The sequence below is a fragment of the Kitasatospora sp. NPDC001119 genome (assembly GCF_053598475.1).
On record NZ_JBSFKI010000049.1, the window covers coordinates 1 to 56660 of the forward strand.

General features: G+C 73.1%; 53 protein-coding genes, 1 tRNA gene and 1 pseudogene (1 of these 55 running past the window's edge). 44 read left to right on the forward strand and 11 right to left on the reverse strand.

Annotation, left to right across the window (positions count from 1 at the left end):
* The 3 genes from ACWDD9_RS38155 to ACWDD9_RS38165 form a co-directional block, all read left to right on the forward strand.
* Window positions 1-135: acyl-CoA dehydrogenase family protein (locus tag ACWDD9_RS38155; protein WP_364745010.1), on the forward strand; the 135-nt coding region annotated here is incomplete at its 5' end.
* Window positions 136-221: 86 nt separating this feature from the next.
* On the forward strand, window positions 222-956 hold the full coding sequence (locus ACWDD9_RS38160; RefSeq protein WP_234348735.1) for a TetR family transcriptional regulator: 735 nt from the start codon (window positions 222-224) through the stop codon (window positions 954-956).
* A gap of 199 nt (window positions 957-1155) precedes the next feature.
* Window positions 1156-2517: a chloride channel protein gene (locus ACWDD9_RS38165; RefSeq protein ID WP_449814155.1), complete on the forward strand. Its 1362-nt coding sequence runs from the start codon at window positions 1156-1158 to the stop codon at window positions 2515-2517.
* Here the strand turns inward: ACWDD9_RS38165 and ACWDD9_RS38170 are convergent.
* On the reverse strand, window positions 2510-3133 hold the full coding sequence (locus tag ACWDD9_RS38170) for a MarR family winged helix-turn-helix transcriptional regulator (RefSeq protein ID WP_380777878.1): 624 nt from the start codon (window positions 3131-3133) through the stop codon (window positions 2510-2512). The two genes, ACWDD9_RS38165 and ACWDD9_RS38170, sit on opposite strands and share 8 nt — an antisense overlap.
* Window positions 3134-3589: 456 nt before the next feature.
* On the opposite strand from ACWDD9_RS38170, the gene ACWDD9_RS38175 reads away from it, so the two are divergent.
* Window positions 3590-4009, forward strand: coding sequence for a hypothetical protein (locus ACWDD9_RS38175; protein ID WP_449814156.1), 420 nt, complete (start codon window positions 3590-3592; stop codon window positions 4007-4009).
* Between the two features lie 188 nt (window positions 4010-4197).
* On the opposite strand, the gene ACWDD9_RS38180 is transcribed toward ACWDD9_RS38175, so the two are convergent.
* Window positions 4198-4282: transfer RNA gene (locus tag ACWDD9_RS38180), tRNA-Leu, on the reverse strand.
* Between the two features lie 304 nt (window positions 4283-4586).
* On the opposite strand from ACWDD9_RS38180, the gene ACWDD9_RS38185 reads away from it, so the two are divergent.
* From ACWDD9_RS38185 to ACWDD9_RS38195, 3 genes are all read left to right on the forward strand, one after another.
* Complete coding sequence (locus ACWDD9_RS38185) at window positions 4587-5918, forward strand: M20/M25/M40 family metallo-hydrolase (RefSeq protein ID WP_049659731.1); 1332 nt, start codon at window positions 4587-4589, stop codon at window positions 5916-5918.
* Between the two features lie 279 nt (window positions 5919-6197).
* A complete protein-coding gene (locus ACWDD9_RS38190) occupies window positions 6198-6440 on the forward strand; it encodes a chaplin (RefSeq protein WP_074002312.1) in 243 nt (80 codons plus the stop codon).
* 327 nt (window positions 6441-6767) lie between these two features.
* Complete coding sequence (locus ACWDD9_RS38195) at window positions 6768-7649, forward strand: chaplin (RefSeq protein ID WP_449814157.1); 882 nt, start codon at window positions 6768-6770, stop codon at window positions 7647-7649.
* A 157-nt stretch (window positions 7650-7806) separates the two neighbouring features.
* Here ACWDD9_RS38195 and ACWDD9_RS38200 read toward each other — a convergent pair whose 3' ends face one another.
* Window positions 7807-8016 (reverse strand): DUF5703 family protein, encoded by a 210-nt coding sequence (locus ACWDD9_RS38200; RefSeq protein ID WP_037901221.1) that lies wholly within the window; start codon window positions 8014-8016, stop codon window positions 7807-7809.
* A gap of 363 nt (window positions 8017-8379) precedes the next feature.
* On the opposite strand from ACWDD9_RS38200, the gene ACWDD9_RS38205 reads away from it, so the two are divergent.
* Window positions 8380-8985, forward strand: coding sequence for a hypothetical protein (locus tag ACWDD9_RS38205; RefSeq protein ID WP_049660402.1), 606 nt, complete (start codon window positions 8380-8382; stop codon window positions 8983-8985).
* Between the two features lie 120 nt (window positions 8986-9105).
* Here the strand turns inward: ACWDD9_RS38205 and ACWDD9_RS38210 are convergent, their stop codons facing one another.
* Together ACWDD9_RS38210 and ACWDD9_RS38215 are read right to left on the reverse strand one after the other, a co-directional pair.
* Window positions 9106-11298 (reverse strand): helix-hairpin-helix domain-containing protein, encoded by a 2193-nt coding sequence (locus ACWDD9_RS38210; RefSeq protein ID WP_449814158.1) that lies wholly within the window; start codon window positions 11296-11298, stop codon window positions 9106-9108.
* 59 nt (window positions 11299-11357) lie between these two features.
* Window positions 11358-12338, reverse strand: coding sequence for an aldo/keto reductase (locus ACWDD9_RS38215; protein ID WP_074002315.1), 981 nt, complete (start codon window positions 12336-12338; stop codon window positions 11358-11360).
* 240 nt (window positions 12339-12578) lie between these two features.
* Here ACWDD9_RS38215 and ACWDD9_RS38220 point away from each other — a divergent pair, with 240 nt between their 5' ends.
* Complete coding sequence (locus tag ACWDD9_RS38220; protein WP_117487218.1) at window positions 12579-13625, forward strand: LLM class F420-dependent oxidoreductase; 1047 nt, start codon at window positions 12579-12581, stop codon at window positions 13623-13625.
* Between the two features lie 36 nt (window positions 13626-13661).
* Here the strand turns inward: ACWDD9_RS38220 and ACWDD9_RS38225 are convergent, their stop codons facing one another.
* Window positions 13662-14642 (reverse strand): magnesium and cobalt transport protein CorA, encoded by a 981-nt coding sequence (locus ACWDD9_RS38225; protein ID WP_449814159.1) that lies wholly within the window; start codon window positions 14640-14642, stop codon window positions 13662-13664.
* A 161-nt stretch (window positions 14643-14803) separates the two neighbouring features.
* Here ACWDD9_RS38225 and ACWDD9_RS38230 point away from each other — a divergent pair, with 161 nt between their 5' ends.
* The 6 genes from ACWDD9_RS38230 (at window position 14804) to mshC (ending at window position 20582) form a co-directional block, all read left to right on the forward strand.
* Window positions 14804-15496: a histidine phosphatase family protein gene (locus tag ACWDD9_RS38230; RefSeq protein WP_449814160.1), complete on the forward strand. Its 693-nt coding sequence runs from the start codon at window positions 14804-14806 to the stop codon at window positions 15494-15496.
* Between the two features lie 197 nt (window positions 15497-15693).
* Window positions 15694-16263: a DUF3090 family protein gene (locus ACWDD9_RS38235; protein WP_049650988.1), complete on the forward strand. Its 570-nt coding sequence runs from the start codon at window positions 15694-15696 to the stop codon at window positions 16261-16263.
* 44 nt (window positions 16264-16307) lie between these two features.
* Window positions 16308-17105, forward strand: coding sequence for an SCO1664 family protein (locus ACWDD9_RS38240; RefSeq protein ID WP_449814167.1), 798 nt, complete (start codon window positions 16308-16310; stop codon window positions 17103-17105).
* A 178-nt stretch (window positions 17106-17283) separates the two neighbouring features.
* Window positions 17284-18162 (forward strand): helix-turn-helix transcriptional regulator, encoded by an 879-nt coding sequence (locus ACWDD9_RS38245; protein ID WP_049650987.1) that lies wholly within the window; start codon window positions 17284-17286, stop codon window positions 18160-18162.
* Window positions 18163-18286: 124 nt separating this feature from the next.
* On the forward strand, window positions 18287-19123 hold the full coding sequence (locus ACWDD9_RS38250; protein WP_049650986.1) for a dioxygenase family protein: 837 nt from the start codon (window positions 18287-18289) through the stop codon (window positions 19121-19123).
* A 229-nt stretch (window positions 19124-19352) separates the two neighbouring features.
* A complete protein-coding gene (gene mshC / locus ACWDD9_RS38255; RefSeq protein WP_074002316.1) occupies window positions 19353-20582 on the forward strand; it encodes a cysteine--1-D-myo-inosityl 2-amino-2-deoxy-alpha-D-glucopyranoside ligase in 1230 nt (409 codons plus the stop codon).
* A gap of 99 nt (window positions 20583-20681) precedes the next feature.
* Here the strand turns inward: mshC and ACWDD9_RS38260 are convergent, their stop codons facing one another.
* Both ACWDD9_RS38260 and ACWDD9_RS38265 read right to left on the reverse strand, forming a co-directional pair.
* Window positions 20682-21635 carry a PAC2 family protein gene (locus ACWDD9_RS38260; protein WP_049650984.1) on the reverse strand — a complete coding sequence of 318 codons (954 nt, stop codon included), beginning with the start codon at window positions 21633-21635 and terminating at the stop codon, window positions 20682-20684.
* Between the two features lie 322 nt (window positions 21636-21957).
* The gene (locus ACWDD9_RS38265; RefSeq protein WP_198959341.1) at window positions 21958-23052 is read right to left on the reverse strand and encodes a glycoside hydrolase family 18 protein; all 1095 of its coding nucleotides are present in this window, start codon (window positions 23050-23052) and stop codon (window positions 21958-21960) included.
* Between the two features lie 142 nt (window positions 23053-23194).
* Here ACWDD9_RS38265 and metH point away from each other — a divergent pair, with 142 nt between their 5' ends.
* From metH to ACWDD9_RS38280, 3 genes are all read left to right on the forward strand, one after another.
* Complete coding sequence (metH, locus tag ACWDD9_RS38270; protein WP_449814161.1) at window positions 23195-26707, forward strand: methionine synthase; 3513 nt, start codon at window positions 23195-23197, stop codon at window positions 26705-26707.
* A gap of 139 nt (window positions 26708-26846) precedes the next feature.
* Window positions 26847-27551, forward strand: coding sequence for an HAD family hydrolase (locus ACWDD9_RS38275; RefSeq protein ID WP_049650982.1), 705 nt, complete (start codon window positions 26847-26849; stop codon window positions 27549-27551).
* Between the two features lie 221 nt (window positions 27552-27772).
* Window positions 27773-29377, forward strand: a complete 1605-nt coding sequence (locus ACWDD9_RS38280) for an ABC transporter substrate-binding protein (RefSeq protein ID WP_449814162.1) — start codon at window positions 27773-27775, stop codon at window positions 29375-29377.
* A gap of 97 nt (window positions 29378-29474) precedes the next feature.
* Here ACWDD9_RS38280 and ACWDD9_RS38285 read toward each other — a convergent pair whose 3' ends face one another.
* Both ACWDD9_RS38285 and ACWDD9_RS38290 read right to left on the reverse strand, forming a co-directional pair.
* The gene (locus ACWDD9_RS38285) at window positions 29475-30146 is read right to left on the reverse strand and encodes a response regulator (protein ID WP_049650980.1); all 672 of its coding nucleotides are present in this window, start codon (window positions 30144-30146) and stop codon (window positions 29475-29477) included.
* Window positions 30147-31046 carry a RecB family exonuclease gene (locus ACWDD9_RS38290; RefSeq protein WP_449814163.1) on the reverse strand — a complete coding sequence of 300 codons (900 nt, stop codon included), beginning with the start codon at window positions 31044-31046 and terminating at the stop codon, window positions 30147-30149.
* Between the two features lie 166 nt (window positions 31047-31212).
* On the opposite strand from ACWDD9_RS38290, the gene ACWDD9_RS38295 reads away from it, so the two are divergent.
* The 3 genes from ACWDD9_RS38295 (at window position 31213) to ACWDD9_RS38305 (ending at window position 34171) form a co-directional block, all read left to right on the forward strand.
* Window positions 31213-32424, forward strand: a complete 1212-nt coding sequence (locus ACWDD9_RS38295; protein WP_074002318.1) for a site-2 protease family protein — start codon at window positions 31213-31215, stop codon at window positions 32422-32424.
* A gap of 46 nt (window positions 32425-32470) precedes the next feature.
* Window positions 32471-33430 (forward strand): tRNA (adenine-N1)-methyltransferase, encoded by a 960-nt coding sequence (locus ACWDD9_RS38300; RefSeq protein ID WP_049650977.1) that lies wholly within the window; start codon window positions 32471-32473, stop codon window positions 33428-33430.
* A gap of 129 nt (window positions 33431-33559) precedes the next feature.
* On the forward strand, window positions 33560-34171 hold the full coding sequence (locus tag ACWDD9_RS38305; RefSeq protein ID WP_449814164.1) for a hypothetical protein: 612 nt from the start codon (window positions 33560-33562) through the stop codon (window positions 34169-34171).
* Window positions 34172-34183: 12 nt separating this feature from the next.
* Here the strand turns inward: ACWDD9_RS38305 and ACWDD9_RS38310 are convergent, their stop codons facing one another.
* Window positions 34184-34486 carry a ferredoxin gene (locus tag ACWDD9_RS38310; protein WP_049651996.1) on the reverse strand — a complete coding sequence of 101 codons (303 nt, stop codon included), beginning with the start codon at window positions 34484-34486 and terminating at the stop codon, window positions 34184-34186.
* 286 nt (window positions 34487-34772) lie between these two features.
* Between ACWDD9_RS38310 and arc the strand changes: the two genes are divergently transcribed.
* The 23 genes and pseudogenes from arc to ACWDD9_RS38425 form a co-directional block, all read left to right on the forward strand.
* Entirely contained in the window at window positions 34773-36539 is a 1767-nt protein-coding gene (gene arc, locus ACWDD9_RS38315; protein ID WP_049651997.1) for a proteasome ATPase, read from the forward strand.
* 228 nt (window positions 36540-36767) lie between these two features.
* Window positions 36768-38279, forward strand: a complete 1512-nt coding sequence (dop, locus tag ACWDD9_RS38320; RefSeq protein ID WP_049651998.1) for a depupylase/deamidase Dop — start codon at window positions 36768-36770, stop codon at window positions 38277-38279.
* A gap of 174 nt (window positions 38280-38453) precedes the next feature.
* Window positions 38454-38672 carry a ubiquitin-like protein Pup gene (locus tag ACWDD9_RS38325; RefSeq protein ID WP_049652012.1) on the forward strand — a complete coding sequence of 73 codons (219 nt, stop codon included), beginning with the start codon at window positions 38454-38456 and terminating at the stop codon, window positions 38670-38672.
* Window positions 38673-38804: 132 nt separating this feature from the next.
* Window positions 38805-38882, forward strand: a pseudogene (locus ACWDD9_RS38330) (endonuclease VII domain-containing protein); the annotation flags it as partial.
* The gene (prcB, locus tag ACWDD9_RS38335) at window positions 38879-39676 is read left to right on the forward strand and encodes a proteasome subunit beta (RefSeq protein ID WP_369808298.1); all 798 of its coding nucleotides are present in this window, start codon (window positions 38879-38881) and stop codon (window positions 39674-39676) included. The pseudogene ACWDD9_RS38330 and the gene prcB, both read left to right, overlap by 4 nt.
* A 194-nt stretch (window positions 39677-39870) precedes the next feature.
* Window positions 39871-40626, forward strand: coding sequence for a proteasome subunit alpha (gene prcA / locus ACWDD9_RS38340; protein ID WP_049652000.1), 756 nt, complete (start codon window positions 39871-39873; stop codon window positions 40624-40626).
* A 121-nt stretch (window positions 40627-40747) separates the two neighbouring features.
* Window positions 40748-42109, forward strand: a complete 1362-nt coding sequence (gene pafA, locus ACWDD9_RS38345) for a Pup--protein ligase (protein WP_049652001.1) — start codon at window positions 40748-40750, stop codon at window positions 42107-42109.
* 123 nt (window positions 42110-42232) lie between these two features.
* Window positions 42233-43222: an FKBP-type peptidyl-prolyl cis-trans isomerase gene (locus tag ACWDD9_RS38350; RefSeq protein ID WP_074002320.1), complete on the forward strand. Its 990-nt coding sequence runs from the start codon at window positions 42233-42235 to the stop codon at window positions 43220-43222.
* A 203-nt stretch (window positions 43223-43425) separates the two neighbouring features.
* A complete protein-coding gene (locus ACWDD9_RS38355; protein ID WP_049652002.1) occupies window positions 43426-44739 on the forward strand; it encodes an FKBP-type peptidyl-prolyl cis-trans isomerase in 1314 nt (437 codons plus the stop codon).
* 163 nt (window positions 44740-44902) lie between these two features.
* Window positions 44903-45286 carry an FKBP-type peptidyl-prolyl cis-trans isomerase gene (locus tag ACWDD9_RS38360; RefSeq protein WP_380660957.1) on the forward strand — a complete coding sequence of 128 codons (384 nt, stop codon included), beginning with the start codon at window positions 44903-44905 and terminating at the stop codon, window positions 45284-45286.
* A 177-nt stretch (window positions 45287-45463) separates the two neighbouring features.
* Window positions 45464-46438, forward strand: a complete 975-nt coding sequence (locus tag ACWDD9_RS38365) for a helix-turn-helix transcriptional regulator (RefSeq protein WP_049652004.1) — start codon at window positions 45464-45466, stop codon at window positions 46436-46438.
* Between the two features lie 26 nt (window positions 46439-46464).
* Window positions 46465-47391, forward strand: a complete 927-nt coding sequence (locus ACWDD9_RS38370; RefSeq protein WP_181970795.1) for a helix-turn-helix transcriptional regulator — start codon at window positions 46465-46467, stop codon at window positions 47389-47391.
* A 3-nt stretch (window positions 47392-47394) separates the two neighbouring features.
* On the forward strand, window positions 47395-47625 hold the full coding sequence (locus ACWDD9_RS38375) for a hypothetical protein (protein ID WP_049652006.1): 231 nt from the start codon (window positions 47395-47397) through the stop codon (window positions 47623-47625).
* A gap of 21 nt (window positions 47626-47646) precedes the next feature.
* On the forward strand, window positions 47647-47859 hold the full coding sequence (locus tag ACWDD9_RS38380; protein ID WP_049652007.1) for a hypothetical protein: 213 nt from the start codon (window positions 47647-47649) through the stop codon (window positions 47857-47859).
* 191 nt (window positions 47860-48050) lie between these two features.
* Complete coding sequence (tatA, locus tag ACWDD9_RS38385) at window positions 48051-48356, forward strand: Sec-independent protein translocase subunit TatA (protein ID WP_449814165.1); 306 nt, start codon at window positions 48051-48053, stop codon at window positions 48354-48356.
* 163 nt (window positions 48357-48519) lie between these two features.
* The gene (gene tatC, locus ACWDD9_RS38390) at window positions 48520-49413 is read left to right on the forward strand and encodes a twin-arginine translocase subunit TatC (RefSeq protein WP_049652009.1); all 894 of its coding nucleotides are present in this window, start codon (window positions 48520-48522) and stop codon (window positions 49411-49413) included.
* Window positions 49414-49566: 153 nt separating this feature from the next.
* Window positions 49567-50727 carry an NAD(P)/FAD-dependent oxidoreductase gene (locus tag ACWDD9_RS38395; RefSeq protein ID WP_049652010.1) on the forward strand — a complete coding sequence of 387 codons (1161 nt, stop codon included), beginning with the start codon at window positions 49567-49569 and terminating at the stop codon, window positions 50725-50727.
* A gap of 79 nt (window positions 50728-50806) precedes the next feature.
* Window positions 50807-51124 carry a (2Fe-2S)-binding protein gene (locus ACWDD9_RS38400; RefSeq protein WP_049652011.1) on the forward strand — a complete coding sequence of 106 codons (318 nt, stop codon included), beginning with the start codon at window positions 50807-50809 and terminating at the stop codon, window positions 51122-51124.
* Window positions 51105-52520, forward strand: coding sequence for an FAD/NAD(P)-dependent oxidoreductase (locus ACWDD9_RS38405; RefSeq protein ID WP_449814166.1), 1416 nt, complete (start codon window positions 51105-51107; stop codon window positions 52518-52520). The genes ACWDD9_RS38400 and ACWDD9_RS38405 overlap by 20 nt, the downstream gene beginning before the upstream one ends.
* Before the next feature lie 179 nt (window positions 52521-52699).
* Window positions 52700-53563: a dihydrodipicolinate synthase family protein gene (locus ACWDD9_RS38410; RefSeq protein WP_369808372.1), complete on the forward strand. Its 864-nt coding sequence runs from the start codon at window positions 52700-52702 to the stop codon at window positions 53561-53563.
* A 93-nt stretch (window positions 53564-53656) separates the two neighbouring features.
* Complete coding sequence (locus ACWDD9_RS38415; protein WP_049660310.1) at window positions 53657-54661, forward strand: proline racemase family protein; 1005 nt, start codon at window positions 53657-53659, stop codon at window positions 54659-54661.
* A gap of 50 nt (window positions 54662-54711) precedes the next feature.
* On the forward strand, window positions 54712-56070 hold the full coding sequence (locus ACWDD9_RS38420) for an aldehyde dehydrogenase family protein (RefSeq protein WP_079272090.1): 1359 nt from the start codon (window positions 54712-54714) through the stop codon (window positions 56068-56070).
* Window positions 56070-56660, forward strand: the 5' portion of a protein-coding gene (locus ACWDD9_RS38425) for a proline racemase family protein (protein WP_049660238.1). 438 nt of this gene lie beyond the right edge of the window; 591 of the gene's 1029 nt are visible here — the first part of the coding sequence; its start codon is at window positions 56070-56072; its stop codon lies off the right edge, out of view. Before ACWDD9_RS38420 ends, ACWDD9_RS38425 begins: the two co-directional genes overlap by 1 nt.

The window sequence follows — 56660 nt, forward strand, 5'->3', positions numbered from 1 at the left end:
GTGCAGTTGCTGGGCGGGTACGGGTACACGCGGGACTACCCGGTGGAGCGGATGATGCGGGACGCGAAGATCACGCAGATCTACGAGGGGACCAATCAGGTCCAGCGGATCGTGATGGCCCGCAACCTCCCGTAACGCGCACCGACACGCACCGACGGCCGGTCCCGGGAGCGGCCCGGCCGTCGGCGCCGACCCCGCGCACGGATGTTAGGTTCCGGTGGATGAGCGAGAAGGAAGAGCAGGACCAGCCCATGAATGACGGGCCCTCGAAGCCGGCGATGCGCGAGGCGCTGGTGGCCGCGGCCTTCGAGCTCTTCCTGGAGCGCGGCTTCGAACAGACCACCGTCGACGACATCGTCTCGCTGGCCGGCGTCGGCCGGCGCTCCTTCTTCCGCTACTTCCCGGCCAAGGAGGACGTGGTCTTCCCCGACCACGAGCGCAGCCTCGCCGAGATGACGGAGTTCCTGGAGTCCGGCACCGGCGAGGAGGACCCGGTCAAGCACGCCTGCGACGCCGCCCGCCTGGTCCTGCGGATGTACGCCGAGCAGCCCTCCTTCTCCGTCCAGCGCTACCGGCTGACCCGCAAGGTGCCCGGCCTGCGGGCGTACGAGCTGTCCGTGGTCTGGCGCTACGAGCACACCCTCGCCGCCTACCTGCGCGGCCGCTTCGCCGATCGCCCGGATGGCCCCCTGCGCGCGGACGTGATCGCCGCCGCCGTCGTCTCCGCGCACAACCACGCCCTGCGCACCTGGCTGCGCTCGGGCGGGAAGAGCGACTGGGTGGCCGAGGTGGACGCGGCGATGGCCTTCGTCACCGGCACCTGGGGCGACCGCCCGGCCGAGGCCGCCGCCGAGGGCGAGTCCGACGACGTCGTGGTGCTGGTCGCCAGCCGCCGGGCGCCGCTGTGGCGGATGGTCCAGAGCATCGAGAGCGCGCTGGGCACCGACGCCCGCTGAGGCCCGTCGTACGGGCCCGGCAAGGAACCCCCGCCCCGGTACGCCCGCCCCCGACCGTCACCCGGACGGCGCAGCCGCACCCGCCGCGGCCCCGGCTGACGGCCCGTGCGCCGTGCGCGGCTCCCGGCGCCGGGCGAGACTCGGTCGCAGGACGGGGCCTCCCGGGCGGCGGGCGGCCCGGGAGCGCGAGGGAGCGGCGATGCCGACGACGTCCCGGCAGCCGGGCAGCGGCCCGACCCTGCACGAGGTGCTGCTGCACAAGGGCTACCCGCGCCTGCTGCTGATCTCGGCACTGGTCGGCATCCCGGTCTCGCTGGCGGCCTTCGGCTTCGTCGGCCTGGAGCACGAACTCCAGCACTGGGTCTGGGAGAGCCTGCCGGCCGCGGCCGGCTACGGGCGCGCCCCCTGGTGGTGGCCGCTGCCCGCGCTGCTGCTGGCCGGCCTGCTGCTCGCCCCGGTCGTGACCCGGCTGCCCGGGCGCGGCGGCCACGTCCCGGTGGACGGGCTGGGTGGTCCGCCCACGCCGCCGGTCGCCGTCCCCGGCGTGGTGCTGGCCGCGCTCGCCGGTCTGCCGCTGGGCGTGGTGCTCGGCCCGGAGGCACCGCTGATGGCGCTCGGCGGCGGCCTCGCCCTGCTCGCCGTCCGGTCCGCCCGACGTGCCGAACAGCCGCAGCTGGTGGCGGTGTTGGGGACGGCGGGGGCGGCGGCCGCGATCTCCACCATCTTCGGCAGCCCGCTGGTCGCCGCCGTGATGCTGATCGAGGCGGCCGGGCTGGGCGGCCCGCAGCTGATCGCGCTGATCCTGCCCAGCCTGCTGGCCGGCGGGGTCGGCGCGCTGGTCTTCACCGGCTTCGGTCACTGGACCGGCCTGGCGATCGGCGCGCTCTCGCTGCCGCACCTGCCGAAGAGCGGGGTCCCGGACGCGGGTGACTTCCTCTGGGGCGTCCCGCTGGCCGTCGCGATCGCCGTGGTCTGCGTGGCCGGGCAGACCGTCGGCCGCCGGGTGAAGACCCTCACCACAAGCGGCACCGCCCGGCAGACGGCTCTGCGCACCGTGCTGTGCGCGGTCGCCGTCGGCGGCTGCCTCGCCGCGTACGCCCTGCTCACCGGCCGCTCCCCGGAGGAGGCCGCGCTCTCCGGGCAGGCCACCCTGGGCACGCTCGCCGCCGACCCGGCCGCCTGGCCGGTCGGCGCGCTGCTCGCCCTGGTGCTCTGCAAGGGGCTGGGCTGGTCGATCGCCCTCGGCAGCCTGCGCGGCGGCCCGATCTTCCCGGCGATCCTGCTCGGCGCGGCCCTCGGTACGGCCTGCGCGCCGCTGCCGGGCTTCGGCGCCGCGCCCGCCCTGGCCGTCGGCCTCGCGGCGTCCGGTGCCGCCGTCACCGGCCTGCCCGTCACCAGTACCGTCCTCGCGGCGGCCCTGCTCGGCGGCGAGGCGGCGAACTCGATGCCGCTGCTGATCGTGGCCACGGTGGCGGCCTTCATCACCGCGGAGGCGCTGCGCGGCCGGCCGAAGCGGGAGGCCGCCCCGGCCGGCCGCACGGAGGGCTCCGGGGTCAGCTGACCTCCGCACCCGGGCCGTCCGGGACCGCGGTCAGGTACTGCTCGATCTGCTGCTGGTTCTCCACCAACCGCAGGCACAGATGCCGCAGTTGGGCCAGCTCCTCGGCGCTGAAGCCGCGGAAGACGGCGGCCATCGCGCGCTCGGTGGGCGCCCGGAACTCCTCCAGCCAGGCCAGCCCCTCGTCCGTCGCGGTGACCAGCACCGCCCGGCGGTCGTTCGGGTCGGGGGAGCGGCGGGCCAGACCCTCCCGCTCCAGGGTGTCCACCAGGCCGGTCGCATTGCGCGGGCTCACCCCGCCGGCCCGGGCCAACTCGCCCACCGTCAGGCCCGGTTCACCCCCTCCGTCCGCTCCACCCGCCCTGCTCGCCGCACCGAGCCGCACCAGCACGTCCAACGCCCCAGCGCTCAGCCCCCGTCCTCGTGATCCGTGCGCCCGCAGCTTCTCCACCGCGTGGAACGCCGAGCGTGCGGCGGCCGCCGCCTCCAGCGCCAGGGTGTCCCCGCCCTTGGTGAACACGCCCATGGCCGTCCGCACCCTGCTGTCGTACAGCCGGCCCTCGGCATCCCGCCCCAACGGGCCGGCCGCCGCTTCCTCCGATGTATGTACCTGCTTCATAATGAAGTCATTCTGCATTGTGCGGCGCGCCTGTCAAGGGGGTGGTCCGTCAACCCGCCCGCCGAGGGCGGGACTTCGATGGGAGCCGGACGTGCGATCCGCGAGAGTGCGTCGGGCGCCCGAGCCGCCAGCCAACCGTTCCCGTACGCCGGAGCCGCGTATCGGCCCGTTCGAATGACGCTGCCGAGGGACGGGGCGGGACGGGCGGTGCGGCGGCGGTCCGTGGCGGGGGGCCGATCGGGACGAGGGGTGATGGGGGAGTGCTCCAGCCGACTGATCCTGCGAGATAGGCATACGAACTGTATTTCCGCTGGTGGGATCGGCGATTCTGACGGGGCGTGAGGCCGGACGGGTCGCGGCGCCGGTTGCGGCGGGGTGCGGGCCGTGGCTGTCTGAATCGCGGCGGGGCCGACCGGCGCCGCCACTCGATCCAGAAACTCCGTGGAGGAGATTTTCATGCGTGCTCTCAAGCGAGTCGTGGCTGTCGGCGCCCTCACCGTTCCGCTGGTCCTCGGCTGCGCCGGTCTCGCCTCGGCCGGTACTGGAGGCATCGACGCGAACTTCGGCCAGGGCTTCTTCACCGCCAACGAGAACGGCGCCGGCCTCGCGGCCGTCGAATCCCACGTCGGCCCCGACGGTGTCTCGCACGAGAACTTCTGGGTCTGGGCGGACGACAGCGGCGTCTCCGGTTCCTTCACGGGCTCCGGCGCCACCTTCGTCGACCCGGCCGCGGCCCCCGCCGACGCCCCGGCCGCCGCGGTCGCCGCGCCCGCCGCCGCCCCGGCTGCGGCTCCTGCCGCGGCTCCGGCCGAGGCTGCCGCCCCCGCTGCCGCTCCGGCCGAGGCCGCCGCTCCGGCCGCTGCCCACGAGGGCTGACCGAGCCCTGCCACCTCGGGCGTGACCCGCACCGTCCCGTCGGGCCAGGCCCACCCGGATGCCCGGCCGGTTCCCACCGGCCGGGCATCCGCCCGTGGCGGTCGCACCACAGCGGTGACCCGCGCCACAGGGGCGATCCGCACCGGAAAAGCAGAAAGGCCCCAGATCAACTGGGGCCTTTCTTTCGGTGTCCGAGGGGGGACTTGAACCCCCACGCCCGATAAAGGGCACTAGCACCTCAAGCTAGCGCGTCTGCCATTCCGCCACCCGGACTAGGTGTCGTCCTCGCGGCTTCCGATCTCTCGTCCGTCGCGCTGACAGATGTAACTGTAGCAAAGATCGGCTTGGGGTCCCAAAACGGTTTCCGGCGGGCTCCCGGCGGGCGGGTCCGACGGGTGGCGGGGGCAAGGGGCGGCGTGTGGCGGGGGCGTGACCAGCGGGTTTCGGGAACGTGCGGGGGCTGGATCGGGATCGGGGGCTGGGGGAGGATGGGCGGACGTGCTCGTACGGCCCGGGTGCAGGTCCTGGGGGTGGCGCGCTGGTGCGTCGGTGCGGGCCCAAGACGCGAGGAGTGACCGTGAGCGAGCGGAGCGAGTCGGCGGCGCCGAAGGTGACGGCTGAGTCGGAGGTCGCCGAGATCTGTCGCGATCTGATCCGGATCGACACCAGCAACTACGGGGACGGATCCGGCCCGGGGGAGCGGAAGGCGGCCGAGTACGTGGCCGAGCAGCTCGCCGAGTTCGGGCTGGAGCCGAAGATCTTCGAGTCGGCCAAGGGGCGGGCCTCGACCGTGGTCCGGATCGAGGGCGAGGACCGTTCCCGTCCGGGTCTGCTGATCCACGGCCACACCGACGTGGTGCCGGCCAACGCGGCGGACTGGACCCACGACCCGTTCGGCGGTGAGATCGCGGACGGCTGCGTCTGGGGGCGCGGCGCGGTGGACATGAAGGACATGGACGCGATGACCCTGGCGGTCATCCGCGACCGGCTGCGCACCGGGCGCAAGCCCCCGCGCGACATCGTGCTGGCCTTCCTCGCCGACGAGGAGGCCGGCGGCACCTACGGGGCGCGCTTCCTGGTGGACAAGCACCCCGGGCTGTTCGAGGGCGTGACCGAGGCGATCGGCGAGGTCGGCGGCTTCTCCTTCACGGTCAACGACCAGGTCCGCCTCTACCTGGTGGAGACGGCCGAGAAGGGCATGCACTGGATGCGCCTGACGGTCGAGGGCCGGGCCGGCCACGGCTCGATGGAGAACGACGACAACGCGATCACCGAGCTGTGCGAGGCGGTCGCCCGGCTCGGCCGGCACCAGTTCCCGCTGCGGATCACCAAGACCGTCCGGGCCTTCCTGGACGAGCTGTCGGACGCGCTCGGGGTCGAGCTGGACCCGGAGAACATGGACGAGACGCTGCGCGTGCTCGGCGGCATCGCCAAGATGATCGGCACCACGCTGCGGAACACCGCCCAGCCGACCATGCTCGGCGCCGGCTACAAGGTCAACGTGATCCCCGGTCAGGCCACCGCGCACGTGGACGGCCGCTTCCTGCCCGGCTACGAGGAGGAGTTCCTGGCCGAGCTGGACAGCGTGCTCGGCCCGCGCGTGAAGCGCGAGAGCCTGCACTCGGACAAGGCGATCGAGACCGGCTTCGACGGGGCCCTGGTCGAGGCGATGCAGACCGCGCTGCGGGCCGAGGACCCGATCGCCCGCGCGGTGCCGTACTGCCTGTCGGGCGGGACGGACGCCAAGTCCTTCCAGGACCTGGGCATCCGCTGCTTCGGCTTCGCGCCGCTCCAGCTGCCGCCGGAGCTGGACTTCGCCGGGATGTTCCACGGCGTGGACGAGCGGGTGCCGGTGGACGGGCTGAAGTTCGGCGCCCGGGTGCTGGACCGTTTCATCGACGCCTGCTGAGCCGTTTCGCGCGGCGGTGCCCGCGCTGATCAGGTGACTGGGTCGGCCCGCTCCCGGGGTTCCGGGGGCGGGCCGACCGCATTGTCCGAGCTGATGATTGTGGGACAGGAAGAAAGAGATCGACAGAAGCGATTCTGCTCGGAATTCCAGGCCGATCATGTGTGCGAGATCTCACCGTTGCGGGTGAATGGGAGATCCACTCCGTACCCCGTTTGCCGCAGCGTCGTTCATCCCTGTGCAGCCCGCCGAACGGGTTGCGTTGTCCATACAGGAGGAATGATGAAGGTCAAGAAGATCGCCGCTGTCGCCGCCGCCACCGGTGGCCTGGTGCTCGCCGCCGCCGGTGTCGCGTCCGCTCAGGGCGGCGCCGCCGCCGAGGGTGTGGCCGCCGGTTCCCCGGGCGTCGTCTCGGGCAACCAGATCCAGGTTCCGGTGCACATCCCGGTCAACCTCTGCGGCAACACCGTGAGCGTCGTGGGCGTGCTGAACCCGGCGTTCGCCAACCACTGCGCCAACTTCTGAGTCGACCTCCGGGCCGTCGGGGCCTGTTGAGCCGACTCACGCGAGCCCCCGGGCGGCGGACGCGCCGCGCCGGGGGCGTTCGCGTCCGCGCCGGGATACCGGATACACGGGATCCAACACGATCACTCGATCGAGTGAAGCGGGGTTTCGTTGCTCAACCTCCCCGTTGGCCTCTCGTTAACCCGTGTGCAGCCGAAGCCCTTGCGTGATTTACGGATATACGGAAATTCCGACTTTTTTGCAAGGTTCATGCCAAGGTCGACACGTCGTCTCGAAATGTCAGGGGAAAACATGAGGAAAGTAGCCAAGAAGGGGATCCTCACGGCCGTGGCCACCGGCAGTGTGCTGGCCTCGACCGCCGGCTACGCCTACGCGGGGGGCGCCGACGCGCAGGGGGTGGCCACCGGTTCACCCGGTGTCGTCTCGGGCAACTCGGTCCAGGTGCCGATCGAGGTGCCGATCAATGCCTGCGGCAACACGATCGATGTGATCGGCTTGCTGAACCCGTCCTTCGGCAACCGCTGTGCCAACGTCAACGGTGGCGGCCATCAGGCGTCCAAGCCCGCCCATGGCGGCCAGGCCGGCGCCACCGGCGCCGGCCGTACCGACGGCTCCGGTGCCAGTGGGAGCCAGGGTGCCACGGCTCCGGCCAGCACCCTCCCGGCCAGCACTCTGCCGGCCAGTACCCTCCCGGCGAGTGCTGTCCCGGACGCCGCGGGTCCGGCCACCAAGGTTCCGGGTGCCGATGGCACGGGTGTCGACGTCCCGGGGGCCGGCGCCTCCGGTGTCGCCGCGAACTCGGCGGGCGTGCTCTCGGGCAACAGCGTCCAGGCGCCGGTGGACGTTCCGGTCAACGCCTGCGGCAACTCGGTGAACGTGGCCGGCGTCGGCAACCCGGCCTTCGGCAACGACTGCGCCAATGTGGAGAAGGTCGAGAAGGTCACCCCGACGCCGCCGGCCGAGGGCTGCGTGGAGACCTGCCCGACCCCGCCGCAGACCTCCTCCGAGGAGGTGACGAGCGTCGCGCGCACCGGCGTGGCTCCGGCCACCTCCGCGTCCGCCGCCGTGGCGCCCGCCGCCAAGCCGGCGCCGTCCGCCCAGCTGGCCACCACCGGTGCCGGCAACGTCGAGCTGCTCGGGGCCGCCGGCCTCGCGATGCTGCTCGGCGGCGGCGTGCTCTACCGCCGGGCCCGGGCCGGCGCCCGCTGACACGGCGGGCGGGGAACCAGGGCGCGCGCTGAACGGGACCGGTGCGCGCCCGCCCCCGGGCGTACCTGAGGAACGACGCATCCGCGGCCGCCGAGCGAACGGGCGGCCGCGGACGCGTGAGGGCTCGCTGCCGCCCGGGGCCGCGGTGCCCCGCCCGTCACCAGTTCCGGACCTGCCGGATGATCCGCCGCTTCAGCCGGACCGTCCGGCTGCCGTCGGGGAACAACCGCAGCCGGTCGAGCTCCCAGTGCCCGTACTCGGCGTGCTCGGTGAGCAGTTGGCGCGCCGCGTTGCGCGTGGTGCCGCGCGGCATGCGCAGGGACTGGTACTCGTACTCCGGCTGCCGGACCGGCTTCCGTGGGGTCAAAACGCTCCTCCTGGGGATCACCTTCAGGCAAGCCTACGGCCTGCCCCGGACAGTCGGCCCGGGTATTTCCGGCCGTCCTCCCGCGCGCGGGCGACGGTCGGAACGGGTGCGGCCCCGGCCGCCGACTGACAGTGCATCAGTCCTGTTGCCACTGTGGAGGGGATACCCCGATCCCGGCGCGCGAAGCGGCAGCCGGACGGCCTCGGCGGGCCCGGCGTGCGCCCTCCGCGCCCGCTTCGCGCCGGTGGCGCGTGGGGACGAAGCGGGATGGATCGGACATCAGGGGGGAAGTTGCGGTGAAATCGCGGGTGTAGGTGACAACCGCTGTGCGTGGCGACACCGCGGGGAGATAGCGTCTGCACCATGTCTGATGCCGCGCAGCCCACCATTGCCGAGGTACGCGCCGCCGCTGAGGCGGTCAAGGCCGCCATCGACCGTCATCTGGAAGCGGTGTCAAGCCCCAACGCAGCCGATGATCCCGCCGTCACCGCCGCCTACGAGCAGCTCGCGACGGCGGCCATCGCCTACGACCAGCTCCTGTACGAGGCCTACGACGAGGTCACGCCCTTCGAGATCCCCGGGGACGAGGGCCCCGGCGGGTACCACGGCCCCGAACAGCCCGAGGCGATCAGCGTGTTGATCCGCCGTGACTACCACGTCGTCGACCCCGAGCGGCTGCGTGCCCAGGCCGAGCGGCTGGACGAGTCGCTGACCCCGGGCGGCGCCGGCGCGGGCGGGGTGAACGCCGCGATCGGCGTGCTGTTCGGCGAGTACGAGCCCGACGAGATCGCCGCCCGCAGCGAGGAGTTCGGCCTGGAGGAGGCCGACTCGACGCTCTGGGTCGCGGCCACCGAGCCGACCGAGCCGGGCGAGTGGCTGCCCGAGCCCTTCGAGCACGCCGACCCGCAGCTGCTGATCTGCCGGTTCGACGTGAGCGAGGTCTACGACGACGAGGACCCGGACGACTGACGCGGACAGGACGACCGACGCCGTGCAGGACGGCCGACGGGCGGGCCCGGGAACACCGGGGCCCGCCCGTCGTGCGTTCCGGCCGGCGGCCCGTCGGAGCGGGGCCGGCCGGAACGCCGGTCAGTACGCCGAGGCGGCGTTCTCGGCGAGGACCGCCCGCAGCCGGGTGGTGCGCGACTGCGCCTGGCGCTCGGCGACGGCCTGGACGAGCGCCGGGCCCGCCGCGTGCACCACGGACAGGTGCCGCTCGCCGCGGCCGAAGGCGGTGTAGACCCACTGCCGGGTGAGCGCCTGGGCGGCGTCCTCCGGGACCACCACGACCGCGCCCGGCCAGCGCCGGCCGACCGCCTGGTGGACGGTCAGCGCCCAGCCGTGCCGCAGCCGGGCGGCCTCGGCCGGCGGGACGGTCCGGTGCGAGCCGTCCGCGTACTCCAGGTGCAGACCGGTGGCGTCGCCGTCCAGCACCCGGGCCGGGCGGGTGACGCCGGGGGTGGGGGAGTCGACCACCCGGTCGCCCGGGTCGAAGCCGCCGAACCGGCCGGGGCCGGGGTTGAGCCGGGCCTTGGCGGCGGCGTTCAGCGCGCGGGTGCCGGCCGGGCCGCCGTGGCCCGGGGTGAGCAGCACCACCTGCTCGGCCGGGATGCCCAGCGCGCGCGGGATGGAGTCGGTGAGCAGCTGGACGGCGCGGTGGACGGCCTCGCCGGCGTCCTTGGCGGTCAGGATGACCACCTCCTTGTCCGGCGCCTCGACGGGCTGGAGCTCGCCGATGCCGACACCGGAGACCAGCTCGCCGATCGGGCCGAAGTCCGGGGTGCGGGAGGCGACCGCCGGGCAGGCCTTGGCGGCCAGCAGGTCGGCGAAGACCCGCCCGGGGCCGGCCGACCAGAGCTGCCCCGGGTCCCCGCTGAGCACCAGCCGGGTGCCGTCGGCCAGCGACTCCAGGACGACGGCGGCCAGGTCGACGTCCAGCAGCGGGGCGTCCAGCACGACCAGCAGGTCCAGGGCGAGCGTGCCGTCCGGGGCGCGGCCGGGGCCGGCGGCGCCGGAGAGCAGCTCGGCGAGGGTGACCACGGGGGCCCCGGCGCCCGCCTCGGCGAGTGCGGCGAGGGAGTCCCGGCCCTGGTCCGTCCAGGTGGCGGCCCAGGCCCGCAGCCCGAGGCCGCGGGCGGCGGCGACCAGCGCGGCCGGCTCGGCGCGGGCCGCCTCGCCGCCGGTGTGCAGCACCAGGGCGTGCTCGGCGACGGCCTTGATCAGGGCGGTCGCGGAGGAGGACGAGGCGGCCCCGGCGGCGGCCGCCCAGGCGGCCGGGCCGGGGGCGGCGGGGGGCTGCTGGGCGGAGCCCTCGGCGGCCTCCGCCCCGGGCTCCGCGTGCTCGGAATCGTCGGCCTCCCCGGCCTCCTCGGCGTCCTCGCCCGGCACGAAGGTGGCCATCAGCTGGAGCAGCTTCTCGGCGAGGCTGTCCTCGGCCATCGCCAGCCCCGCCAGGGCGAGCAGCGTCCGGGTCGGCGCCTCGGCCTCCTCGTCGCCCCCCGCCGCGTGCGCCTCGGGGCCGGCCAGCTCCTCCTGGAAGGAGAGCACCCGCCCGTCCTCGACGGCGGCCTGGATCGCGGTGGCCGGCTCGGGCATCCGGAGCCGGTCGAGCCCGACCGCCACCTCGGCCAGCTCCAGGGCGGAGTGCCCGCGCAGCGCCGCCTGCTCCAGCAGCCACGGCACCAGCGCCCGGGCGCGGCGCTCGTCGCCCGGGCCGGCACCGGCGCCGAGCAGCTCCCGGGCGAAGCCGTCCGCGTGCTCGGGCCGGACGCCGGGCAGGCCCAGCACCGCCCACGGGTCCTCGCGCAGCCGTGCGGGCGCCTCCTCACCGAGCGCGGCCACGGCGGCGGCCGCCAGGTCGGCCGGGGCGCCGCCGGCGGTCAGCACCTCGACGGTGGCGCGGAGCACCTCTTCGCGCTGCCGGTCGGACACCACCGGGACGGGGGCGGCCGGGGCGGGGACCCGGGCCGGAGCGGGGGCGGCCGCGACCGGGGTGGCCGGAACGGGGGCGGCCGGGACCGGGGCCGCAGCGGCCGGCTCCGGCTCCCCGGGCTCCGACCCTCCGGGCTCCGGGGCCTCCTCCGTCGGATCCTCCTCAGCCGGGGCTTCCGCCATCGAGGCCTCCGCACGGGCGGCACCCGCCCGTGCGGCACGGTCCGCGGCGTCCTCCGGCTGCATGCCGCGGATCCGCTGGGCCAGCTCCGCGAACTTCGCGGCCTTCGCCTCCGGGGTCAGCTTGGCCCCGGCGGTCACCTCCGGAGCGCCGTTCCCCGTGTCAGTCATCGTCGTCCGCTCCAAAGGTCACTCCACTGCAGGTTCTGCTCGACGACCCGGGCCGGTGGTCACAGCTCCGTCCACCCCTGGTCCGGGTAGTGGTGCACCGGCGACGAGATGTCGTCCAGCGCACCACGGATCTCATCCGGAAGCGTAAGCGCCTCCACCGACAGCGCCGACTGCAGCTGGGCCACCGTCCGGGCTCCGACCAGGGCGCTCGCCACCCCGGGCCGGTCCCGGACCCAGGCCAGCGCGACGGCCAGCGGGGTGCTGGCGAGCCCGTCGGCGGCGGTGGCGAGGGCGTCCACGATCCGTCGCGAGCGCTCCCCGAGGTACGGCTGGACGAATCCGGACAGGTACGGCGAGGCGCCGCGCGAGTCCTGCGGGACGCCGTGCCGGTACTTGCCGGTGAGCACCCCGCGCCCGAGCGGCGAGCCGGCCAGCACCCCGACCCCGGCGTCCAGCGCGGCGGGCAGCGCCTCCCGCTCGATGCCGCGCTGGAGCAGCGAGTACTCCAGCTGCGCCCCGGCCAGCGGCACCCGCCCGTGGTGGGCGTGCTGCCAGGCGGCGGACTTGGCGAGCTGCCAGCCGCTGAAGTCGCAGACCCCGACGTAGCGGGCGCGCCCGGAGGAGACGGCGATGTCGAGGGCGCTGAGCGTCTCCTCGACCGGGGTCACCGGGTCGAAGGAGTGCACCTGCCACAGGTCGACGTAGTCGGTGCCGAGCCGGCGCAGCGAGGCGTCCAGGGCGGCGAGCAGGTGGCCGCGCGAGCCGTCGAAGCGGCGGGCGGACTCGGGGACGCTGCCGGCCTTGGTGGCGATGACGAGTTCGGAGCGGGGGACCAGGCTGTCGGTGAGCCGGGAGATCAGGTACTCGGCGCCGCCGTCCGCGTACACGTCGGCGGTGTCGACCAGGTTGCCGCCGGCGTCGACGAACTCCTTGAGCTGCTCGGCGGCCTCCTGCTCGTCGGTGTCGCGGCCCCAGGTCATGGTGCCGAGGCCGAGTCGGGAGACCTGGAGGCCGGTACGGCCGAGGTGACGCTTTTCCATCGGACGGGCCTTCCACTGGCCGGTGGCCCCGGGAGCCCCGGCGGCCCTGTGAACGCGCAGGTGGGGAGAGCGCTCCCCACGTCGGCTGAGCGTAGCGGCCGGTGCGCGGAGAGAGGTGCAGACCCGCAGAACGATCAACAGCACCGGTGTGACCGGATCCACCCCTACCCGTCAGTAGCGTGTTCGGTGCGGGCACGGTTACCCTCGCGACCAACCCCAACCCACTGGAAGGTGCGGCAGATGCGACTCGGGATCAACCTCGGCTACTGGGGACTCGGCATGGACGCCGACAACATCGCCGTGGCCCAGGAGGCGGACCGCCTCGGCTACTCCGTCTGCTGGGCGGCGGAGGCGTACGGCTCGGACGCCGCGACGGTGCTCAGCTTCGTCGCCGCGAAGACCGAGCGGATCGACGTCGGCTCGGCCATCTTCCAGATCCCGGCGCGCACCCCGGCGATGACCGCGATGACCGCCGCGACGCTGGACACCCTGTCCGGCGGCCGGTTCCGGCTCGGCCTCGGCGTCTCCGGCCCGCAGGTGTCCGAGGGCTGGTACGGGGTGAAGTTCGACAAGCCGCTCGCCCGCACCCGCGAGTACGTGGAGATCATCCGCAAGGCGATGTCCCGCGAGCGCCTGGTGCACGAGGGCGAGCACTGGACGCTCCCGCTGCCCGGCGGCCCCGGCAAGCCGATCAAGCTCACCGTGCACCCGGTGCGCGAGCACATCCCGCTGTACATCGCCGCGATCGGGCCCAGGAACCTGGAGCTGACCGGCGAGATCGCCGACGGCTGGCTCGGCATCTTCTTCTCGCCCGAGCACGCCGCGCTCTCCCTCGACCCGCTGACGGCCGGCCGCGCCAAGGCCGGGAGGACGCTGGAGGGCTTCGACCTCTGCCCGACCGTGAACCTCGCGGTCGGCGAGGACATCAAGGCCGGGGTCGACGCCCTGCGCTCGTACGCCGCGCTCTACATCGGCGGCATGGGCAGCAAGGAGAAGAACTTCTACAACCAGCTCGCCCGGCGGATGGGCTACGAGCAGGCCGCCGACGAGGTCCAGGAGAAGTACCTCGCCCGGGACCACGCGGGCGCCGCGGCCGCCGTCCCGCACGACCTGATCGACGCCACCTCGCTGATCGGCGACACCGCCCGGATCGCCGACCGGATGCAGGCCTACGCCGAGGCGGGCGTCACCACGCTCACCCTGGCCCCGGCCGGGTTCACCCTGGACGAGCGGATCCTGGCGCTGCGCACCGGTGTCGAGGCGCTGGAGCGCGCCGGACTGGCCTGACCGGGGCCGGGTGTCCGAGCGGCCCGACCGGCGGCGCTACAGCCAGTCGTGCCGCTTGAACACCCGGTGCAGCACCAGGCAGACCACCGTCATCAGCACCAGCACCGCCGGGTACCCCCAGATCTGGTGCAGCTCCGGCATGTGCTCGAAGTTCATCCCGTAGATGCCCGCGATCATGGTCGGTACGGCGGCCAGCGCCGCCCAGGCCGAGATCTTCCGCATGTCGTTGTTCTGCTGGACGCTGACCTGCGCCAGGTTGGCGTTCAGGATGTCGGACAGCAGCCGGTCCATGCCGTCCACCTGGTCGTTCACCCGGGCCACGTGGTCGGCGACGTCCCGCAGGTAGGGCGCGGCCTCGGGGCGGACGAAGCGGGCGCCGCGCTCCAGGGCCAGCATCGGCTCCAGCAGCGGGCCGGTGGCCCGGCGCACGGACATCACCTGGCGCTTGTAGCCGTAGATCCGTCCGGCGGTGTCGCGGTCGACCCGGGAGGGGGAGAAGATGTCCGCCTCCAGTTCGTCCAGGTCGGTCTGGAGCCCCGCGGCCACGTCCATGTAGCCGTCGACGATCGTGTCGCAGACCGAGTGCAGCACCGAGCTGGGCCCGTACCGCAGCTGTTCGGGGTCCTGCTCCAGGGCGGCCCGCAGTCCGCCGAGCGGGCTGTCCTCGCCGTGCCGGACGGTCATCACGAAGTCCGGGCCGAGGAAGACCATCACCTCGCCGACCGTGACGACGTGCCCGCCGGGGTGGTAGCCGAGGGTCTTCAGCGCGACGAACAGCGAGCCCTTGTACGCCTCCACCTTGGGGCGCTGGTGGGCGCTGACGGCGTCCTCGACGGCCAGCGGGTGCAGCGCGAACTCCTGGCCGACGTGGTCGAGTTCCTCGGCGGTGGGCTCGAACAGGCCTATCCAGACGAAGCCGTCCGGACCGGCCGCGCGGGCGGCGGCGAGTGCGCCGGCCAGGTCCTCGGGGGCCTCGATGCGGCGGCCGTCGTGGTAGGCGGCGCAGTGGACGATCATGCGGGCCATTGTCACCCGAGCGGGGCCGCCCGGCACGGATCCGGGGGATTCCGGTCCACCGGCCCCCGGCGGCCGGGGCGGTGGCGGACCCGGCCGCCGCGGGCCGGACGGGCGGGAAATCCGGTCTCCACGGCCGGGCCCGGAGGCCGTAGGCTGACCCCATGCCCACCCTGCTGCTCGTCCGTCACGGCCGCTCCACCGCGAACACCGCCGGAATCCTGGCCGGTTGGACCCCCGGCGTGGACCTCGACGACACCGGCCGGGACCAGGCCGCCGCGCTGGCCGGCCGACTGGCCGGCATCCCGCTGGTGCGGGCGGTCAGCAGCCCGCTGGAGCGCTGCCGGCAGACGCTGGAGCCGCTGCTGGCGGTCCGGCCCGAGCTCGGGCCGCCGGCCGAGGACGAGCGGCTGGGGGAGTGCCACTACGGCGAGTGGACCGGCCGTCCGCTGGCCGAGCTGGCCAAGGAGCCGCTCTGGCGCACCGTGCAGGACCACGCCGCCGGGGCCGCCTTCCCCAGCGGGGAGTCGCTGCGCGAGCTGAGCCACCGCACGGTGGACGCGGTGCGCGAGTGGAACCGGAGGATCGCGGACGAGCACGGCGAGGACGCGGTCTGGATCGCCTGCTCGCACGGGGACGTGATCAAGGCCGTGGTGGCCGACGCGCTCGGGCTGCACCTGGACCACTTCCAGCGGATCAGCGTCGAGCCCTGTTCGGTCACCGCGATCCGCTACACCCCGCAGCGGCCCTTCGTCTTGCGGATGGGCGACACCGGCGACCTCGCCTCGCTCGCCCCCCGGCCCGGCCCGGCGGCGGCCACCCCGGCCGGCGACGCGGTGGTCGGCGGCACCGTCTAGGCCGCGCCGCCGACGGGCCGTCCGGGGAGGCGCCGTCCGCGGCGGCACCGTTCGCTTCCCCGGGTGCCACCCCGCCCGCGGCCGTCGGCTCGGCTCCCCGGCCGGAGCCCGAAGGTCGTAGGGTGACTAGCGAGTCCATCCGGCCGCGGCCCGCCCCCGGCGGAACCGCGCCGACCGACACGATCCGGAGCGAGAGCGTGCCCCGTCAGGTCTTCTTCTACGACCAGCCCGAACGGTTCGTGGCCGGCACCGTCGGCCAGCCCGGCGCCCGGGCGTTCTACCTTCAGGCCAGCGCCCGGGGCCGGATCACCAGCGTGCTGCTGGAGAAGACCCAGGTCGCGGCGCTCGCCGAGCGCATCGAGGAGGTCCTGGACGAGGCGCTGCGGCGCAGCGGCGGCGACACGTCCATCCCGGCCGCCGCCCCGAACGACCTGCTCGACACCGCGCCGCTGGACCTCCCGCTGGAGCAGGAGTTCCGGGTCGGCACCATGGCCCTGGCCTGGGACAGCGTGGACGCCTGCCTGGTGGTCGAGGCGCAGGCGCTGGTCGAGGAGGAAGAGGAGGAGGACGCCGCCGAGGCGGCCTTCACCGACGACGAGAACGGCCCGGACATGCTGCGGGTGCGGCTGTCCGGCGCGATGGCCCGGGTCTTCGCCAAGCGCGCGCTGGACCTGGTCGCCGCCGGCCGCAAGCCCTGCCCGTTCTGCAACCTGCCGCTCGACCCGGAGGGCCACCTGTGCCCGCGCGCGAACGGCTACCGGCGCTGAACACCGACACCCCGCCGCAGGCCGACCCGTCGGCCGCCGCCGCGCTGGCCGCCGACGTGCCCACCGCCCTCGCGCTGCTGCGCCAGGGCGGGCTGACGGTGCACGGGCGGCTCACCGACGCCTCCAACGCCGCGCTGTACTGCACGGTGGCGCACGGCTCGCTGAGCGCGCAGGCCGTCTACAAGCCGGTGGCGGGAGAGCGCCCGCTGTGGGACTTCCCGGACGGCACGCTGGCCGGCCGCGAGGTCGCCGCGTACGAGCTGTCCGCCGCGACCGGCTGGGCGCTGATCCCGCCAACCGTGCTGCGCGACGGCCCGCACGGGCCCGGCATGCTGCAGCTGTGGGTCGAGCCGGACCCGACGGCCGAGCCGCTGCTCGCGCTCCAAGACCCGCGCGGCCCGGAGGCGGGCTGGCTGCCGATCGTCCGGGCCGAGGTCGAGGGCGGGCGGACGGCCCTGCTGGTGCACCACGACGACCGGCGGCTGCGCCGGCTCGCCGTCCTGGACGCGGTGCTCAACAACGCCGACCGCAAGGGCGGCCACCTGATCCCGGCCGCCGACGGCCGGGTGTACGGCATCGACCACGGCGTCACCTTCAACACCAAGGACAAGCTGCGCACCCTGCTCTGGGGCTGGGCCGGCGACCCGCTGCCCACCGAGGCGCTGGAGGTGCTGGCCCGGCTGGCCGAACAGCTGGACGGCGAGCTCGCCGAGCGGCTCGCCCCGCACCTGACGGCGGCCGAACTGGACGCCACCCGGGCCCGGGTGGCCGCGCTGCGCGGCTCCGGCCGGCACCCGCTGCCGCCCGAGGACTGGCCCGCGATCCCCTGGCCGCCGGTCTAGGCCGGGGCCGACGGGTCCGAACCGGTGCCCGAACCGGTGCCCCGGAGCGCCGGTGGTCCGGACCGCTCGTCGAAAACGGCGGCAGATGGTCTGGACCTGTCCCCGGAACAGGTCGCACACTGCTCCGATGGATGTGCGACGGACGACCCCCACCCCCCGAACCACGCCGGACCTGCCGTTGCACCGGTTACAGGTCCCGCTGCCCCAGCTGCTCCCCTTCGCCATCGGCAGTTTCGACGCGATCGGCCCGCTCTCCCGGGCCGGCTTCCCCCACCGGCACTCGTTCTACGAAATAGTCCACGTCACCGGCGGCCACGGCGCCCACGTCCTGGACCTCGTCCACCGGCCGCTGGCGCCACCGCAGTTGTGCGTGATCACGCCCGGCCAGGTGCACTACTGGGCGGACGCCGAGGAGCTGGTCGGCCGGGTCGTCCTGTTCAACGAGGACTTCCTGCTCGGCCACCCCCAGGACCTCGCCGCCCTGCGGGCGCTGGCCACCCGCCCGGCCCTCGCGCTCGGCGACCAGGCCGACGCGGTCGCCGCGCTGCTCGCCGACATGGAGTACGAGTACCGGACCAGGGGCCCCGGCTACCAGGGCGTGCTGCGGGCCAGCCTGCACATCCTGATCGTCCGGGCGCTGCGCGCCTGCGCCCCGGCCGACCGCCCGTCGGTGCCCGGCCGCCCGGCCGAAGTGGCCGCCGCCTTCACCCGGTTGATCGCCCGGCCGGGCGGAGTGCGGCACTCGGTGGCCTCCACCGCGCAGGAACTCGGCGTCTCCCCGGGGCACTTGCAGACCCTGGTGAAGCAGGCCACCGGCCGGACGCCCGGCGGGCTGATCCGCCGCCAGCAGACCCTGGAGGCCAAACGGCTGCTCGCCTGCACGGATTTGACGATCCGTCAGGTCGCCAAGGAGGCGGGCTTCGTCGACCCGGCGTACTTCTGCCGGTTCTTCCGCCGGGAGACCGGGATGACCCCGGGGGAGTTCCGGTCCAGGGTCGACGGAAATCACCACGATCCCCGGATCATGTCCATCGCGGTCGCACCGGACGGCCCGTAACTTTGCTGGTGGCCACCGGTGGCCGGTCCGGCGCGCACGGACGGGCGGCCGGTCCGGCCCTTGTCATGCCCCCACCATGGCAAGGGCCGCCCCCACCCCCCGCCTCACGATAAGGAGACGGCGCATGCCCACGCCCGACGGCATGATCAGCCGCAAGACCGTCCTCAAGGCCGCCGCCGCGCTCGGGGCCGCCCCGCTGCTCGTCGGCGGCGGGGTCGCACTGGCCCGGGACCAGATCGGCACCGGCGAGCCGCTCGCCCTCACCCCCGAGTGCCACGACGGCGACGCCCCCACCATCGAGCAGACCGAGGGCCCGTACTTCAAGCCCAACTCCCCGCTGCGCAGCTCGATGGTCAACGACGGCCCCGGCACCCGCCTGGTGGTCAGCGGCTACGTCTTCGGCCGGGCCTGCCGGCCCATCTCCGGTGTGCTGCTGGACTTCTGGCAGGCCGACGACGGCGGCAACTACGACAACAGCGGATACACCTTCCGCGGCCACCAGTTCACCGACGCCAACGGCGCCTACAAGCTGGACACCATCGTGCCCGGCCTCTACCCGGGCCGCACCCGGCACATCCACGTCAAGCTCCAGGCCCCCGGCCGCTCGATCGTCACCACCCAGCTGTACTTCCCGGGCGAGCCGCGCAACAACACGGACACCATCTACGACGCCCGGCTGCTGATGAACGTCCGGCAGAACGGGTCGACCCGCGAGGGCAGCTACGACTTCGTGCTGAACGTGGCGCAGACCCCGGGCACGCCGAGCCCCACGCCCACCCCGACCTCCACCTCCACCGGTGGCCCGACCACGCCGCCCGGCGGGAGCTGGGCCGCGGGCACCTCGTACAACGCGGGCGACCGCGTGACCTACTCCGGCGTCTCCTACACCTGCCTCCAGGCGCACACCGCCATGGCCGGCTGGGAGCCGCCGAACGTGCCGGCCCTCTGGCAGCGGTCGTAGCGGCTCCGGCCGCTCCACCCGAGGAGCCGGGCGCCCGGTCGGCGGCAGGGCCGACCGGGCGCTCACCCATGCCCGGAGCCGGGTGCGGGGGGCGTACACCACGCGTTCCGACAGCGTCGGATCCGTGCAATACCAGTCGGGAAACTGTCGGGCAACGGTAGGAAACGAATCCAGTCGATCTTTCGTACTGGTTAGGCTTTCAAATGTTCGCAAGGTTAAAGTTGTTTCCATGCATGCCTGGCCCGCCTCCGAGGTTCCCGCCCTGCCTGGTCAGGGGCTCCCCCTCCGTATCCACGACACCGCAGCGGGCACAGTCCGGGAGGTCGTGCCGCAGGACGGCACCGCCCGGATCTACGTCTGCGGCATCACGCCCTACGACGCGACCCACATGGGCCACGCCGCCACCTACAACGCGTTCGACCTGGTGCAGCGCGTCTGGCGGGACGCCGGTCACGACGTCCTGTACATCCAGAACGTCACCGACGTCGACGACCCGCTGCTCGCCCGCGCGGTCGAGACCGGCCAGGACTGGACCGCCCTCGCCGAGCGCGAGACGGCCCTGTTCCGCGAGGACATGACCGCGCTGCGGATGCTCCCGCCGGCCCACTACATCGGCGCCGTCGAGTCGATCCCGTGGATCGTCCCGATCGTGCAGAAGCTGCTGGCCTCCGGCGCCGCCTACCACGTCGACGGCGACATCTACTTCTCGGTCGACGCCGACCCGCGCTTCGGCGAGGTCTCCGGCCTCACCCGCGAGGCCATGCGCCCGGTCTTCGCCGAGCGCGGCGGCGACCCGGACCGCCCCGGCAAGCGCAACCCGCTGGACGCCCTGCTCTGGCTGGCCGCCCGCCCGGGCGAGCCCGCCTGGGACACCGAGCTCGGCCACGGCCGCCCCGGCTGGCACATCGAGTGCGTCGCCATCGCCCTCCGGTACCTCGGGATGTCCTTCGACATCCAGGGCGGCGGCAGCGACCTCTCCTTCCCGCACCACGAGATGGGCGCCGCGCACGCCCAGGTCGCCACCGGCGCCCACCCGTACGCCCAGGCGTACGTGCACGCCGGCATGGTCGCCCTGGACGGGCACAAGATGTCCAAGTCCCGCGGCAACCTGGTCTTCGTCTCGGCGCTGCGCCGCGAGGGCGTCGACCCGGCGGCGATTCGCCTGGCGCTGCTCTCGCACCACTACCGGGCCGACTGGGAGTGGACCAAGAGCACCCTGGACGAGGCCGTCGAGCGCCTCGCCCGCTGGCGCGCCGCGGTCTCCCGCCCGGACGGCCCCTCGGCCGAGCAGCTGCTCGCCGAGGTGCGCGAGGCGCTCGCGAACGACCTGGACGCGCCCGCCGCGCTGGCCGCGGTCGACCGCTGGGCGGACCGGCAGGAGGCCGAGGGCGGCACCGACATCGGCGCTCCCGGCCTGGTGACCCGCACCGTGGACGCCCTGCTCGGCGTCGCGCTGTGACCCCGGTGTCGTAACCCCGCCGAAGCGACCCAGCACCACACGCCGAAGGGGCGTCAGGACCACGCGGTCCCGACGCCCCTTCGGCGTGTGCGGTACGGGCTACTCGTCCTCGGCGCCGTCCTGGCTCTCCCGGGCGCCGCCCGGCGCCTCCGGATCGGCCGGCCGCTCCGCCGTGGCGTGCCCGGCCACCGGCTTCTCGCCGGTCGGCCCGACGTTCTCCCGGCGGCGCAGGTAGCGCTCGAACTCGCGGGCGATGGCGTCGCCGGAGGCCTCCGGCAGTTCCGCGGTGTCCTGCGCCTCCTCCAGCTGCTGGACGTACTCGGCCACCTCGCTGTCCTCGGCGGCCAGCTGGTCCACGCCGAGCTGCCAGGCCCGGGCGTCCTCGGCGAGCTCGCCCGGCGGGATGCGCAGGTCCAGCAGGTCCTCGAGCTTGTTGACCAGGGCCAGGGTGGCCTTCGGGTTCGGCGGCTGCGAGACGTAGTGCGGCACCGCGGCCCACAGCGTCACGGCCGGCACCCCGGCGTGGGTGCAGGCCTCCTGGAGCACCCCGACGATGCCGGTGGGGCCCTCGTAGCGGCTCTCCTCCAGGTCCAGCCGGCGGGCCAGGTCCGGGTCGGAGGTGACCCCGCTGACGGGCACCGGGCGGCTGTGCGGGGTGTCCCCGAGCAGGGCGCCCAGGATCACCACCAGCTCGACGCCCAGCTCGTGGGCGAAGCCCAGCAGCTCGTTGCAGAACGAGCGCCAGCGCATGCTCGGCTCGATGCCGCGGACCAGCACGACGTCCCTGGTCGTCGGCTCCGTCACCCGGATCACCGAGAGCCGGGTGGTCGGCCAGGTGATCCGGCGGATGCCGCCGTCCAGCCAGACCGTGGGCCGGTTGACCTGGAAGTCGTAGTAGTCCTCCGCGTCCAGCGCGGCGAACACCTTGCCGTTCCAGGTCTCGTCGAGGTGTGCCAGAGCCGCGGAGGCGGCGTCGCCCGCGTCGTTCCAGCCCTCGAAGGCGCAGACCATCACCGGGTCGATCAACTCGGGAACATCTTCCAGCTCGATCACCCAGCGTCTCCCTCCGGTCGGCGGTCGGACCTGCGCCGCCCCGGCTGGCCTGCCGGGGCGCCGACGGGCCGGCTGCCGACTGTCGAACCTCTCGTCTCCCATGGAACGCCTCGCTCCATGGTCCCTACCTGCCCAGCCTACGGGCTTTGATGCGCACCGCGGCCGGGCACCGGGACAGTCTGGGGGAGCGGACCGCCGGGATCCACCGGATATCGGCGGCGCCGGAGCTGACGGTCCATCAGGCGTTCACCAGGGGCGGAGCGTGTTCGACCGGCGACGCGCTGTGCCCGCCGCCGCCCGGCGCACGGGCCCGCCGGGCGCGCTACTCCGGGTCCACCCAGCCGTCGCGGTACGCCGTCCAGTGCTCGGGCAGCGCGGCGAAGTCCACGTACAGCGCGACGCCGAAGCCGGCCCGCCGCCGGTCCTCCCGGCCCAGGCCCAGCCGGACGCCCCGGACGGCGGCCCGGACGGTCTCGGCGTCGCCCCAGTGCCCCCACTTGTCGTCCCAGAAGAACGGCAGGCCCATCAGCAGGTCCACGTCGGCCGGGGTGGCCCGCAGGGCGAGTTCGGTCTGCCGGGCGACGTAGCCGCCGTACAGCGGCTCGGTGGGCATCGAGGTGTCGTAGCTCATCACCGCGATCTGGTCGACCCGGCGGGCGGTCTCGGTGAAGTACGCCTGGTCCCACCACTTGCCGTGGTCGGTGAGCAGGATCCCGGCCGTGTGCAGGCCCGGGACCGGGTCGATCTGCGGGGCCGCCACCGACAGTTTGGCGCCGCGCCCCGCGGTGACCGGGCGGACCTGGTCGAGCAGGGCCAGCCAGCCCGCCGAACCCGGGCGGATCGGCTCCATGTCGAAGTGCACCCCGTCGAAGCCGAGGTCCAGCACCTGGCGGGCGGAGGCGGTGACCCGGTCCCGGGTCGGGCCGTCCTCCAGGTCCAGGGCGTCCTTCTCCGGCTTGACCTCGTCGCCCAGCCAGCCCTGCAGCCGTACGCCGGGCAGCTCCCGGTGCACGGTGTCGGTGAACCAGCGGCCCCGGGGGTGGACGGCGGGCGGCAGCGAGCCGTCGTGCTCCAGCGGGCCGGTGTGCACGTAGAGGTCCCGGATGCCGGTGCCGGCCAGTAGCCGGCCGAGCGCGGCCACGTCGGCCTCGGTCCTGCGGCCGTCCACCCAGGCGTGGCCGAGCCAGAGCGCGTCCCGGCCCCGGGTGCGGGCGTCGGCGGCGGGCTCGCCGGTGTAGTGCAGCCGGAACAGCACGAACACCGAGCCCAGCGCGGTGGCCGGCACGGCCGCCACCAGCACCAGGGCCAGCAGTGACCGGCGCCACCACGACCACGCCCGCCAGCGGTCGCGCAGCACGCGGAACGGGGCCGTCAGGGCCCGACCGGCTCGCTGCGCGGAGGTCCCGAATCGGGCCACGCGCTTGCTCCCCCCTTGCGGTCGAACGCTCAGGATACGGAATGGAACGGCGGGCCGACCCGTGGGCCGGATACCCTGGCCACGTGCGGGCCCGAGCAAGCGGGTCCGCAAAGCCGACAGCCGTCGCACCAGGGAGAAGCCCATGGCCACAGCAGCCACCCCGTCCATCACTCAGCAGAACCGTGCGAACGCGCTGCGTGAAGCGCTCGCCACCCGGGTGGTGGTCGCCGACGGTGCCATGGGCACCATGCTCCAGGCGCAGGACCCGACGCTGGAGGACTTCCAGAACCTCGAAGGCTGCAACGAGGTCCTCAACACCACCCGCCCGGACATCGTCCGGTCCGTCCACGAGGCCTACTTCGGGGTCGGCGTGGACTGCGTGGAGACCAACACCTTCGGCGCCAACTTCAGCGCCCTCGGCGAGTACGAGATCGCCGAGCGGATCTTCGAGCTGTCCGAGTCCGGCGCCCGGATCGCCCGCGAGGCGGCCGACGCCCACGCCGCCGCCGACGGCCGCACCCGCTGGGTGCTCGGCTCGATCGGCCCCGGCACCAAGCTGCCGACGCTCGGCCACGCCCCGTACGAGACGCTGCGCGACGGGTTCCAGCAGAACGCGGCCGGCCTGATCGCCGGCGGCGCCGACGCGCTGCTGGTCGAGACCAGCCAGGACCTGCTGCAGACCAAGGCCGCCATCCTGGGCTCCAAGCGGGCCCTGGCCGAGGCCGGCCTGGACCTGCCGGTGCTGGTGCAGGTGACGGTGGAGACCACCGGCACCATGCTGCTCGGCTCGGAGATCGGCGCCGCGCTCACCGCGCTGGAGCCGCTGGGCGTCGACTACATCGGCCTCAACTGCGCCACCGGCCCGGCCGAGATGAGCGAGCACCTGCGCTACCTGGCCAAGAACGCCCGGATCGGCCTGTCCTGCATGCCGAACGCGGGCCTGCCGGTGCTCGGCAAGGACGGCGCCCACTACCCGCTCTCCCCGGCCGAACTGGCCGACGCCCACGACGTGTTCACCCGCGAGTACGGCCTCTCGCTGGTCGGCGGCTGCTGCGGCACCACCCCCGAGCACCTGCGCCAGGTGGTCGAGCGGGTCCAGGGCCGCCCGATCGCCCCGCGCGACCCCCGCCCCGAGCCCTCGGCGGCCTCGCTGTACCAGGCCGTGCCGTTCCGCCAGGACACCTCGTACCTGGCGATCGGCGAGCGCACCAACGCCAACGGCTCGAAGAAGTTCCGCGAGTCGATGCTGGTCGGCGACTGGCAGGCCTGCGTGGAGATCGCCCGCGACCAGATCCGGGACGGCTCCCACCTGCTGGACCTCTGCGTGGACTACGTCGGCCGCGACGGCGTCGCCGACATGAAGGAGATCGCCGGCCGGCTGGCCACCGCCTCCACCCTGCCGATCGTGCTGGACTCCACCGAGCCGCAGGTGCTGCGGGCCGGCCTGGAGGCGCTCGGCGGCCGCGCGGTGCTCAACTCGGTCAACTACGAGGACGGCAACGCCCCGGACTCGCGCTTCGGCCGGATCGCCTCGCTGGCCCGCGAGCACGGCGCCGGCCTGATCGCGCTGACCATCGACGAGGAGGGCCAGGCCCGCACCGCGGACAAGAAGGTCGAGATCGCCGAGCGGCTGATCGCCGAGCTCACCGCCGACTACGGCGTCGACGAGGGCTCGATCCTGGTCGACTGCCTCACCTTCACCCTGGCCACCGGCCAGGAGGAGTCCCGCCGGGACGGCATCGAGACCATCGAGGCGATCCGCGAGCTCAAGCGCCGCCGCCCGGCCGTGCAGACCACGCTGGGCCTGTCCAACATCTCCTTCGGCCTCAACCCGGCCGCCCGGGTGGTGCTGAACTCGGTCTTCCTGCACGAGTGCGTGGAGGCCGGCCTGGACTCGGCGATCGTGCACGCCTCCAAGATCCTGCCGATCTCCCGGATCCCCGAGGACCAGCGCGAGGCCGCCCTCGACCTGGTCTACGACCGCCGCCGGGACGGCTACGACCCGCTGCAGCACCTGCTGGAGCTGTTCGACGGCGTCTCCTCGGCCTCGGTCAAGGCGTCCAAGGCGGAGGAGCTGGCCGCGCTGCCGCTGGACGAGCGCCTCCAGCGCCGGATCATCGACGGCGAGCGCAAGGGCCTGGAGGCCGACCTGGACGAGGCGCTGGCCGGTCGGCCCGCGCTGGAGATCATCAACGACACCCTGCTGTCCGGCATGAAGGTGGTCGGCGAGCTCTTCGGCTCCGGCCAGATGCAGCTGCCGTTCGTGCTCCAGTCCGCCGAGGTGATGAAGACCGCGGTGGCCCACCTGGAGCCGCACATGGAGAAGTCCGACAGCGAGGGCAAGGGCACCATCGTGCTGGCCACCGTCAAGGGCGACGTCCACGACATCGGCAAGAACCTGGTCGACATCATCCTGTCCAACAACGGCTACAACGTGGTCAACCTGGGCATCAAGCAGCCGGTCTCGGCGATCCTGGACGCCGCGCAGGAGCACAACGCGGACGTCATCGGGATGTCCGGCCTGCTGGTGAAGTCCACCGTGATCATGAAGGAGAACCTGGAGGAGCTGAACCAGCGCAAGCTGGCCGCGAGCTTCCCGGTGATCCTCGGCGGCGCCGCGCTCACCCGGGCCTACGTCGAGCAGGACCTGCACGAGATCTACGAGGGCGAGGTCCGCTATGCCCGGGACGCCTTCGAGGGCCTGCGGCTGATGGACGCGCTGATCGCGGTCAAGCGCGGCGTGCCCGGCGCGGCCCTGCCGGAGCTCAAGCAGCGCCGGCACGCCCGGGTCGAGGTGGAGGAGCCGGAGCCCGAGGTCAACCTCGGCCAGATCCGCTCCGACGTCGCCGTCGACAACGCCGTGCCCGTCCCGCCGTTCTGGGGCGACCGGATCGTCAAGGGCATCCCGTTCGCGGACTACGCCTCCTGGCTGGACGAGGACGCGCTGTTCAAGGGCCAGTGGGGCCTGAAGGCCTCCCGGGCCGGCGACGGGCCGTCCTACGAGGAGCTGGTGGAGACCGAGGGCCGGCCGCGGCTGCGGGCCTGGCTGGACCGCCTGCAGACCGAGGGCTGGCTGGAGGCCGCCGTGGTCTACGGCTACTACCCGGCCAACTCCAAGGGCGACGACCTGATCGTCTTCCACGAGGACGGCACCGAGCGGACCCGCTTCACCTTCCCGCGCCAGCGGCGCGGGCGCCGGCTCTGCCTGGCCGACTTCTTCCGCCCGGAGGAGTCCGGGGTGCGGGACGTGGTGGGCCTCCAGGTGGTCACCATGGGCAACCGGATCTCCGAGGCGGCCAACGAGCTGTTCGCCGAGAACTCCTACCGGGACTACCTGGAGCTGCACGGCCTCTCGGTGCAGCTGGCCGAGGCGCTGGCCGAGTTCTGGCACGCGCGGGTCCGCTACGAGCTGGGCTTCTCCGGCGAGGACCCGCAGGACGTCAAGGACATGTTCGCGCTCAAGTACCGCGGCGCCCGCTTCTCGCTCGGCTACGGGGCCTGCCCCGAGCTGGAGGACCGGGCCAAGATCGCCGAGCTGCTGAAGCCGGAGCGGATCGGCGTGGTGCTCTCCGAGGAGTTCCAGCTCCACCCGGAGCAGTCCACCGACGCGATCGTGATCCACCACCCGGAGGCGAAGTACTTCAACGCCCGGTAACCCCCGGTTCCCGCCGCATTCGCTCTTTCCGGACGAAGCGGGCGTATCCTTGATGATCCTGAACGGGCCGGTCCGCTCACCTGCGGGCCGGCCCGTGCCTTCCCCGGGGCCGCCCGGGCCTGCCGGAAGGACCCCCGCCATGACCACCAGCCCCACTGCCACGCGCATCCTCGACCACGGGGACGACCGCGGGCTCCAGGCGGTGCTGCTGGACATGGACGGGACGCTGGTGGACACCGAGGACTTCTGGTGGCAGGCCGAGGCCTCGCTCTTCGCCGAGCTGGGCCACGAGCTGGACGAGGCGGACCGCGCCCACGTGGTCGGCGGCCCGATGGCCAGGGTGATGGAGTACCTGGTCGCCCGGACCGGGGCGGACATCGCGCCGGCGGACCTCGGCGTGCTGGTCAACCAGCGCTTCGTCGACCTGCTGGCGGGCGGCGTGCCGCTCATGCCGGGCGCCGAGCGGCTGCTCAACACCCTTGCCGCGCACGGCATCCCGGCCGCCCTGGTGTCCGCCTCGCACCGGCACGTGATCGACATCGTGCTGCGCTCGCTGGGCGCCCACCACTTCGCCTTCAGCATCGGCGGGGACGAGGTGCCGCGCACCAAGCCGTTCCCGGACCCGTACCTGGAGGCGGCCCGGCGGCTGGGCGCGGAGCCGGCCCGCTGCGTGGTGGTCGAGGACACCCCGACCGGGGTGCGGGCGGGCGAGGCGGCCGGCTGCCCGGTGATCGCGGTGCCCTCGGTGGCGCCGGTCGAGCCGGCTCCGGGGCGGCTGGTGGTGTCCTCGCTGGAGCAGGTCGACCTCGACCTGCTGCGCTCCCTGGTCGCCTCGCGGGTGTGATTGTCGTCTCATTGCGAGACGGCTCTACTCGCCGGTACGAGGCCCGGCGAGCCCCCGGACCGGCGCTGCCGGGGGAGAAAACGGTCATTGGCTGACAACTCGTCGGGCGCGCGGTGATGCCCTCAACGACCGTGTCCCAAACGTCATCTGCACGGGTACCGGTCGTGCGTGTTCGATATGGCACGCTACTCCAGTTCGTGCCACCCAGAAGGACGCGCCTCGTGAAGACTTCAGCTGAACGCCTGGCAGTACTCGGTTGCGCCGGCCTGGTCGCCGTGTCGGTGGCGGGCTGCGGATCGGTGACCGACGTGGTCAAGGGGGACAGCGGCAAGTCCATCACCATGGGCACCAGCCAGCTGACCGGTGTCCTGGACCCGGCCGCCGCCTACGACTCCGGCTCCTGGCTGCTGCTGCGCAACACCTTCCAGTCGCTGCTCACCTTCCAGGCCGCCGCCAGCGCGCCCTCCCCGGACGCCGCGCAGTCCTGCGAGTTCACCAGCGCCGAGGCCACCGAGTACCACTGCACCCTGAAGCCCGGTCTGAAGTTCTCCAACGGGCACCCGATGACGGCCCAGGACGTGGTCTTCTCGATCGAGCGCACCAAGAAGATCAACGACCAGAACGGCCCGGTCGAACTGCTGGACTCGATCAAGTCCGTCGAGGCCAAGGGCGACCACGAGGTGCTCTTCCACCTCTCCGCGCCCGACGCCACCCTGCCGGCCAAGCTGGCGAGCCCGGCCGGCGCCATCGTGGACCACCAGGTCTACCCCGCCGACAAGGTCGTCCCCAACGACAAGCTGATCGGCTCCGGCCCGTACCGCATCGACTCGGTCGAGAACCTGAACGGCGGCAAGCAGCTGGGCAAGGTCGTGCTGTCGGCCAACGACAAGTACGGCGGCGAGGCCAAGCTCCGGAACAGCAAGTTCACCGTGCGGTACTTCGACAAGGCCGAGGACCTGAAGACCGCGCTGGACAAGAGCGAGATCGACCTCACCGACAACAGCCTGGAGCCGAACACCGCCGCCCAGGTCCGCTCCGACCAGCAGGGCGGCAAGGCCGACCTCCAGGTGACCGAGGGCGACAGCAACGACACCCGTTCGCTGGTCCTCAACACCAAGGACCCGCTGATGAGCAACGTCGCGGTCCGCCAGGCCGTCGCCCAGATGATGGACCGCAAGGCGCTGGCCCGCGACGTCTTCGCCCGCACCGTCCAGGCGCTCTACTCCATGGTCCCGGCCGGCCTGCCCGGCCACACCACGGCCTTCTTCGACCGCTACGGCGACCAGGACGTGAACAAGGCCAAGAAGATCCTGGCCGACGCCAAGGTCCAGACCCCGGTCAAGTTCACGCTGACCTGGTCCCGTTCGCGGGCCGGCAGCAACGAGGCCGAGACGCTGAAGAAGCAGTTGGAGACCGGCGGCCTGTTCCAGGTGACGCTCGCCCAGGAGCCGGACTGGGACTCGTACCGCAAGGGCTGGGCCGAGAGCAAGTACCAGGCGTACATCATCGGTTGGTTCGCCGACTACCCGGACCCGGACAACTACCTCGCCCCGCTGCTGATCAACGGCGGTGCGTACCACCACGGTTGGGACGACCCGCGGATCAGCGGCCGGCTGGTGCCGGAGGGCCTCAAGCAGACCGACCGCAGCGCCGCGGCCGGCACCTACGCGCAGATACAGCAGATCGAGGCCGAGAACGTGCCGCTGATCCCGCTGTACCAGAACAAGTCCTTCTTCGCGGCCCGCTCGTACGTCACCGGCGTCGAGTCCACCGTCGACACCACCGGCTACTTCCGCTTCTGGGAGATCAGCCGGACCAACAAGTAGCGCCCGCAGGACGGCGGCCCGCCCGCTTCCCCGTCGGTACGGGGGAGCAGACGGGCCGCTGTGACGTTTCTGCCGCCCTGGGGCCGCTAGCGGCCCGCTACAGGGCGCCCGGGCGCACCAGCCCGCTCTCGTAGGCGTACACCGCCGCCTGCACCCGGTCGCGCAGCTGGAGCTTGGTCAGCACATGGCCCACGTGGGTCTTCACGGTGGTCTCGCTGACGAACAGCTCGGCCGCGATCTCCGCGTTCGACAGCCCGCGCGCCACCAGCTTCAGCACCTCCAGCTCACGCTCGGTCAGCGCGCCCAGCGCCTGCGGCGGCGCCTCGTCGCCCGAGGGCAGCTTGGTGGCGTACATGTCCAGCAGCCGGCGGGTGATGCTCGGCGCCAGCATCGCCGCGCCGTCCGCGACCACCCGGATCGCCTGCACCAGCTCCTCGGCCGGGACGTCCTTCAGCAGGAAGCCGCTGGCGCCCGCGCGCAGCGCCTCCACCACGTACTCGTCCAGGTCGAAGGTGGTCAGCACCAGCACCTTGGCCGGGCCGTCGCGCCCCGGGCCGGCGATCCGGCGGGTCGCCTCGACGCCGTCCATCCTGGGCATCCGGATGTCCATCAGCACCACGTCGGGCTGCAGCGCCCGCACCTGGTCCAGCGCCTGCTGGCCGTCGCCGGCCTCGCCGACCACCACCAGGTCGGACTCGGCCTCCAGAATCATCCGGAAACCGGTGCGCAGCAGCGGCTGGTCGTCGACCAGCAGCACTCGGATCGTCACCTAGGACTCCTTGCTCATCGGATCCCCCGTGGGATCGCTTTCATCCGACGTACGGGCCAGCGGCAGCGGGTACGGCGGCGGGGTGCCGCCGAACTCCGGGCAGCTGGCCTGGTGGTCGCACCAGTCGCAGAGGCGGTTGTGGGTCGCCGGGAAGTCCCCGGTGGCCACCGCGTGGCCGATCCGCTCCCACAGTGCCCGGAGCTTGCGCTCCACCGCGAGCAGGTCCGCCTCGTCCGGGTCGTAGCTGACCACGTCCCCGCCCCCGCCGAGGTAGACCAGCTGGAGGCGCTTGGGGAGCACGCCCTTCCAGCGCCACACCACCAGGGCGTAGAACTTCATCTGGAACATCGCCTTGCCCTCGAAGTCCCGCGAGGGCGCCCGGCCGGTCTTGTAGTCCACCAGCCGGACCTCGCCGGTCGGGGCGACGTCCACCCGGTCGATGTAGCCGCGCAGCAGCAGCCCCGAGTCCAGGGCCGTCTCCACGTAGAGCTCCCGCTCCACCGGGTGCAGCCGGGTCGGGTCCTCCAGCCGGAACCACTGGCCGACCAGCTTCTCGGCGTCCGCCAGCCAGCGGGTGAGCGCCGCACCGTCCGGGTCGTCCGGGAACAGCGAGCCCAGCTCCGGGCGCTCGCCCAGCAGCCGCTCCCACTGCGGGCGCAGCAGGCCCAGCGCCCGGTCCGGGGTCCGCTCGGCCGCCGGGCTGTCGAACAGCCGCTCCAGCACCGCGTGCACCAGCGTGCCCCGGGTCGCCGCCGAGCTCGGCGGCTCGGGCAGCCGGTCGATCACCCGCAGCCGGTACAGCAGGGGACAGGTGAGGAAGTCCCCCGCTCGGGACGGGGAGAGCCCGGTCGGGGGTGCCGCCGGGCGCCCGGCGGCACTGCTGGTCTGGGTGTGCTGCATGGCTACGACCCTATTGCCCTTTGCTGTCATCCCGCTGCCACGGTGCTGCCACAGCCGCCGGTGAGTGGGTATGAAGGCAGAAGGAGGGCCGCGCAGCGCCGGGGGGCCGCGATCACGTAGCGTGGGCGCACCGGGCACGACGGGGGAGACGACCGAAGGGATCACGGTGAGCGACAGCAGGGGGCAGCAGCCCTCCGAACGGCCACCGCAGGCGGGCGACGGGCGCCCGGCCGCGCCGCCGCCCGAGCGCCGCGGCGGAATCCTGATGGGCCGGCCCTTCGGCGTGCCCATCTACGTCACCCCCTCCTGGTTCGTCATCGCCGCGCTGATCACCTGGGTGTTCGGCGGGCAGCTGGGCGACGTGCTGCCCGACCTCGGCGGTGCTCGCTACCTGGTCGCGTTCTTCTTCGCGGTCGCCTTCTACGCCTCCGTCCTGGTGCACGAGCTCGCCCACACCCTGGTCGCACTGCGGTACAAGCTCGGGGTGCGGCGGATCCAGCTCCAGTTCTTCGGCGGGGTCTCCGAGATCGAGAACGAGGCGGAGAGCCCCTGGCGGGAGTTCTGGCTGGCCTTCGTCGGCCCGCTGCTCTCGCTGCTGCTCGGCGGCGTGTTCTACCTCGGGGTGCGGGCGGTGGAGCTGTCCACCGTGCCCGGGGTGCTGCTCACCGGCCTGATGGTCTCCAACCTGGTGGTCGCCGCCTTCAACCTGCTGCCCGGCCTGCCGCTGGACGGCGGCCGGATGCTGCGCGCGGTCGTCTGGGCGATCACCGGCCGGCCGATGACCGGCACGGTGGCCGCCGCCTGGGTCGGCCGCGGGCTGGCCGTCGCCGTGCTGATCGGCCTGCCGCTGCTGAGCGCCGCCCGCGGGGTCGAGCGCACCACCACCGACACCCTGGTGGACGCGGTGCTGGCCGCGGTGCTCGCCGCGATCATCTGGAACGGTGCCACCGGCAGCCTGCGCAACGCCCGGCTCAAGGAGGTGCTGCCCTCCCTGCGGCTGCGCGAGCTGGCCCGGCGGGCCGTCGAGGTCACCGCCGACACCCCGCTCGGCGAGGCGCTGCGCCGCGCCCGCGAGGCCGGGGCCGGCGCGGTGATCGTGGTGGACGGCCGGGGCGAGCCGATCGCCCTCGTCCGGGAGTCCGCCGTCCGCTCGGTGCCCGAGCACCGCCGCCCCTGGGTGGCCGTCGGCCCGCTCGCCCGCGACCTCGAACCCGGGCTGCGGCTGGACGCCGACCTCGGCGGCGAGGACCTGCTGCGGGCCGTCCAGGCCACCCCGGCGGGGGAGTACCTGGTGGTCGAGCCGGACGGCCGGGTGTACGGCGTGGCCGCGCTCAGTGACATCGAGCAGCGACTGACCGCCGCCGTCTCCGGCCGCTGATCATGGTGGTAAGGCGGAAGGCTCCGCTTCCCTTAGGATTGTCCGCATGTCCGAACCGACCGGTGCCGCCCGCCGACGCGGGCCCTTCCAGGTCGGGGACCAGGTCCAGCTGACCGACCCCAAGGGTCGCCACTACACGTTCACGCTCCAGGCCGGGAACCAGTTCCACACCCACAAGGGTGCGTTCCCGCACGACGAGCTGATCGGCGCCCCCGAAGGCACGGTCGTGCGCACCACGGGGAACGTCCCGTACCTCGCGCTGCGCCCCCTGCTCCCCGACTACGTCCTGTCCATGCCGCGCGGCGCCGCCGTGATCTACCCCAAGGACGCGGGGCAGATCCTGGCGATGGCCGACATCTTCGCCGGCGCCCGCGTCGTCGAGGCCGGCGTCGGCTCCGGCGCGCTCTCCACCTACCTGCTGCGCGCCGTCGGCGACACCGGCATGCTGGCCTCCTACGAGCGCCGGCAGGACTTCGCCGACATCGCCCAGGGCAACGTCGAGCGCTACTTCGGCGGCCCGCACCCGGCGTGGAAGCTCACCGTCGGCGACCTCCAGGACAACCTGGTCGAGACCGACGTCGACCGCGTCATCCTCGACATGCTGGCCCCCTGGGAGTGCCTGGACGTCGCCTCCAAGGCGCTCGTCCCCGGCGGCCTCATCTGCTGCTACGTGGCCACCACCACGCAGATGTCGAAGACCGTCGAGGCGCTGCGCGACCACGGTACCTTCACCGAGCCGCAGGCCTGGGAGACCATGGTCCGCACCTGGCACCTGGAGGGCCTGGCGGTCCGCCCGGACCACCGGATGATCGGCCACACCGGCTTCCTGCTCACCGCCCGCCGCCTGGCGGACGGCGTCGAGCCGCCGCTGCGCCGCCGCCGTCCGGCCAAGGGCGCGTACGGCGAGGACTACGACAACGGGACGCCCGAGCCCACCCTCCAGGAGCGCGCTGCCGCCCGCAAGGCCGCCCAGGCCACGGAGGCGGACCAGCCCGACCTGGGCTGAGCCCCGAACCCACCGACAAGGGGTGGTACGAGCACACCGCTCGTACCACCCCTTTCGCATTCCGCCGATCACGGTGTGGGACGATGCTGGCTCACGCCTTGGCTCTTGGAGCGCTGGAGGGGACGCCTGGTGGAGACCGCGGTCGGGACGACGGCGACGGTTGGACAGCAGACACCGCGGGGCCGTTCCGGGCCCGGTCACGCGCGCACCGTCCCCTGGCACTGGGCCGTCGCCCTGGCCGGCTGCGGCGCGGTGGTGGCGGCCGCGCTCGCGGCCTCCCCGGCGACCGGCACCCCGGTGCCCGCGCACGGCACCCCCCAGGCCCTCGTCGCGAGCGCCGCCCCCGACCCGGCCCGGGCCCAACTCCCGCTGGACTGCGGCCCGTTCCCGGTCAAGACGGCGCTCACCGTGCCGGCCCGGCTCGGCGACGGGCGCCCCGGCACGGTGGTCGCCGCGCACTGCGCCACCGAGACCGGCACCCCGCCGGACGCCGTCTACCTGCTCGGCTTCGGCCCGGGCGGGCGCCCCGAGGTGGTGGCCACCCTGCTCCCCGAGCGCGAGAACCTCACCGTGAGCCGGATCGCGGTGCGTTCGGACGGCGCCATCACCGGCCACGCGCAGGGGTATTCGAGCGAGGACGTGCCGCGGTTCCGGCCCGACATCTCGCTCGACCTCACCTGGACGCAGCGGAGCGGCGGCTGGGAACGCTCCCAGACCGCCGCCCCGCTCCACCAGGCCTGAGCCCGGCCCGTCCTACTCCGCGTCGGGGCCGTACACCTCGACCCGGTCGGCGACCCGGCGCACGTGGATGCAGTCGCCGGGGCACTCCTTCGCCGAGTCCACCACGTCCTGAAGGATCGTCAGCGGCACCGGGGCACTCTCCCCGGGCTGCTGGCGCAGCTCGTCGTCCGGCCCCTTCACGTAGGCCAGCCCGTCGATGTCGAGCTCGAAGACCTCGGGCGCGTACTGCACGCAGATGCCGTCACCGGTGCACAGATCCTGGTCGATCCACACCTCCAGCGCCTCGGCCGCCGCCGTCTGCTCGGTCACCGACATGGTCCCCTGCCGTTTCTGTCCCGGGTCGCCCCTATTCCTGGAGCAATCCCGCCATTCGTACAACGATCGGACCTCGACTTGTGGTCGCGATCGGATATCACTTCGCTCGACGATACATCTGGCCCGCTTTGGGTGGTGCGCGGTGGGTATCCCCCTTAGCAGAGGGGAAGCACGCTGGGGCGAAGATCGGACACGCCCGTTCCATCTTTCTTGATCTAGGGGTTTACGGACCCCTGGTCCCAGGTAGGGTCTGGAAGCGTCCAGCTCCCCGGAGGAGGTGAGGACCGTGGCAGCCCACGATGACGACTACAACCGCAGCACCGGCAGGCCCGCTCGTGGTTCCGACGAGGCCGCTCAGGTCTCGTACCTTGAGCAGGAAATCGCCGTGCTGCGCCGCAAGCTCGCCGACTCGCCGCGCAATTCGAGGATCCTCGAAGAGCGGATCGTCGAGCTCCAGACCAACCTGGCGGGCGTGACCGCCCAGAACGAACGGCTCGCCTCCACCCTGCGAGAGGCCCGCGACCAGATCGTGGCCCTCAAGGAGGAAGTGGACCGGCTGGCACAGCCCCCGGCCGGCTTCGGCACCTTCCTCGACGCGAACGAGGACGGCACCGCGGACATCTTCACCGGCGGGCGCAAGCTCCGCGTGAACGTCAGCCCGAGCGTCGCCCTCGACGAGGTGCGGCGCGGCCAGGAAGTGATGCTCAACGAGGCCCTCAACATCGTGGACGCGATGGCCTTCGAGAACATCGGCGAGATCGTCACCCTCAAGGAGCTCCTGGAGGACGGCGAGCGCGCCCTGGTGCTGGGGCACACCGACGAGGAGCGGGTGGTGCGCCTCGCCGAACCGCTGCGCGGGCTGACCATCCGGTCCGGGGACGCCCTGCTGCTGGAGCCCCGCTCCGGCTACGTCTTCGAGGTCGTCCCGAAGTCCGAGGTCGAGGAGCTGGTCCTCGAGGAGGTCCCGGACATCGACTACCGCCAGATCGGCGGCCTGAGCAACCAGATCGAGCTGATCCGCGACGCGGTCGAGCTGCCGTACCTGCACGCCGACCTCTTCAAGGAGTACGAGCTGCGCCCGCCCAAGGGCGTGCTGCTCTACGGCCCGCCCGGCTGCGGCAAGACGCTGATCGCCAAGGCGGTCGCCAACTCGCTGGCGAAGAAGGTGGCCGAGGTCACCGGACGCCCCCAGGGGAAGAGCTACTTCCTCAACATCAAGGGCCCCGAGCTGCTCAACAAGTACGTGGGCGAGACCGAGCGGCAGATCCGCCTGGTGTTCCAGCGGGCCCGGGAGAAGGCGGGCGAGGGCACGCCCGTCATCGTCTTCTTCGACGAGATGGAGTCGCTGTTCCGCACCCGCGGTTCCGGCGTCAGCTCGGACGTGGAGAACACCATCGTCCCGCAGCTGCTCGCCGAGATCGACGGCGTGGAGGGCCTGGAGAACGTCATCGTCATCGGCGCCTCGAACCGCGAGGACATGATCGACCCGGCGATCCTGCGGCCCGGCCGCCTGGACGTCAAGATCAAGATCGAGCGCCCGGACGCCGAGGCCGCGAAGGACATCTTCTCCAAGTACCTCAAGGACTCGCTGCCGTTCCACCCGGACGACCTCAAGGAGCACGAGGGCTCCGTCGAGGCCACGGTGGTCGCGATGATCCAGTCGGTGGTGGAGCGGATGTACTCCGAGACCGAGGAGAACCGCTTCCTGGAGGTCACCTACGCCAACGGTGACAAGGAGGTCCTGTACTTCAAGGACTTCAACTCCGGCGCGATGATCCAGAACATCGTCGACCGCGCGAAGAAGATGGCCATCAAGGACTTCCTCGACCACGGTCAGCGGGGCCTGCGCGTCTCCCACCTGCTCGCCGCCTGCGTCGACGAGTTCAAGGAGAACGAGGACCTCCCGAACACCACCAACCCGGACGACTGGGCCCGCATCTCCGGCAAGAAGGGCGAGCGGATCGTCTTCATCCGCACGCTGGTCACCGGCAAGCAGGGCGCCGAGTCCGGCCGCTCGATCGACACTGTCGCCAACACGGGGCAGTACCTGTAAGCACGCGGTTGTCCGGGCCGGCAGCGGTCCCCGGAGCTGTACGCACACCGTCCGGCTGTGGCGCCTCGCGGCCCCGCAGCCGGACGGCGCGTCTCCGGGCCCGCCGTTCGGCGCCGGGTTCTAGGCTCGACCCACCGTGCGCGGGCAGAGGCCCGGCACCGGTGTTGTTCGGCGGTACGTCAGAGTGCTCCGCCCGTCGGGGGCGGTGCACCGGGCAAGGAGGGCCGCATGACCGTACGGCGCGTGATGGGCATCGAGACGGAGTACGGGATCTCCGTGCCCGGGCACCCCAACGCCAACGCCATGCTCACCTCGTCCCAGATCGTCAACGCGTACGCGGCGGCGATGCACCGGGCACGGCGGGCCCGCTGGGACTTCGAGGAGGAGAATCCGCTGCGCGACGCACGGGGGTTCGACCTGGCCCGCGAGGTCGCGGACGCCAGCCAGCTGACCGACGAGGACATCGGCCTCGCCAACGTCATCCTCACCAACGGGGCCCGGTTCTACGTGGACCACGCGCACCCCGAGTACAGCTCGCCCGAGGTGACCAACCCGCGCGACGCCGTGCTCTGGGACAAGGCCGGCGAGCGGATCATGGCCGCCGCCGCGCAGCGCGCGCTGGAACTGCCCAACGGGCAGACCATCCACCTGTACAAGAACAACACCGACAACAAGGGCGCCTCCTACGGCACCCACGAGAACTACCTGATGAAGCGGGCGACACCGTTCGCCGACATCGTCCGCCACCTCACCCCGTTCTTCGTCTCCCGCCAGGTGGTCGCCGGCGCCGGCCGGGTCGGCATCGGCCAGGACGGCTCGGCGCACGGCTTCCAGCTCAGCCAGCGGGCGGACTACTTCGAGGTCGAGGTGGGCCTGGAGACGACGCTCAAGCGCCCGATCATCAACACCCGGGACGAACCCCACGCCGACGCCGAGAAGTACCGCCGGCTGCACGTGATCATCGGCGACGCCAACCTCTCCGAGATCTCCACCTACCTCAAGCTGGGCACCACCGCGCTGGTGCTGTCGATGATCGAGGACTCGTTCATCGCCGCCGACCTCGCCGTCGACCAGCCGGTGCGCACCCTGCACCGGGTCTCCCACGACCCGACGCTCAAGCACCTGATCACCCTGCGCAACGGGCGCAAGCTCACCGCCGTCCAGCTCCAGCTCGAGTACTTCGAGCTGGCCCGCAAGTACGTCGAGGACCGCTTCGGCACCGACGCGGACGAGCAGACGGTGGACGTGCTGACCCGCTGGGAGGACGTCCTCGGCCGGCTGGAGCGCGACCCGATGTCGCTGTCCCGGCAGCTGGACTGGGTCGCCAAGCGGGAGATCCTGGAGGGCTACCGCAGCCGGGACGCCCTGGAGTGGGACAACCCGCGGCTGCACCTGGTCGACCTCCAGTACAGCGACGTACGGCCGGAGAAGGGCCTCTACAACCGCCTGGTGGCCCGCGGGCGCTTCGAGCGGCTGCTCACCGAGGGCGAGGTCGAGCGGGCCGTCTCCAAGCCGCCGGACGACACCCGGGCGTACTTCCGCGGGCGCTGCCTGGAGCAGTACGCGGAGCACGTCGCGGCGGCCTCCTGGGACTCGGTGATCTTCGACCTGCCCGGCCGGGACTCGCTGCAGCGCGTGCCCACCCTGGAACCGCTGCGCGGGACCCGCAACCACGTCAAGGAGCTGCTGGACCGCTGCCGCACGGCCGAGGACCTGCTCCGGGTGCTGTCCGGCGGGTAACTTTTCGATCACCATGGGTGAACGTCCGCCGAATGGGAATCATCCGGGGTGGCAGCGGGTGTTGGACAGGAAGCGCCACCGGCAAACCGGGAGCGGCAGTCGCACCTTGTGTATAGGGTCGGTGCAGCAAGCAACGACCCAACCGTGCCAGACGAATCGAGCGGGGTGAGGGAAATGGCGAGCAAGGACACCGGCGGCGGCCAGCAGCGGGCGAACCGCTCCTCCGAGGAGGTCGAGGAGCAGGCCGCGGAAAGCCAGAATTCCGAGGACCTCAAGGAGCGCCAGGAAAAGCTGAGCGACGACGTCGACGCGGTTCTGGACGAAATCGACGAGGTCCTCGAGTCGAATGCCGAGGATTTCGTTCGCGGATTCGTCCAGAAGGGCGGGCAATAGCCCGGTCCGGGCATTCCGAATTCACGGTCGCGACCGATCGGGGCGGCCGGGCGGCGAACACCGCCCGGCCGTCCGGCACCGGCCCCTCCACCCGTGGACAGTGATCGTCGGGCGGGTAGGGTGCGGGCAGCGCGCGCTTCAAGCTACCTGGAAGGAATCGTGTGGAAGCCAACACTCGTGGCACCGGGCGTCTACCGGCTGCCTTCCTGACCCCGGGGTCGTCCTCGTTCCTCGACTTCCTCGCCGAGCACAAGCCGGAGATGGTCCCCGGGCTCCGGGGGCTCCCCGAGGGCGTCGTGGTCGAGGCCCCGCACGGGACCACGCTGGTGGCCGCGATCTTCGACGGCGGCGTCGTGATCGCGGGTGACCGCCGGGCGACGATGGGCAACGTGATCGCCCAGCGGGACATGGAGAAGGTCTTCCCGGCCGACGAGTACAGCGCGGTCGGCATCGCCGGCACCGCCGGCCTCGCGGTCGAGATGGTCCGGCTGTTCCAGCTGGAGCTGGAGCACTACGAGAAGATCGAGGGCGCCACGCTCTCCCTGGAGGGCAAGGCCAACCGGCTCACCACCATGATCCGGGGCAACCTGGGCATGGCGATGCAGGGCCTCGCGGTGGTGCCGCTGTTCGCCGGCTACGACCTGGACCTCGGCCGCGGCCGGATCTTCAACTACGACGTCACCGGCGGGCGGTCCGAGGAGCGCGGCTTCGCCGCCACCGGCTCGGGCTCGGTCTTCGCCCGCGGCTCGCTGAAGAAGCTCTACCGCGACGGCCTGACGGCCGACCAGGCCGCCACCCTGGTCGTCCAGGCCCTGTACGACGCGGCGGACGACGACTCCGCCACCGGCGGCCCGGACCTCGCCCGGAAGATCTTCCCGATCGTCTCGCTGATCACCGAGGACGGCTTCCGCCGGCTCACCGACGCGGAGGTGACGGAGATCGTCGTCGCCATCACCGACGAGCGCCTGGACCGGCCCAACGGCCCGCAGGCCCCGCTGATCTAGGGGGTGTCTTGTGGATCTTGTCGGATCAGGCCGCGGCGTCAGGGTGCGTGCATCGCAAGGCGGAGGAGGGAGCCACTGCGGAGCATTGGCGACCGACGACAACGCCGCGAGGTGCGTGCCCTGGCGTCGCGGACCCGGCTAAGTTCCACAAGACACCCCCACGCCATCACCTCACAGAAAGGGGACGACCGCCGGTGTCGACACCGTTCTACGTCTCGCCCCAGCAGGCCATGGCGGACCGCGCGGAGTACGCCCGCAAGGGCATCGCGCGCGGCCGCAGCGTGGTCGTGCTCACCTACGCCGACGGCATCGTCTTCGTCGCGGAGAACACCTCCAGGGCGCTCCACAAGGTCTCCGAGATCTACGACAAGATCGCCTTCGCGGCGGTCGGCCGCTACAACGAGTTCGAGAACCTGCGCATCGGCGGCGTCCGCTACGCCGACCTGCGCGGCTACTCCTACGACCGGGCCGACGTCACGGCCCGCGGCCTGGCCAACGTGTACGCCCAGACCCTGGGCACCATCTTCTCCTCGGTCGGCGAGAAGCCGTACGAGGTCGAGCTGATCGTGGCCGAGGTCGGCCGCACCCCCGACAACGACCAGATCTACCGGCTCACGCCGGACGGTTCGGTCGTGGACGAGAAGAACTACGTGGTGGTCGGCGGCAACGCCGACTCGATCGGCAACTACCTGGGCCAGCGCCACCGCGCCGGCATCGGCCTCACCGAGGCGGTGAAGCTCGCCGTGGACTCGCTCGCCCGCGACCCCAACGGCGGCAGCCCGCGCGGCCTCACGCCGGAGCAGCTGGAGGTGGCGGTCCTCGACCGCCAGCGGTTCCAGCAGCGCAAGTTCAAGCGGATCCTGGGCAACCAGCTGGGCCGGCTGCTCGACGGGGACCAGTCCGCGGAAGCGGACGACGAGGACAACCCGGCGGACGGCACGCCGGTGTAGCAGTGCCTGTGGAGTCCCGGACGGCGGCCCCGCCGCCGTCGTTCGGGACTCCGGTGCCCCTGCGGCGGCCCAGTCGTCGTGGAGGCGGTTTCGGACAGCTCCGACAGAGAATGGAGTGCTCATGGACCGCCGGATTTTCGGGCTGGAGAACGAGTACGGCGTGACCTGCACGTTCCGCGGGCAGCGACGGCTGTCCCCGGACGAGGTGGCGCGGTACCTGTTCCGCCGGGTCGTCTCCTGGGGCCGCAGCAGCAACGTCTTCCTGCGCAACGGCGCCCGCCTCTACCTCGACGTCGGCTCCCACCCCGAGTACGCCACCCCCGAGTGCGACGACGTCGTCGAGCTGGTGACGCACGACAAGGCCGGTGAGCGCATCCTCGAGGGGCTCCTGGTGGACGCCGAGCGCCGGCTGCACGAGGAGGGCATCGCCGGGGACGTCTACCTCTTCAAGAACAACACCGACTCGGCCGGGAACTCCTACGGCTGCCACGAGAACTACTGCGTCGCCCGGCACGGGGAGTTCTCCCGGCTGGCCGACGTGCTGATCCCGTTCCTGGTCACCCGGCAGCTGATCTGCGGCGCGGGCAAGGTGCTCCAGACCCCGCGCGGCGCGGTGTTCTGCGTCAGCCAGCGGGCCGAGCACATCTGGGAGGGTGTCAGCTCCGCCACCACCCGCTCGCGCCCGATCATCAACACCCGGGACGAGCCGCACGCGGACGCCGAGCGCTACCGCCGGCTGCACGTGATCGTCGGCGACTCCAACATGTCGGAGACCACGACGCTGCTCAAGGTCGGCTCCACCGACCTGGTGCTGCGGATGATCGAGGCCGGCGTGGTGATGCGCGACCTCACCCTGGAGAACCCGATCCGGGCGATCCGCGAGGTCAGCCACGACCTCACCGGCACCCACCAGGTGCGGCTCGCCAACGGCCGGGAGGCCAGCGCGCTGGACATCCAGGAGGAGTACTACACCAAGGCCCTGGAGTTCGCGGACCGCAAGGGCATCAACACCGGCACCGTCGCCCGGGTCCTCGACCTGTGGGGCCGCACCCTGGAGGCCGTCCGCAGCGAGCGGCTGGACGGGGTCGCCCAGGAGATCGACTGGATCATGAAGTACAAGCTCATCGAGCGCTACCGCGAGAAGCACCAGATGAGCATGTCCAACCCGCGGGTGGCGCAGATCGACCTCGCGTACCACGACATCCACCGCCGTCGCGGCCTGTTCTACCTGCTCCAGGGCAAGGGCCAGGCGCAGCGGGTGACCACCGACCTCAAGACCTTCGAGGCCAAGTCGATCCCGCCGCAGACCACCCGGGCCCGGCTGCGCGGGGACTTCATCCGGCGGGCCCAGGAGCAGCGCCGGGACTTCACGGTCGACTGGGTGCACCTGAAGCTGAACGACCAGGCGCAGCGCACGGTGCTGTGCAAGGACCCGTTCCGTTCGGTGGACGAGCGGGTGGAGAAGCTGATCGCGGGGATGTAGCCCCCGGCTGTGTGATCAAGGCGGCGACCGGCCCCGGTGGTGTCTACCGGGGCCGGACGCGTGCCGGGCATACGCTGTCCGTCGAGTCAGGAGAGCCGACTTCGACCGACAGTTAGGACCACCGTGCGCCGCACCGCCGGTTTGCTTCTCACCCTGCCGTTGCTGCTCGCGGTCGCCTGCAGCAGCTCGCCCAAGGCGGCGGGCCCGGTGACGCCGTCCGCGGCGAGCGCCGCCCCGACGGTGCCCGCGCCGGTCGGCGAGGCGTCACCGATGCCCACTCTTTCGGGTGGCGGGTTCGGCAGCAAGGCCACCATCACCATCCCCGAGGGCCAGCAGCCCGGCGGCCAGTTCGTGGTGAACACGGTCAGCGAGGGCGACCGGGCGACCGTCAACAAGGGCGACTGGGTGACGGTCAACTACACCGCCAGGGACTGGACCACCGCCAAGGACCTGCCCAGTTCGTACGACGCCAACGGCAAGCCGCAGCTCTACCAGGCCGGCAGCGGGCAGCTGGTGCCGGCGCTGGACCAGAGCGTGATCGGCAAGAAGGTGGGCAGCCGGCTGCTGGTGGTCGCGCCGCCGGCGGCGGCCTTCGGCGAGCAGGGCTCCACCCAGCTGGGCGTCAACAAGGGCGACACCGTGGTGTTCGTGCTGGACATCATGGAGAGCCTGCCGCCGGACTCCACGCTGACCGGGGCGATGGCCGAGCCGGCCGCGACGATGCCGCAGGTCAAGGACAACGGCAAGGCGCCGGCCACGATCACGATCCCGACCGGGCAGGCCGCGCCCACCGACCTCCAGCAGGCGGTGCTGATCAAGGGCGAGGGCAAGCAGGTCAAGAGCGGGCAGACCCTGGTGGTGCAGTACACCGGGGTGCTCTGGGCCAACGGCCAGCAGTTCGACGCCTCCTGGACGCATGGCGGCGCGCAGGCGGTGCAGATCGGCACCGGCAGCGTGATCGAGGGCTGGGACAAGGGCCTGGTCGGGCAGAACGTGGGCAGCCGGGTCCTGCTGGTGGTGCCGCCGGCGCTCGGCTACCAGGACAAGGCGCAGGGCTCGGTTCCGGCGAACTCGACCCTGGTCTTCGTGATCGACATTCTCGAAGCGGTCTAGGAAGTCACCGGGGGGATTCCGTACGCTTGGGCGGACGCTCGTACAACGAAGCGTCCGCCCTCATCCTGAGCTGTCATACTGCCCACGCACTGTGGCAGGCGCCGCCCGGCGCCGAGGTCCGGGGCGGGCGGTGCGACGGCAGGCCGGCGTGCCCACGCCGGGCGCAGACCTGGAAGACCTCGTGGCGAGATGGATGGGGAGTCATGACTGAGAAGACGCCGAGCCCGGGCGGGGCCGGCACCGCGGCGAACGACAGCTCCGCGGGTGACCCGGCCGCCTCTCGTCCCGGCGGTCCGGTTGGCGGGGACCGCGAGTCGATCGTCGTCCCCCCGGCGATCCTGGCGCAGCAGGCGGGCTGGGCGCAGCCCGGCGAGGCGCCGCGCGCCGCGGGCGGGACCAAGACGGACGACGCCCCGCAGATCTTCGCCTCCAACGTGCGCAAGTCCGACACGTCGGAGGCCGGGTACGACGAGAACCCGCCCGGCGTCGGCAAGCTGGGCGTGATCCTCGGCACGGTGATCGCCCTGCTGCTGGTCGGCAGCGGCGTCACGCTGTACATGGTGAACAAGGACGGCTCCAAGGACAGCGCCGCGGCCAAGCCGGACGCGGCCAAGAGCGCGCCGCCCACGCCGACCGCCGACCCGGTGCCGCCGATCAAGGACAGCGCCAAGGTGCTGCCGACGGTCGCCGGCGACTTCGGCAAGAAGGCCGACATCCAGATCCCGGGCGAGGCCTCCGACGGCTCCTTCGTGGTGAAGGTGCTCACCGAGGGCACCGGCGCCAAGGTGGAGAAGAACTCCTGGGCCTCGGTGGACTACACCGCCAAGGACTGGAACACCGGCAAGGACATCCCGAGCTCGTACGACGCCAACGGGAAGCCGCAGATCTTCCAGGCCGGGACCGACTCGCTGATCCCGGCGCTGGACCAGGCCGTGATCGGCAAGAAGGCCGGCAGCCGGCTGCTGGTGGTGGCCCCGCCGGCCGCCGCGTTCGGCGCCCAGGGCAAGGCCGACATGTCGATCGGTCCCAAGGACGACCTGGTCTTCGTGATCGACATCCGCAACGCCAACGCGCCCGACGCCGTGGTGAGCGGTACCGTCACCCCGCCGCCCGCGGACTTCCCGCAGGTCAAGGACAACGGCAAGAAGCCGGCCGAGATCACCCCGGTCGCCGGGGCGAAGGACCCGACCGAGCTGAAGTCGCACGTCCTGATCAAGGGCACCGGGCCGAAGGTGGAGAAGGGCGAGAAGGTCGTCGTCCAGTACACCGGCGCGCTGTTCTCCAGCGGCAAGGTGTTCGACTCCTCGCTCAGCAAGGGCCAGGCGTTCACCTTCCCGGTCGGCGGCGGCCAGGTCATCCAGGGCTGGGACCAGGGCCTGGAGGGCCAGACCGTCGGCAGCCGGGTCGAGCTGGTGATCCCCGCCTCGCTGGGCTACGGCGACAAGGGCCAGGGCGACATCCCGCCCGGTGCGACGCTGGTCTTCGTGGTGGACATCCTGGACGCCGGTCAGGGCTGATCCACTTTCGGGTGACAATGGTGCACGTGTGACCTTCGGGTCCGGCCGCGTGGCCGGTCCCCAACGGGCGGCGGGCGCCCGTACCGTGGTCCGGGACGAACGGACCGGGTGCGGGCGTCCGCCGCTTGGTCGTGACAGCAGAGCGAATGTGAGAAGAGGGACTGTGAGCGTCAACCTCAACGAGAAGCCCGAGATCGACTTCCCGATCGGCGACGCCCCGACGGAGCTGCAGATCCGCGACATCGTCGTGGGCGACGGCGCGGAGGCCAAGCGTGGCCAGAACGTCAGCGTCCGGTACGTCGGTGTGACCTTCGAGACCGGCGAGGAGTTCGACGCGAGCTGGAACCGGAGCCCCAACGAGTTCCGCTTCCCGCTGGGCGGCGGCCGGGTCATCAAGGGCTGGGACCAGGGCGTCGTCGGCATGAAGGTCGGTGGCCGTCGCGAGCTGACCATCCCGTCGCACCTGGCGTACGGCGCCCAGTCGCCGACCTCGGCGATCCCGCCGCACTCGACCCTGATCTTCGTGGTCGACCTGCTGGCCGTCTGAGCCCGCTCGTGCCGTGGGCCGGACCCCTCCGGGGGCCCGGCCCACGGGCGTGTCCGGGGGCGTTCGGGGAGGCCGCTTTTGCCGTGCGTACCGCTACCGGTACGGTCGGTCCCGCCGGGTGGTGATCGCCCGGTTGGCGCACCCCGCGCGCGGCGCGGCACACCGGAAGGGTCAGCGATGGCGATCGCGAAGGCAGAGCGGCTGATGAATCTCGCCCTGTGCCTGATGAACACCAGACGTCCGCTCTCCAAGAAGGAGCTGCGGGAATCCATCGAGGCGTACCGCGAGGCCTGGCAGAACAGCAGCGAGGACGCCTTCAACCGGATGTTCGAGCGGGACAAGGACGACCTGCGCGAGCTCGGCCTGGTGATCGACGTGGACGAGAGCACCCTGGACGGCGAGCTCGGCTACCTGGCCCGCGCCGACCGCAACCGGCTGCCCGAGATCGCCCTGGACGCCGAGGAGGCGGCCGCGCTGACCCTGGCGGCCCGGGTCTGGCAGCAGGCCAAGATGTCCGGTGCGGCCAGCGGCGCCCTGCAGAAGCTGCGCGCGGCCGGGGTGCCGTTCGCCGAGGCCGAGGGCCGGACCGCCCTGGAGCCGCGCATCCCCGCCCGGGAGGCCGCGTTCGAGCCGCTGCTCACCGCCGCCCGGGACCGCCGTCCGGTCACCTTCGAGTACCGCAAGGCCGGCGCCGCCGCCGTCGAGCAGCGCAGCGTCGAGCCGTGGGCGCTGGAGTGCTGGCGCGGGCACTGGTACCTGGCCGGGTACGACCGCGACCGGGGCGACGCCCGGGTGTTCCGGCTCAGCCGGATCACCGGCCGGGTGAAGGCGAAGTCCGGGGCCTTCCTCGGCGCCGTGCCCGAGCACGTGGACGTCCGGGCCACCGTGGCGAAGTTCGCGGGCGAGGGGGCGACCGCCACCGCGACCGTCCGGGTCCGCCGGGGCGCCGGCTTCCCGCTGCGGACCAAGGCGCTGGGCAGCACCCGGGTGGACGAGCTGTGGGACGAGCTGGAGATCCCGTACGGCAACGGGCTCGGCGCGGACCTGGCCGAGTTCGGGCCGGACGTGCTGGTGCTCGGGCCGGAGGAGCTGCGGGCGGATGTGGTCGACCGGCTGCGGGCGGTCGCGGGTTTCGAAGGAGTGGGCGCGTGAGCAACGCCATCGACCAGACGCGACGGATGCTGTCGCTGGTCACCTACCTGCGCGAGCGGCCCGGGGCCGAGGTCGCCGAGGTGGCCCGGGCGTTCGGGATCAGCGAGCGCGAGCTGATCGCGGACCTCAACGTGCTGCCGATGTGCGGCACCAGCTTCCGCGGCGGCGACCTGCTCGACATCGACACCGACGGCGAGCGGATCTGGTGGCACAACGTCGACGACGTCGCCCAGCCGCTGCGGCTGGCCGCCGACGAGGCGACCGCGCTGCTGGTGGCCGCCCGCGCGGTGGCCGGACTGCCGGGCCTGCGGGCCGGGGACCGGGAGGCGCTCACCCGGGCCGTCGCCAAGATCGAGAACGCGGCGGGGGAGAGCGCCGAGGGCAGCGCCCGGGTCGGCGTGACCTTCGAGGCGGAGAGCCACGTCTTCGCCGACATCGACCGCGCGCTCAGCGAGGGCCGCCGGCTCTGGCTGCGCTACTACTCGCACGGGCGCGGCGGGATGACCGAGCGCGAGGTCGACCCGATCCGGCTGCTCACCGAGGGCCACACCTACCTCGAGGCCTGGTGCCGCACCTCCGAGGACCACCGGATGTTCCGGCTCGACCGGGTCGCCGAGATCCGCGTCCTGGACGTCCCGGCCGACCCGCCCCGGCGCGAGCCGCGGGACCTGAGCGGCGGGCTGGTCAACCCGGCGGCGGACGACCCCGAGGTGGTCGTCGAAGTCTCCTCCGGCGGCCGCTGGGTGGCCGAGTACTACACCCACGACCGGGCCGAGGAACTGCCCGACGGCGGGCTGCGGATCACCCTGCGCAGCGCCGACCCCTCCCAGCTGCGCCCGCTGGCGCTGCGGCTGGGCCGGGACGGCCGGATCGTCTCGCCGCCCGAGCTCGCCGAGCAGGCGCGCTCGGCCGCGCGGGAGGCGCTGGCCGCCTACGGGGAGGGGCGGGTCTGAGCGGTGGAACCCGGGACCAGATTCAAGGTGTACTGCTCCGAGTGCCGGGAGAAGGTGGAGCTCCCGGCCGAGGACTTCCGCCTGACCCTCGGTCGCACCCCGGCCCAGGCGCACTACAGCTTCGGCTGCCCGCGGTGCGGGGCGGCGGTGCGCAAGCCGGCCGGGGAGAAGATCGTCGAGGCGCTCACCGGGGCCGGGGTGCGCACCATGCGGCTCGTCCCGGCCGAGGGGTAGTACGCGTATAGGCTGGGGCGCATGTCCTGGATGCTCGTCGCCGCCGTCCTGCTCGCCACCGCGGGCCTGCTGGTCCTCGGGGTCCTCGCGATCCGGCTCTGGCTGGACGTGCGGGCGCTGGCCAAGGGCGTGGACGCGGCCTCGCGGGCGCTGGCCGCGGCGGCCGGGGACCTGGCGGACGCGGTGCCGGCCCAGGGCGCCCCGGCGGGGGAGCGGAGCGTCCCCGCCGCATAGCACGGTCGGGACCGCGGTGGTACGGGGGCTGCTGCGCGCGGGCGGGGGCGGGTTACGCTCTCAGTTGGCTCCTGAACCGTGTACCGGGGGCCGCTGTCCTGTTCGGGCGGCCGTCGTCGTGGCGTCATCCGCAGCGGTTACCATCCGCAGCGGACGGCCCGTCGGGCCGCCATGACTGAAGGTGGTCGCGCATGCGCATCTCGATGACCGCGATCGTGGTGATCGTGATCCTCGCCATCGTGCTGTTCGGAGCCAAGCGGCTCCCGGACCTGGCGCGCTCGCTGGGCAAGTCGATGCGGATCCTGAAGAGCGAGGCGCAGGCGATGCGCTCGGACGGCGAGTCCGAGCAGCCGTCCCGGCCCGCCCCGGCTCCGGCCCCGGTCGACGGTGCCGCGGCCAGGACCGTCCAGGCGGCTCCGGGAGCGTCGGCCACGGCCCGTCCGGTGACCGAGCCCTCCGCCGGGGCCTCCGCGCCCGACGGCGACCGCCCGCACTGAGCGCGGCGCACGTGAGGCACCTGACGCCCGCCGCGCACACCGTGTGCGCGGCGTTCGCGACCACGGAGGCCCGCCGACCGGCGGGCCCCGACGCACGAGTTGAGGACCGGGGTTGAGCAAGCTCTCCAAGGCGCCGAAGGCGTCAAAGGATCCTGAGGGGCGGATGGCCCTCGCCGACCACCTGAGGGAACTGCGCAACCGCGTGGTCAAGTCGGTCCTGGCGATCGTGCTGATCACCATCGTGGCGGCGGTCTACCACAAGCAGATCGAGGACTTCCTGCTGCAGCCGCTGCCGCGGTGCGAAACCCTGGAGCTGGCCAAGCACTACCACGGCAAGTGCGCCCAGGTCTCGAACATCGGTCTGACCGCCGGTTTCACCTGGATGCTGAAGGTGGCCCTGACGGCGGGCGTGGTCGGGACCGTGCCGATCTGGCTCTACCAGGTCTGGGCCTTCGTGGCGCCGGGCCTGCACAGGCACGAGAAGAAGTACACGGTCGTCTTCCTGATCTGCGGGACGCCGCTGTTCCTGGCCGGTGTGGCCGTGGCCATTCTGGTGCTGCCGACCACGGTCGACGTGCTGCTCTCGTTCACCCCGAACGACACCACGCCGATCCTGCCGCCCGAGGACTACTTCGACATCGCCACCCGGATGGTGCTGGTCTTCGGCCTCGCCTTCGAGTTCCCGCTGCTGCTGGTGATGCTGAACATGGTCGGCGTGGTCGGCGGCAAGCGGCTGCTGGGCTGGTGGCGCGGCATGGTCATGGGCATCACGGTGTTCGCGGCCTTCGCCACGCCGAGCGCCGACCCGCTGAGCATGCTGGCGCTGGCCGCGCCGATCTGGGCGCTGTACTTCATCGCGGTGGCGATCGCGATCTTCAACGACAAGCGCAAGGCGCGCCGCAACCCGGACTCCGGGCTGGACGACGAGGAGGCCTCGCACCTGGACCTCTCGGTGCAGCCGGTGGCCGGTGCGGAGTCCGTCCAGGCCTCGGCGGCCCCGGCGGCCGGCGCCTCGGTGCCGGCGTCCCGCCGCGAGGAGATGGACGACATCACCTGAGTCGGTAGGGATCCACAAGACAGGCCCTGAGGCCTGAGGGAGCCCCGGTCCGCCGCTGCCGAGCGGTGGGCCGGGGCTTTCCGCTGGTCGGGGCGGTTCCGGGTTTCGGCGGGTGGTCTTGGCAGCTCGCATGGTATGTGACATATTACTGGCGTGCTGAAGACCGAGACACCTCCCCTGGACGTGGTCGTGGTCGGCGCCGGTGTGGTCGGCGCCGCCTGCGCCTACTACGCCGCCCGCGCCGGGCTCGCCGTCGCCGTCGTGGACCGCGGGCCCGTGGCCGGCGGCACCACCGGCGCGGGCGAGGGCAACCTGCTGGTCTCCGACAAGGAGCCCGGCCCCGAACTCGACCTCGCCCTGCTCAGCACCCGGCTCTGGCGCGACCTCGCCGAGCGGCTCGGCCCGGCGATCGAGTACGAGCCCAAGGGCGGCGTGGTGGTCGCCTCCACCGCCGCCGGGCAGGACGCGCTGCGGGCCTTCGCCGACGGGCAGCGCGCCGTCGGGGTCGAGGCCGAGGAGGTGCCCGGCGAGCGGCTGCGCGAGCTGGAGCCGCACCTGGCCGAGGGCCTGGCTGGCGGCTTCCACTACCCGCAGGACGCCCAGGTCCAGCCCGCCCTCGCCGCCGCCCACCTGCTGCGCGAGGCCCGCCGGATGGGCGCCGAGCTGATCACCGGGGAGAGCGTCACCGCCGTCGACCGGGGCCCGGACGGCGCCGTGCGCGGCGTCCGGACCGACCGGCGGCACCTGGCCGCCCCCGCCGTGGTGAACGCGGCCGGCACCTGGGGCGGCGAGGTGGCCGCGCTGGCCGGGGTGCACCTGCCGGTGCTGCCCCGGCGCGGCTTCGTGCTGGTCACCGAGCCGCTGCCGCGGGTCGTGCGGCACAAGGTCTACGCCGCCGACTACGTGGCCAACGTGGCCAGCGGATCGGCCGGGCTGGAGACCTCCGCCGTGATCGAGGGCACCCCGGGCGGGCCGGTGCTGATCGGCGCCAGCCGTGAGCGGGTCGGCTTCGACCGCACGCTCTCCCAGGAGGTGCTGAGCCGGCTCGCCGCCCAGGCCGCCGCCCTCTTCCCGGTGCTCGCCGACGTCACCGTGCTGCGCGCCTACCGCGGCTTCCGCCCGTACCTGCCGGACCACCTGCCGGCCATCGGCGCGGACCCCCGGGTGCCCGGGCTCTACCACGCCTGCGGGCACGAGGGGGCCGGCATCGGGCTGGCCCCGGCGACCGGGCTGCTGATCAGCGAGCAGCTCACCGGCAAGCAGCCGGAGCTGGACCTCGCGCCGTTCCGGGCGGACCGCTTCCCGGCCGAGTGACGGCGTGACGGCCCGGCCGCCTGCGACCGAGGCCTGTGTGAGATTCCTTCCTGGACCCGTGAGATTGGAGAGGCCGCCGATGCGCCGCCGCACCCCCGCCGGGCTGGTCGAGGCCGAGCCCGGGCCCGCCCACCACATCGAGTTCGACGGGCGGCCCGTCCCCGCGCTGCCCGGGCAGTCGATCGCCGCCGCGCTCTGGGCCGACGGCGTGCTCGCCTGGCGCACCACCCGGGTCGGCGGGAAGCCGCGCGGGGCGTTCTGCGGGATCGGCGCCTGCTTCGACTGCCTGGCCACCGTGGACGGCCGCCCCAACCAGCGCACCTGCCTGCTCCCCGCCGAGCCCGGCACCACCGTCACCACCCAGGAGGGCCACGGCCGTGCCGACCTCGCCGTCTGAACCCCTCGACGCCCCGCCGTACGACCTCGTGGTGGTCGGCGCCGGCCCGGCCGGGCTGGCCGCCGCCGTCACCGCCGCCGACCTCGGGCTGCGCTGCGCCCTGCTGGACGGCGGGCAGAGCACCGGCGGGCAGTACTACCGCCACCCGGCGCCCGGCCTCGGCGCGGCCCGGCCGGACCGGCTGCACCACCACTGGTCCGCCTACACCGGGCTGGCCGACCGGCTCGACGCGCACGGGCGTGCCGGGCGGGCCGACTTCCGGGCCGGGCACCAGGTCTGGGCGCTGGAGCGCACCGGGGACGGCTTCGCGGTGCACGTCACCCGCGGACCGGAGAGCACCGACCGGGCCACCGTCCTGACCCGGTCGGTGCTGCTCGCCACCGGCGCGTACGAGCGGCAGCTGCCGTTCCCCGGCTGGACCCTGCCCGGGGTGGTCACCGCGGGCGGTGCCCAGGCCATGCTCAAGGCCGGCCTGGTGCTGCCCGGGAAGCGGATCGTGGTGGCCGGCAGCGGCCCGCTGCTGCTCGCGGCGGCCTCCTCGCTGGTCACCGCCGGGGCCGAGGTGCCCGCCGTGGTCGAGGCCACCGCCTACCTCGGGTACGCGCGGCGCCCCGGCGTGCTGGCGGCCGTCCCCGGCAAGCTGGTCGAGGGCGCCGGGCACGGCGGTGCGCTGCTGCGGCACGGCGTACGGCTGCGCCCGCGCAGCGCGGTGGTCGAGGCGCACGGGACGGACCGGGTCACCGGCGTCACGGTGGCCCGGCTGGACGCCGACTGGCGGCCGGTGCCCGGCACCGGGCGGCGGATCGACTGCGACGCGCTCGCCGTCGGCCACGGCCTGCTGCCGCAGATCGACCTGGCCACCGAGCTCGGCGCACGGACCGTGACCGGGCCGGACGGCGCGGTCGCGCTGGAGGTCGACGCCCGGCTGCGCACCAGCGTGCCCGGCCTCTGGTCGGCGGGGGAGACCAACGGCGTCGGCGGCGCGGACCTCGCGCTCGCCGAGGGCGAGCTGGCCGCGCACGCGGTGGCCGGGGAGCGGCCCGCGGCCGCGCTGCTGCGCCGCCGCTCCCGGCTGCGGGCCTTCGCCGACCTGATGGCCGCCGCGCACCGGCCGGGCCCCGGCTGGACCGGCTGGCTGCGTCCGGACACCGACGTCTGCCGGTGCGAGGAGGTGCCGGTGGCGGCGATCCGGGAGGCCGTCGAGGACCTGGGCGCGGGCGATCCGCGCACCGTGAAGCTGCTCACCCGGGCCGGGATGGGCTGGTGCCAGGGCCGGATGTGCGGTCCGGCCGTGGCCTGCCTGGCCGGACCGGGTGAGCCGGGGCCGGACCGGCGGCCGCTGGGCTGCCCGGTGCCGCTCTCCCAGCTGGCGGCGGGGCCGAACCCGGAGGCGTAGGGCGTGCCCGACCGCTCGCGTCGGGCGGGAACGGTCGGGCACGTCCCCGGGGTCCGTCGTCGAAGGACGGGCCGGGGACCTTGTCTCCGGCCCGTCCACTCTAGTAAAATGTCACACCTCATCAAGGAGCTCATGTGTCCATCACCCAGCACGACAGCACCCGTCCCTGGCGCGGCATCATGGTCGCCACCACGCTTCCGCTGCGCCCGGACCACTCCGTCGACTACGACGCCTACGCCGAGCACGTCCGCTGGCTGATCGACTCCGGCTGCGAGGGCGTCGTCCCCAACGGCTCGCTGGGCGAGTACCAGACGCTCACCGCCGAGGAGCGCGCCAAGGTCGTCGAGGTCGCCATCGAGGCGGCCGGCGACGGCTCCCGGGTGATGCCCGGCGTGGCCGCCTACGGCAGCGCCGAGTCCCGCCGCTGGGCCGAGCAGGCCGCCGAGGCCGGCGCCGGCTCCGTCCTGCTGCTGCCGCCGAACGCCTACCGGGCCGACCACGCCTCGGTGCGCGCCCACTACGCCGAGGTCGCCAAGGCCGGGCTGCCGATCGTGGCGTACAACAACCCCATCGACACCAAGGTCGACCTCGTCCCCACGCTGCTCGCCCAGCTGCACGCCGAGGGCTCGATCGTCGCGGTCAAGGAGTTCAGCGGCGACGTCCGCCGGGCGTACGAGATCGCCGAGCTGGCCCCCGGGCTGGACCTGCTGATCGGCGCCGACGACGTGCTGCTGGAGCTGGCGCTCGCGGGCGCGGTCGGCTGGATCGCCGGCTACCCGAACGCCCTGCCGGCCGCCTCGGTCGCGCTCTACGACGCCGCCGTCTCCAAGGACCTGGAGAACGCGCTGCCGCTGTACAAGTCGCTGCACTCGCTGCTGCGCTGGGACTCCAAGACCGAGTTCGTCCAGGCCATCAAGCTCTCGATGGACATCGCCGGGCGCCCCGGCGGCCCGGTGCGCGCCCCGCGCCTGCCGCTCGTCCCGGAGATCGAGGAGGCCGTCCGCGCGGCCACCGAGAAGGCGCTGGCCGACGGCCTGGTCTGACACCGGCGCGATCCCGGGCCTCCGGGCCGGCTGCGGCGGCAGTCGGCCCGGCCTACCCACCAACCATCCGAACCTGTACGGGAGTTGTGACCCATGCGCAGCCGCCACGTGTTCCACGCCGTCGACTCGCACACCGAGGGCATGCCGACCCGGGTGATCACCGGCGGCTTCGGCGTCATCCCCGGCGCCACCATGGCCGAGCGCCGGGTGCACTTCCAGGAGCACCTGGACCACTTCCGCACCCTGCTGATGTACGAGCCCCGCGGCCACGCCGCGATGAGCGGCGCGATCCTCCAGCCGCCGACCCGGCCGGACGCCGACTTCGGCGTGCTCTACATCGAGGTCTCCGGACTGCTGCCGATGTGCGGGCACGGCACCATCGGGGTCGCCACCGTACTGGTCGAGACCGGGATGGTCCCGGTGGTCGAGCCGGTCACCACCGTACGGCTGGACACCCCGGCCGGACTCGTGGTCGCCGAGGTGAAGGTCGAGGACGGCGCCGCCAAGGCGGTGACCATCCGCAACGTGCCCTCCTACTCCGTCGCCCTGGACCGCAAGGTCGAGGTGCCCGGCTACGGCACGGTGACCTACGACCTCGCGTACGGCGGCAACTACTACGCCATCCTGCCGCTCGCCGAGTTCGGGCTGCCCTTCGAGCGCGAGCGCAAGCAGGAGATCCTGGACGCCGGCCTGGCCATGATGGACGCGATCAACGCGGGCCCGGACCGGCCGGTGCACCCGGAGAACCCGTCCATCCACAGCTGCCACCACGTCCAGCTGCTCGCCCCCGGCTCCACCGCCGAGCACTCCCGGCACGCGATGGCCATCCACCCCGGCTGGTTCGACCGCTCGCCCTGCGGCACCGGCACCTCGGCGCGGATGGCCCAGCTGCACGCGCGCGGCGAACTGCCGCTCGGGCGGGACTTCCGCAACGACTCCTTCATCGGGACCACCTTCACCGGGCGGCTGGTCGAGGAGACCGAGGTGGCCGGGCTGCCCGCGGTGGTGCCCACCGTCACCGGGCGGGCCTGGGTCACCGGCACCGCCCAGTACTTCCTCGACCCGAGCGACCCGTTCCCGGCGGGCTTCCTGCTCTGACCCCTCCTTCCTCCTTCGTCCCCGTACCTCCCCCCGAAGGGCTGCTGGCCGTGACCATCACCTCGTACAACCCCGCCGACCCCGACGACCTCGTGGTCGCCGTCGAGGAGCCCGGCGCCGAGGCCGTGCGGGCCGCCGTCGGGCGGGCCCGGGCGGCGCAGGGCGACTGGCTCGCCGCCGGGGCGGGCGCCCGGTCGGCGGCGCTCGGCCGGATCGCGGACGCCGTGGAGGCGCACGCCCACGAGCTGGCCGCGCTGATCGTGCGCGAGGTCGGCAAGCCGCTGGCCGAGGCGCTCGGCGAGGTCGCCCGCACGGCGGCGATCTGGCGCTACTACGCGCAGGCGCCGTACGCGCCCTCCGGGGCGGTGCACGAGACCGCCGCCGGCCCCGGGCTGCTGTTCACCCGCCGCCGCCCGTACGGGGTCGCCGGACTGATCGCGCCGTGGAACTTCCCGCTGGCGATCCCGACCTGGAAGGCCGCGCCGGCCCTCGCCGTCGGCAACGCGGTGGTGCTCAAGCCGGCCCCCGAGGCGACGGCCTGCGCGCTGCGGCTGGCGGAGCTGGCCGGGCTGCCCGAGGACGTGTTCACGGTGCTGCCCGGCGGGGCGGAGGAGGGCGCGGCGCTGGTCGACGCCGCCGACGTGGTCTCCTTCACCGGCTCGACCGGCGTCGGCCGGGCCGTGGTGCGGGCCGCGACCGACCGCGGGGTACCGGTGCAGGCCGAACTCGGCGGGCTGAACGCCGCGCTGGTGCTGCCGGACGCCGACATCGCGCAGGCCGCCGGGCACATCGCCGCGGCCATCGCCGGGTACGCCGGGCAGAAGTGCACCGCCACCAGCCGGGTGATCGCGGTCGGCGCCGCGTACGAGCCGCTGCGCGAGGCGCTGGTCAAGGCGCTGGCGGCGGTCGACGACGCGGTCTGCGGGCCGGTGATCAACGCCGGTGCGCGGGAGCGGCTGACCGGGGCCGTCTCCTCGGCCGTCGAGGCCGGGGCCAGCGTGCTCACCGGCGGCGGGGTGCCCGAGCGGACCGGCTGGTACGTCGAGCCGACCCTGCTCGCCGAGGTGCCGGCCGAACACCCGCTGGCCCGCGAGGAGTTCTTCGGCCCGATCGCGGTGCTGCACGCCGCGGCCGACCTGGACGAGGCCATCGCGCTCGCCAACGACACCCCGCACAGCCTCTCCACCTCGGTGCACACCCGCAGCCTGGACGTGGCGCTGGCCGCCGCCGACCGGCTGGACGCGGGCATGATCCGGGTCAACGCCCCGTCCAGCGGCGTCGACTTCCACCTGCCCTTCGGCGGGGCCAAGGGCGCGAGCCACGGCGACCGCGAACAGGGCCAGGCCGCCCTGGACTTCTACACCGTCAGCCGGACCGTCAGCGTGCTGCCGGGCGGAGGTGCGCTCTGATGTTCGTACGGACGGTCGACTACCACACGGCCGGCGAGCCGTTCCGGATCGTGCTGGACGGCGTGCCCCCGATCCCCGGCGACACCGTCGCCGAGCGCCGGGCCATCGCGCTCGGCGCGGGCGGCAGCGCGACCGCGCCCCGGCCCAGCGCGCTGGACGAGGTCCGGCAGCTGCTCAGCCGGGAACCGCGCGGCCACGCCGGGATGTACGGCGGCTTCCTGGTCCCGCCGGACGACGACGAGGCGCACCTGGGCGTGCTGTTCTGGCACAAGGACGGCTACTCCACCGCCTGCGGACACGGCACCATCGCGCTCGGCGCCTGGGCGGTGGACTCCGGACTGGTGGCCGCCCCCGCGGACGGCGTGGCGCGGGTGCGGATCGACGTGCCGTCCGGCCGGGTCACCGCCCTGGTGCACCGCGCCGGTGGGCGGACCACCGGGGTGACCTTCCGCAACGTGCCCAGCCGGGTCACCGCGCTGAAGCTCCCGGTGGAGACCTCGCGCGGCACCGTGGAGGTCGCCGTGGCGCACTCCGGCGCCTGCTACGCCTCGGTGCCCGCAGCCGCCCTCGGGCTCGCCGTGGAGAAGCAG

Bases quoted from the DNA above. Each gene is read 5' to 3' on its own strand.
- ACWDD9_RS38250 (WP_049650986.1), top strand. From the start codon at position 18,287: ATGCCCACGCCCGACGGCATGATCAGCCGCAAGACCGTCCTCAAGGCC.
- ACWDD9_RS38300 (WP_049650977.1), top strand. From the start codon at position 32,471: ATGTCCGAACCGACCGGTGCCGCCCGCCGACGCGGGCCCTTCCAGGTC.
- ACWDD9_RS38205 (WP_049660402.1), top strand. From the start codon at position 8,380: ATGTCTGATGCCGCGCAGCCCACCATTGCCGAGGTACGCGCCGCCGCT.
- ACWDD9_RS38165 (WP_449814155.1), top strand. From the start codon at position 1,156: ATGCCGACGACGTCCCGGCAGCCGGGCAGCGGCCCGACCCTGCACGAG.
- ACWDD9_RS38230 (WP_449814160.1), top strand. From the start codon at position 14,804: ATGCCCACCCTGCTGCTCGTCCGTCACGGCCGCTCCACCGCGAACACC.
- ACWDD9_RS38400 (WP_049652011.1), top strand. From the start codon at position 50,807: ATGCGCCGCCGCACCCCCGCCGGGCTGGTCGAGGCCGAGCCCGGGCCC.
- ACWDD9_RS38370 (WP_181970795.1), top strand. From the start codon at position 46,465: ATGCTGTCGCTGGTCACCTACCTGCGCGAGCGGCCCGGGGCCGAGGTC.
- ACWDD9_RS38170 (WP_380777878.1), bottom strand. From the start codon at position 3,133: ATGAAGCAGGTACATACATCGGAGGAAGCGGCGGCCGGCCCGTTGGGG.
- ACWDD9_RS38225 (WP_449814159.1), bottom strand. From the start codon at position 14,642: ATGATCGTCCACTGCGCCGCCTACCACGACGGCCGCCGCATCGAGGCC.
- ACWDD9_RS38365 (WP_049652004.1), top strand. From the start codon at position 45,464: ATGGCGATCGCGAAGGCAGAGCGGCTGATGAATCTCGCCCTGTGCCTG.
- ACWDD9_RS38160 (WP_234348735.1), top strand. From the start codon at position 222: ATGAGCGAGAAGGAAGAGCAGGACCAGCCCATGAATGACGGGCCCTCG.
- tatC (WP_049652009.1), top strand. From the start codon at position 48,520: ATGGCCCTCGCCGACCACCTGAGGGAACTGCGCAACCGCGTGGTCAAG.
- ACWDD9_RS38310 (WP_049651996.1), bottom strand. From the start codon at position 34,486: ATGTCGGTGACCGAGCAGACGGCGGCGGCCGAGGCGCTGGAGGTGTGG.
- ACWDD9_RS38355 (WP_049652002.1), top strand. From the start codon at position 43,426: ATGACTGAGAAGACGCCGAGCCCGGGCGGGGCCGGCACCGCGGCGAAC.
- ACWDD9_RS38325 (WP_049652012.1), top strand. From the start codon at position 38,454: ATGGCGAGCAAGGACACCGGCGGCGGCCAGCAGCGGGCGAACCGCTCC.
- dop (WP_049651998.1), top strand. From the start codon at position 36,768: ATGACCGTACGGCGCGTGATGGGCATCGAGACGGAGTACGGGATCTCC.
- ACWDD9_RS38410 (WP_369808372.1), top strand. From the start codon at position 52,700: ATGGTCGCCACCACGCTTCCGCTGCGCCCGGACCACTCCGTCGACTAC.
- ACWDD9_RS38290 (WP_449814163.1), bottom strand. From the start codon at position 31,046: ATGCAGCACACCCAGACCAGCAGTGCCGCCGGGCGCCCGGCGGCACCC.
- ACWDD9_RS38215 (WP_074002315.1), bottom strand. From the start codon at position 12,338: ATGGAAAAGCGTCACCTCGGCCGTACCGGCCTCCAGGTCTCCCGACTC.
- ACWDD9_RS38190 (WP_074002312.1), top strand. From the start codon at position 6,198: ATGAAGGTCAAGAAGATCGCCGCTGTCGCCGCCGCCACCGGTGGCCTG.
- ACWDD9_RS38210 (WP_449814158.1), bottom strand. From the start codon at position 11,298: ATGACTGACACGGGGAACGGCGCTCCGGAGGTGACCGCCGGGGCCAAG.
- mshC (WP_074002316.1), top strand. From the start codon at position 19,353: ATGCATGCCTGGCCCGCCTCCGAGGTTCCCGCCCTGCCTGGTCAGGGG.
- pafA (WP_049652001.1), top strand. From the start codon at position 40,748: ATGGACCGCCGGATTTTCGGGCTGGAGAACGAGTACGGCGTGACCTGC.
- ACWDD9_RS38175 (WP_449814156.1), top strand. From the start codon at position 3,590: ATGCGTGCTCTCAAGCGAGTCGTGGCTGTCGGCGCCCTCACCGTTCCG.
- tatA (WP_449814165.1), top strand. From the start codon at position 48,051: ATGCGCATCTCGATGACCGCGATCGTGGTGATCGTGATCCTCGCCATC.
- ACWDD9_RS38220 (WP_117487218.1), top strand. From the start codon at position 12,579: ATGCGACTCGGGATCAACCTCGGCTACTGGGGACTCGGCATGGACGCC.
- metH (WP_449814161.1), top strand. From the start codon at position 23,195: ATGGCCACAGCAGCCACCCCGTCCATCACTCAGCAGAACCGTGCGAAC.
- ACWDD9_RS38275 (WP_049650982.1), top strand. From the start codon at position 26,847: ATGACCACCAGCCCCACTGCCACGCGCATCCTCGACCACGGGGACGAC.
- ACWDD9_RS38380 (WP_049652007.1), top strand. From the start codon at position 47,647: ATGTCCTGGATGCTCGTCGCCGCCGTCCTGCTCGCCACCGCGGGCCTG.
- ACWDD9_RS38415 (WP_049660310.1), top strand. From the start codon at position 53,657: ATGCGCAGCCGCCACGTGTTCCACGCCGTCGACTCGCACACCGAGGGC.